This window comes from Streptomyces sp. NRRL S-350 (genome assembly GCF_000719705.1).
In the GTDB taxonomy this organism is placed as follows: domain Bacteria; phylum Actinomycetota; class Actinomycetes; order Streptomycetales; family Streptomycetaceae; genus Kitasatospora.
Genome location: NZ_JOHO01000026.1, coordinates 57,672 through 99,114, shown reverse-complemented (window position 1 = coordinate 99,114; position 41,443 = coordinate 57,672). Strand labels below are relative to the sequence as shown.

General features: G+C 72.9%; 39 protein-coding genes and 2 pseudogenes (1 of these 41 running past the window's edge). 18 read left to right on the top strand and 23 right to left on the bottom strand.

Translation table 11 applies throughout. The features are described 5' to 3' along the window. Positions 1 to 104 precede the first annotated feature (104 nt). A complete protein-coding gene (locus IF30_RS0123270; RefSeq protein ID WP_030241715.1) occupies positions 105 to 527 on the top strand; it encodes a CoA-binding protein in 423 nt (140 codons plus the stop codon). Here IF30_RS0123270 and IF30_RS0123265 read toward each other — a convergent pair. Genes IF30_RS0123265 through IF30_RS0123255 form a run of 3 tightly spaced genes read right to left on the bottom strand, consistent with a single transcriptional unit; the run spans position 524 to position 3,441 of the window. Continuing rightward, a complete protein-coding gene (locus tag IF30_RS0123265; RefSeq protein WP_030241712.1) occupies positions 524 to 1,738 on the bottom strand; it encodes a dipeptidase in 1,215 nt (404 codons plus the stop codon). The genes IF30_RS0123270 and IF30_RS0123265 overlap by 4 nt on opposite strands. A gap of 36 nt (positions 1,739 to 1,774) precedes the next feature. Next, complete coding sequence (gene purE, locus IF30_RS0123260) at positions 1,775 to 2,305, bottom strand: 5-(carboxyamino)imidazole ribonucleotide mutase (RefSeq protein ID WP_030241708.1); 531 nt, start codon at positions 2,303 to 2,305, stop codon at positions 1,775 to 1,777. Beyond that, entirely contained in the window at positions 2,302 to 3,441 is a 1,140-nt protein-coding gene (locus IF30_RS0123255; protein ID WP_030241705.1) for a 5-(carboxyamino)imidazole ribonucleotide synthase, read from the bottom strand. The genes purE and IF30_RS0123255 overlap by 4 nt, the downstream gene beginning before the upstream one ends. A 260-nt stretch (positions 3,442 to 3,701) precedes the next feature. Here IF30_RS0123255 and IF30_RS0123250 point away from each other — a divergent pair, with 260 nt between their 5' ends. Both IF30_RS0123250 and IF30_RS0123245 read left to right on the top strand, forming a co-directional pair. Then, on the top strand, positions 3,702 to 4,298 hold the full coding sequence (locus IF30_RS0123250) for a GtrA family protein (protein ID WP_051710906.1): 597 nt from the start codon (positions 3,702 to 3,704) through the stop codon (positions 4,296 to 4,298). Between the two features lie 208 nt (positions 4,299 to 4,506). Further along, positions 4,507 to 4,800 (top strand): annotated as a pseudogene (locus IF30_RS0123245) (ester cyclase); the annotation flags it as partial. Positions 4,801 to 4,928: 128 nt separating this feature from the next. Here the strand turns inward: IF30_RS0123245 and IF30_RS0123240 are convergent. Both IF30_RS0123240 and IF30_RS0123235 read right to left on the bottom strand, forming a co-directional pair. Continuing rightward, positions 4,929 to 6,176 (bottom strand): ATP-binding protein, encoded by a 1,248-nt coding sequence (locus tag IF30_RS0123240; RefSeq protein WP_030241697.1) that lies wholly within the window; start codon positions 6,174 to 6,176, stop codon positions 4,929 to 4,931. A gap of 62 nt (positions 6,177 to 6,238) precedes the next feature. Next, on the bottom strand, positions 6,239 to 6,913 hold the full coding sequence (locus IF30_RS0123235) for a response regulator transcription factor (protein WP_030058577.1): 675 nt from the start codon (positions 6,911 to 6,913) through the stop codon (positions 6,239 to 6,241). Positions 6,914 to 7,242: 329 nt separating this feature from the next. Here IF30_RS0123235 and IF30_RS0123230 point away from each other — a divergent pair, with 329 nt between their 5' ends. Continuing rightward, positions 7,243 to 8,751, top strand: a complete 1,509-nt coding sequence (locus tag IF30_RS0123230) for a peptide MFS transporter (protein WP_030241693.1) — start codon at positions 7,243 to 7,245, stop codon at positions 8,749 to 8,751. 256 nt (positions 8,752 to 9,007) lie between these two features. Then, entirely contained in the window at positions 9,008 to 11,026 is a 2,019-nt protein-coding gene (locus IF30_RS0123225; protein WP_030241690.1) for a prolyl oligopeptidase family serine peptidase, read from the top strand. A gap of 218 nt (positions 11,027 to 11,244) precedes the next feature. Here the strand turns inward: IF30_RS0123225 and IF30_RS0123220 are convergent, their stop codons facing one another. From IF30_RS0123220 to IF30_RS0123200, 4 genes are all read right to left on the bottom strand, one after another. Further along, entirely contained in the window at positions 11,245 to 12,027 is a 783-nt protein-coding gene (locus IF30_RS0123220) for an oxidoreductase (protein ID WP_030241689.1), read from the bottom strand. 79 nt (positions 12,028 to 12,106) lie between these two features. Next, positions 12,107 to 12,685: a TetR/AcrR family transcriptional regulator gene (locus IF30_RS0123215; RefSeq protein ID WP_030241686.1), complete on the bottom strand. Its 579-nt coding sequence runs from the start codon at positions 12,683 to 12,685 to the stop codon at positions 12,107 to 12,109. 288 nt (positions 12,686 to 12,973) lie between these two features. Further along, a complete protein-coding gene (locus IF30_RS0123205) occupies positions 12,974 to 13,225 on the bottom strand; it encodes a hypothetical protein (RefSeq protein WP_030241683.1) in 252 nt (83 codons plus the stop codon). After that, positions 13,222 to 13,584 carry an ATP-binding protein gene (locus IF30_RS0123200; protein ID WP_051710904.1) on the bottom strand — a complete coding sequence of 121 codons (363 nt, stop codon included), beginning with the start codon at positions 13,582 to 13,584 and terminating at the stop codon, positions 13,222 to 13,224. The genes IF30_RS0123205 and IF30_RS0123200 overlap by 4 nt, the downstream gene beginning before the upstream one ends. A gap of 283 nt (positions 13,585 to 13,867) precedes the next feature. Between IF30_RS0123200 and IF30_RS0123195 the strand changes: the two genes are divergently transcribed. Both IF30_RS0123195 and IF30_RS0123190 read left to right on the top strand, forming a co-directional pair. Next, positions 13,868 to 14,731 carry a helix-turn-helix domain-containing protein gene (locus IF30_RS0123195; protein WP_030241677.1) on the top strand — a complete coding sequence of 288 codons (864 nt, stop codon included), beginning with the start codon at positions 13,868 to 13,870 and terminating at the stop codon, positions 14,729 to 14,731. Further along, positions 14,724 to 14,921, top strand: coding sequence for a DUF397 domain-containing protein (locus IF30_RS0123190; RefSeq protein WP_030241676.1), 198 nt, complete (start codon positions 14,724 to 14,726; stop codon positions 14,919 to 14,921). Before IF30_RS0123195 ends, IF30_RS0123190 begins: the two co-directional genes overlap by 8 nt. 56 nt (positions 14,922 to 14,977) lie before the next feature. Here IF30_RS0123190 and hutI read toward each other — a convergent pair whose 3' ends face one another. From hutI to hutU, 4 genes are all read right to left on the bottom strand, one after another. Continuing rightward, a complete protein-coding gene (gene hutI, locus IF30_RS0123185; protein ID WP_030241674.1) occupies positions 14,978 to 16,153 on the bottom strand; it encodes an imidazolonepropionase in 1,176 nt (391 codons plus the stop codon). 34 nt (positions 16,154 to 16,187) lie between these two features. Then, positions 16,188 to 17,504, bottom strand: a complete 1,317-nt coding sequence (locus IF30_RS0123180; RefSeq protein WP_051710917.1) for a formimidoylglutamate deiminase — start codon at positions 17,502 to 17,504, stop codon at positions 16,188 to 16,190. A gap of 83 nt (positions 17,505 to 17,587) precedes the next feature. After that, entirely contained in the window at positions 17,588 to 18,769 is a 1,182-nt protein-coding gene (locus IF30_RS0123175) for an allantoate amidohydrolase (protein ID WP_030241669.1), read from the bottom strand. Positions 18,770 to 18,789: 20 nt separating this feature from the next. Beyond that, positions 18,790 to 20,478: a urocanate hydratase gene (hutU, locus tag IF30_RS0123170; RefSeq protein ID WP_030241666.1), complete on the bottom strand. Its 1,689-nt coding sequence runs from the start codon at positions 20,476 to 20,478 to the stop codon at positions 18,790 to 18,792. A gap of 221 nt (positions 20,479 to 20,699) precedes the next feature. Here hutU and IF30_RS0123165 point away from each other — a divergent pair, with 221 nt between their 5' ends. Beyond that, positions 20,700 to 20,975, top strand: a complete 276-nt coding sequence (locus tag IF30_RS0123165) for a Uma2 family endonuclease (protein ID WP_051710898.1) — start codon at positions 20,700 to 20,702, stop codon at positions 20,973 to 20,975. Positions 20,976 to 20,980: 5 nt separating this feature from the next. Here the strand turns inward: IF30_RS0123165 and IF30_RS41830 are convergent, their stop codons facing one another. Together IF30_RS41830 and IF30_RS0123155 are read right to left on the bottom strand one after the other, a co-directional pair. After that, entirely contained in the window at positions 20,981 to 21,316 is a 336-nt protein-coding gene (locus IF30_RS41830) for a hypothetical protein (protein WP_037900912.1), read from the bottom strand. A gap of 58 nt (positions 21,317 to 21,374) precedes the next feature. Then, positions 21,375 to 22,244 (bottom strand): MurR/RpiR family transcriptional regulator, encoded by an 870-nt coding sequence (locus IF30_RS0123155; protein WP_030241662.1) that lies wholly within the window; start codon positions 22,242 to 22,244, stop codon positions 21,375 to 21,377. A gap of 275 nt (positions 22,245 to 22,519) precedes the next feature. Between IF30_RS0123155 and IF30_RS0123150 the strand changes: the two genes are divergently transcribed. Next, positions 22,520 to 22,960 (top strand): hypothetical protein, encoded by a 441-nt coding sequence (locus IF30_RS0123150; RefSeq protein ID WP_030241659.1) that lies wholly within the window; start codon positions 22,520 to 22,522, stop codon positions 22,958 to 22,960. 154 nt (positions 22,961 to 23,114) lie between these two features. On the opposite strand, the gene hutH is transcribed toward IF30_RS0123150, so the two are convergent. Both hutH and IF30_RS0123140 read right to left on the bottom strand, forming a co-directional pair. Further along, positions 23,115 to 24,692 (bottom strand): histidine ammonia-lyase, encoded by a 1,578-nt coding sequence (gene hutH, locus IF30_RS0123145; protein WP_030241657.1) that lies wholly within the window; start codon positions 24,690 to 24,692, stop codon positions 23,115 to 23,117. Positions 24,693 to 24,822: 130 nt separating this feature from the next. After that, positions 24,823 to 25,989 (bottom strand): macrolide family glycosyltransferase, encoded by a 1,167-nt coding sequence (locus tag IF30_RS0123140; protein ID WP_030241650.1) that lies wholly within the window; start codon positions 25,987 to 25,989, stop codon positions 24,823 to 24,825. Positions 25,990 to 26,115: 126 nt separating this feature from the next. On the opposite strand from IF30_RS0123140, the gene IF30_RS0123135 reads away from it, so the two are divergent. Next, positions 26,116 to 26,736 carry a TetR/AcrR family transcriptional regulator gene (locus tag IF30_RS0123135; protein WP_030241649.1) on the top strand — a complete coding sequence of 207 codons (621 nt, stop codon included), beginning with the start codon at positions 26,116 to 26,118 and terminating at the stop codon, positions 26,734 to 26,736. Here the strand turns inward: IF30_RS0123135 and IF30_RS0123130 are convergent. From IF30_RS0123130 to IF30_RS0123115, 4 genes and pseudogenes are all read right to left on the bottom strand, one after another. After that, positions 26,708 to 27,079, bottom strand: a complete 372-nt coding sequence (locus IF30_RS0123130; protein WP_158835377.1) for a hypothetical protein — start codon at positions 27,077 to 27,079, stop codon at positions 26,708 to 26,710. The genes IF30_RS0123135 and IF30_RS0123130 overlap by 29 nt on opposite strands. Positions 27,080 to 27,846: 767 nt before the next feature. After that, a pseudogene (locus IF30_RS49525) lies at positions 27,847 to 29,004 on the bottom strand (diguanylate cyclase domain-containing protein); the annotation flags it as partial. A gap of 334 nt (positions 29,005 to 29,338) precedes the next feature. Beyond that, positions 29,339 to 30,439: an adenylate/guanylate cyclase domain-containing protein gene (locus IF30_RS0123120; protein ID WP_078891613.1), complete on the bottom strand. Its 1,101-nt coding sequence runs from the start codon at positions 30,437 to 30,439 to the stop codon at positions 29,339 to 29,341. 197 nt (positions 30,440 to 30,636) lie between these two features. Beyond that, positions 30,637 to 31,530, bottom strand: a complete 894-nt coding sequence (locus IF30_RS0123115) for a biotin--[acetyl-CoA-carboxylase] ligase (protein WP_051710894.1) — start codon at positions 31,528 to 31,530, stop codon at positions 30,637 to 30,639. A gap of 241 nt (positions 31,531 to 31,771) precedes the next feature. Here IF30_RS0123115 and IF30_RS0123110 point away from each other — a divergent pair, with 241 nt between their 5' ends. The 6 genes from IF30_RS0123110 to IF30_RS0123085 all read left to right on the top strand — a co-directional run bounded on the left by IF30_RS0123110 (position 31,772) and on the right by IF30_RS0123085 (position 37,339). Further along, entirely contained in the window at positions 31,772 to 33,361 is a 1,590-nt protein-coding gene (locus IF30_RS0123110; protein WP_030241639.1) for an acyl-CoA carboxylase subunit beta, read from the top strand. Positions 33,362 to 33,390: 29 nt separating this feature from the next. Then, entirely contained in the window at positions 33,391 to 33,612 is a 222-nt protein-coding gene (locus IF30_RS0123105) for an acyl-CoA carboxylase epsilon subunit (protein ID WP_030241637.1), read from the top strand. Between the two features lie 126 nt (positions 33,613 to 33,738). Further along, positions 33,739 to 33,879, top strand: a complete 141-nt coding sequence (gene mmpB / locus IF30_RS48740) for a morphogenic membrane protein MmpB (RefSeq protein ID WP_199807911.1) — start codon at positions 33,739 to 33,741, stop codon at positions 33,877 to 33,879. 47 nt (positions 33,880 to 33,926) lie between these two features. Further along, complete coding sequence (locus IF30_RS0123095; protein ID WP_030241635.1) at positions 33,927 to 34,529, top strand: nucleoside triphosphate pyrophosphatase; 603 nt, start codon at positions 33,927 to 33,929, stop codon at positions 34,527 to 34,529. 65 nt (positions 34,530 to 34,594) lie between these two features. Then, complete coding sequence (locus IF30_RS0123090; RefSeq protein ID WP_030241632.1) at positions 34,595 to 35,329, top strand: hypothetical protein; 735 nt, start codon at positions 34,595 to 34,597, stop codon at positions 35,327 to 35,329. A gap of 234 nt (positions 35,330 to 35,563) precedes the next feature. Further along, on the top strand, positions 35,564 to 37,339 hold the full coding sequence (locus tag IF30_RS0123085) for an acetyl/propionyl/methylcrotonyl-CoA carboxylase subunit alpha (protein WP_030241630.1): 1,776 nt from the start codon (positions 35,564 to 35,566) through the stop codon (positions 37,337 to 37,339). A 96-nt stretch (positions 37,340 to 37,435) separates the two neighbouring features. Here IF30_RS0123085 and IF30_RS0123080 read toward each other — a convergent pair whose 3' ends face one another. Further along, positions 37,436 to 38,389, bottom strand: a complete 954-nt coding sequence (locus IF30_RS0123080) for a DeoR/GlpR family DNA-binding transcription regulator (protein ID WP_030241627.1) — start codon at positions 38,387 to 38,389, stop codon at positions 37,436 to 37,438. Between the two features lie 236 nt (positions 38,390 to 38,625). Then, positions 38,626 to 40,080 (bottom strand): NAD(P)H-quinone dehydrogenase, encoded by a 1,455-nt coding sequence (locus tag IF30_RS0123075; RefSeq protein ID WP_030241626.1) that lies wholly within the window; start codon positions 40,078 to 40,080, stop codon positions 38,626 to 38,628. A 107-nt stretch (positions 40,081 to 40,187) separates the two neighbouring features. Here IF30_RS0123075 and IF30_RS0123070 point away from each other — a divergent pair, with 107 nt between their 5' ends. Together IF30_RS0123070 and IF30_RS0123065 are read left to right on the top strand one after the other, a co-directional pair. Continuing rightward, on the top strand, positions 40,188 to 40,625 hold the full coding sequence (locus IF30_RS0123070) for a gamma-glutamylcyclotransferase (RefSeq protein ID WP_030241624.1): 438 nt from the start codon (positions 40,188 to 40,190) through the stop codon (positions 40,623 to 40,625). Positions 40,626 to 40,892: 267 nt separating this feature from the next. After that, on the top strand, positions 40,893 to 41,443 hold the 5' portion of the coding sequence (locus tag IF30_RS0123065; RefSeq protein ID WP_030241621.1) for a purine-nucleoside phosphorylase. The gene runs 271 nt beyond the window's last position; only the first 551 of its 822 coding nucleotides appear in the window; the start codon lies at positions 40,893 to 40,895; the stop codon falls past the right edge of the window.

The window sequence follows — 41,443 nt, the reverse complement described above, 5'->3', positions numbered from 1 at the left end:
AAGCAGAAGACGGCATACGAGATTTCTGCCTGTCTCGTGGGCTCGGAGATGTGTATAAGAGACAGCGCCGGAATCCGTCGCGCCCCGGCGTCGTTGGTACCGGCATGACGAGCTACGGCGACGACGCGACGGTCCGCGAGATCCTCACCGCCACCGGGGACACCTGGGCGGTGGTCGGCCTCTCCACCAACACCGCGAGGGCCGCGCACGGCGTGGCCCGGGTCCTGCAGCGCTACGGCAAGCGGGTCGTGCCGGTGCACCCCAAGGCCGAGACCGTCCTCGGCGAGCGGGGCTACGCCTCGCTCGCCGAAATCCCGTTCCCGGTCGACGTGGTGGACGTGTTCGTGAACAGTGCGCTGGCCGGGGAGGTGGCGGACCAGGCGGTGGCGGTCGGGGCGAAGGCGGTCTGGTTCCAGCTCGGCGTGGTGGACGAGGCCGCGTTCGAGCGCACTCGGGAGGCCGGGCTGGCCATGGTGATGGACAGGTGCCCGGCCATCGAGATCCCGCTGCTGACGGAGCCCGGCTAGGCGTTCGCGCCGTCCAGCGCGGCGATGGTGGCGATGGACGGGCGGCGGCTCGCGCGCAGCGTGGCGGCCACCGATTCGGCGTCGCGCAGGACGCGGACGGCGTTGTGCCAGGTGAGCTTGGCCAGGTCGGTCTCGGACCAGTGGCGCCGCAGGAGTTCGGCGATCAGGTTGGGGTAGCCGGCCACCGAGTCCAGGCCGTCGGGCAGGAAGGCGGTGCCGTCGAAGTCGCCGCCGATGCCGATGTGGTCGATGCCGGCGACTTCGCGCATGTGGTCGAGGTGGTCGGCGACGGTGGCCGGGGTGGTGACGGGGCGCGGGTTCGCGGCCGCGAAGGCGTGCTGGCAGGCCATGGCCGCCGGGGTGGTGTCGAGCGGGTGGAAGCCGTGGGCGGTCATGTTCTCGTCCGCGGCGAGGGTCCAGTCGATGGCGGCGGGCAGGATGAACTTGGGCACGAAGGTGGCCATCGCCACGCCGCCGTTGGCGGGCAGTTGGGCGAGGACGTCGTCCGGGATGTTGCGCGGGTGGTCGCAGACGGCGCGGGCGGAGGAGTGCGAGAAGACCACCGGCGCCTCGGTGACCCGCAGGGCGTCCCGCATGGTGTCGGCGGAGACGTGCGAGAGGTCGACCAGCATGCCGAGCCGGTTCATCTCCCGGACGACTTCCTCGCCGAAGCGGGTGAGGCCGCCGGCCGCCGGCTCGTCGGTCGCGGAGTCGGCCCACGGCACGTTGTCGTTGTGGGTGAGCGTCAGGTAGCGCACGCCGAGTTCGTAGAGGGCGCGCAGGGTGGCGAGTGAGCAGTCGATGGAGTGGCCGCCTTCGGCGCCCATCAGGGAGGCGATCCGGCCCTCCGCGCGGGTGGCCTCCATGTCCGCGGCGGTGCGGGCCAGGCGGAGCCGGTCGGGGTAGCGCTCGACCAGGGCGTGGACGAAGTCGATCTGCTCCAGGGTGGCGCTGACGGCGTGGTCGCCGGCCAGGGAGGAGGGGACGAAGACGGACCAGAACTGCGCGCCGACCCCGCCTTCCGCGAGCCGGTCGAGGTCGGTGTGCAGGCGCTCGCTCTGGTCGGCGGCGAGGTCGAGCGCACCGAGGTCGTACCCGGCCTGCTCGCGCATCGCCCAGGGGAGGTCGTTGTGCCCGTCCACCACGGGGGTGGTGCGCAGCAGGGCGCGGGCGCGGTCCAGCGGGGTGGGGGAGTCCAGGTCAGAGGTCATGCGAGCTGTTCTACCCCACCCCGGCGGGCGGACGGGCTACTTGCCGAAGCCGAAGGAGGAGGAACCGGCCACCTTGGCCCGGAGCTTCTTGCCCTTCTCGGTGGCCTGGTTGTTCAGGTCGGCCTGGAAGTCGGTCATCTTCTCGGTGAGTTCGGGGTCGAACGCGGCGAGGATCCGCACGGCGAGCAGGCCGGCGTTGCGCGCGCCGGCCACCGAGACGGTCGCGACCGGTACGCCGGCCGGCATCTGGACGATCGACAGCAGGCTGTCCATGCCGTCGAGGTAGCGCAGCGGCACCGGCACGCCGATGACCGGCAGCGGGGTGACCGAGGCGAGCATGCCGGGCAGGTGGGCGGCGCCGCCGGCGCCCGCGATGATCGCCTTCAGCCCGCGCCGGTGGGCGTTCTCGCCGTACGCGACCATCTCGCGCGGCATCCGGTGGGCGGAGACGACGTCCACCTCGTAGGGGATCTCGAACTCGTCGAGGGCCTGGGCGGCGGCCTCCATGACGGGCCAGTCGGAGTCCGACCCCATCACGATGCCGACAACGGGAGCAGCGGGGCTCATTCGGTGATCGTTCCTCGCAGGTAGGCGGCCGCGTGGCGGGCGCGCTCGCGGACGTCTTCGAGGTCGTCCCCGAAGACGTTGACGTGGCCGACCTTGCGGACGGGCTTCACGTCCTTCCCGTACATGTGGATCCGCAGTCCGGGGTCGCGGGCCATGCAGTGCAGGAAGGCGTGGTACATGTCCGGGTAGTCGCCGCCGAGGACGTTGACCATGACGGTCCACTTGGCGCGCGGCCGGGGGTCGCCGAGCGGGAGGTCGAGGACGGCCCGCAGGTGGTTCTCGAACTGGGAGGTGACTGCGCCGTCCTGGGTCCAGTGGCCGGAGTTGTGCGGGCGCATGGCGAGTTCGTTGACCAGGATGCGGCCGTCGCGGGTCTGGAACAGTTCGACGGCGAGGTGGCCGGTGATGCCGAGGTCGCCGGCGATCCGCAGGGCGAGTTGCTGGGCTTCGTCGGAGAGGGCCGGGTCGAGGTCGGGGGCGGGGGCGGTGACCTCGGCGCAGACGCCGTTCTCCTGGACGCTCTCGACCACCGGGTAGGCGACGGCCTGGCCGCTGGGCGAGCGGACCACGTTGGCGGCGAGTTCGCGGACGAAGTCGACCTTCTCCTCGGCCAGCACGGGGACGCCGGCGAGGAACGGGGCCTGGGCCTCTTCCTCGGTGTCGACGACCCAGACGCCCTTGCCGTCGTAGCCGCCCCGGACGGTCTTGAGGACGACGGGGTAGCCGGCGCCCTCGTGCGCGAAGGCGGTGACGTCGGCCGGGTCGGCGACGATCCGGTGCCGGGGGCAGGGCACGCCGATGGAGTCGAGCTTGGCCCGCATCACGCCCTTGTCCTGGGCGTTGACGAGCGCGTCGGGGCCGGGGCGGACGGCGATGCCGTCGGCCTCCAGGGCGCGCAGGTGCTCGGTGGGGACGTGCTCGTGGTCGAAGGTGACCACGTCGCAGCCCGCGGCGAAGCGGCGCAGGGTGTCGAGGTCGCGGTAGTCGCCGAGGACGACGTCGGAGACCACCTGCGCGGCGGAGTCCTGGGGCGTGTCGGCGAGGAGTTTGAACCTGACCCCGAGCGGGATCCCCGCTTGGTGTGCCATGCGGGCCAGCTGCCCGCCACCGATCATGCCCACCACTGGAAAATTCACATTGCCCGGGGAAGTCACCCGGCCAGGATATCCGGGCCGGTGGGGCGTGGTGGAGCCGCCTGTGGGCCCCTGTCGGCGGACGCGCGTAGATGCCGGTCGGGAGTTCAGGGGGCTGAGCCGTTCGGCGGAAGCGGGTAGCCTGGACGGCCGGGTCCTGGTCTGCGCGGTCTGATCATGTGCGTGCACGCAGGGCTCTAGGGGCGGCCGAGAAGCCGCGTCCAGCCCCTCATCGTCCCCCAGGTGCATGGAGGCAGTCCGGAATGGCGACGACCGCAGCTTCGAAGACCCCGCTCGTGCAGAGACTGCGCGGGCTCAAGGGCGAAGTCGTGAAGTTCGGCATCGTCGGCCTGAGCGGCGTGGTGGTCAACTTCGCCGTCTTCTGGGTCTGCATCAACGGCCTTGGCCTCGCCTCGGTGCGGTCGAACATCGCGGCGACGGTGATCGCGATCGCCACCAACTACCTCGGCTACCGCTACTGGCTGTACCGGGACCGCGACGCCGCCTCCCGCAAGCGGGAGATCACGCTGTTCCTGGTCTACAGCGGCATCGGCATGCTGATCGAGACCGGCGTGCTGGGCTTCTCGGTGTACGTGCTGAAGCTGGACTCGCACTACGAGCAGCTGGGCGCCAAGGTGATCGGCCTCGCCGTGGCCACCGTGTTCCGCTTCGTCTCGTACCGCACCTGGGTGTTCAAGGCCGCGCCGGAGCCGACCGCGCCGACCGAGCCGACGGCGCCGACCGCGCGGCACCCGCACCTGCAGCCGCAGCCGGTGGGCACCCTGAGCGCGCGGGAGCTGGCCGCCGAGGCCGAGCTGCTGCTGGCCGCCGAGCCGATCCGCTTCGCCAAGGCCGAGTAGGCCACGGAGCCGCGCAGCCCGAGCACCCCAGCGCCCCAGCGCCCTGCGCCCCGGCAGGGAGTGCTCCGACAGCCCCGGCGGGCCGGACCGGCCGCCGGGGCTTGCCGCGTCCGCCGCCACCGGAGGACAGTGGTGACGGGGGCGAAGGCGGCGGAGGGCGAGCACGGCCCGCGGACGATCACCGCCGAGGGGGTCCAGGAGGCTCGCCATGACGTTCGTCCAGATCATCGACTGCAGGACCGACCGGCTCGACGACCTCAACCGGCTGATGGACGCCTGGGTCGAGGCGACCCGGGGCAGGCGCACGGCCTCCCACGCGCTGGTCGGCACCGACCGTTCCGACCCCCGGCACGTGGTGGAAGTCGTGGAGTTCCCCTCCTACGAGGAGGCGATGCGCAACTCCGACCTCCCCGAGACCGACCGGATCTTCCGCGAGATGGTGGCGCTCTGCGATGCGCCGCCGACCTTCACCGACCTCGACGTGGTCCGCGACATGCAGCTCGCCTAGCTCGCCTGGCTCGCCTGACTCGGCTGGCTGCCGATCCTCACCTCGGGTGCCGGGCCCCCGCCTCGGGTGCCGGGCCCTCACCCTCGGGTGCTGGCCGCCGCCGCTCCGGCGCGTGGCCCCGCTCAGTCCTCGTGGCTGCGCCCGAGGAAGAGCGCGAACACCGCCGGCTTCAGCGAGAGCAGTTCGAGCCGCCCGCCGTCCGCCTCCGCGAGGTCGCGGGCGACGGCGAGGCCGATGCCGGTGGAGTTGCGGCCGCTGACGGCGCGCTCGAAGACCCGGTTGCCGAGGTCCGCCGGTACTCCGGCGCCCTGGTCCTGCACCTCGACCACCACCGAGGTGCCGGACGGCCGGATCCGCAGGGTGATCGTTCCGGCGCCGTGCATGAGGGAGTTCTCGATCAGGGTGGCCAGCACCTGGGCGACCGTCCCGGGGGTGCCGACGGCGGTGATCCCGTGCAGGCCCTCCAGGGACAGCACCCGGCCCTGTTCGCGCAGGGTCGGTCCCCACTCCTCCACCTGCTGCTTGATCACCTCGTCGAGGTCGAAGGCGACGGCGGTGGGGCTGCGCGGGTCGCGCTGGGTGGTGAGCAGCCGCTGGACGACGTCGGTGAGCCGCTCGACCTGCTGCAGGGCGATGGTGGCCTCTTCCTTGACCGTCTCCGGGTCCTCGGCGAGGGCGGTGATCTCCTCCAGCCGCATGGAGAGCGCGGTGAGGGGGGTGCGCAGCTGGTGCGAGGCGTCGGCGGCGAGTCGGCGCTCGGCGGTGAGCATCCGGGCGATCCGTTCGGCGCTGGTGTCCAGCACTTCGGCGACCCGGTCGAGTTCGGGCACCCCGTAGCGGCGGTCGCGCGGGCGGGGGTCGCCGGATCCGAGCCGTTCGGCGGTCTCGGCGAGGTCGGTGAGCGGCCGGGCGAGTCGTTTGGCCTGCCAGACCGCGAGGGCCACGGCGGCCTGGACGGCGAGCAGGGCGACGACGCCGAGCAGCAGCAGGTTGTTGGCGATCTCGTGGTCGACGTCCCGGCGGGACTGTTCGACGGTGACGGTCTCGCCGCTGTTGCCGCGTTCGACGGCCTTCAGCAGGTGGTCGCCGGCCGGGCGTTCGCCGGCCGAGACGACCTGCTGGCCGGGGACCTGCACCTCGACGTAGCTGCCCTCGGTGACCTGGCTCTCGAACGCCCGCGCCTCGGTGACCGACTCGCCGGCCGCGATCCGGCTCTCGACCAGGGCGAGCACCCGGACGGCGGCCGCGTCGACCCGGTCCTGGGCCGAGTTGACGATGGTGCGCTTCTCGACCAGGGCGAGCGGCACGCAGAACACCACGACCACCACCAGGACGACGCCCAGCAGCGAGTTGATCATCCGGCGTTTCACGCTGCCGCTCCCCGAGGTGTTCCGCTTCACCGGCCGTGGTCCGGTCCGGTCTCCGTGCGGGGTTAATTCTTCTCGAACCGGAACCCCACCCCGCGCACGGTGGCGATGTAGCGCGGGTTGGCCGCGTCGTCGCCGAGCTTCTTGCGGAGCCAGGAGATGTGCATGTCCAGGGTCTTGGTGGAGGTCCACCACGTGGTGTCCCAGACCTGCCGCATGATCTCCTCGCGGGTGACCACCCGGCCGGCGTCGCGGACGAGGACGCGCAGCAGTTCGAACTCCTTGGCGGAGAGGGTGAGCTCCTCGTCGCCGAGCCAGGCGCGGTGGGACTCGATGTCGATCTTCACCCCGTGTGCGCCGGTGGTGAGCTGGTCGACGTTGCCGCGCCGGAGCAGGGCCCGGACCCGGGCGAGCAGTTCGGCCAGGCGGAAGGGCTTGGTGACGTAGTCGTCGGCGCCGGCGTCGAGGCCGACCACCGTGTCCACCTCGTCGGCGCGGGCGGTGAGTACCAGGACGGGGCAGCTCTTGCCGTCGGCGCGCAGGCGGCGGCAGACCTCCAGGCCGTCCATCTCGGGCAGCCCGAGGTCGAGGACGACGAGGTCGACCTCCTCGGTGAGGCCGGCGGCCAGTGCGGTCGGACCGTCCTCGCGGACGAGCACCTCATAGCCCTCGCGTCGCAGGGCCCGGGCGAGGGGTTCGGAGATCGCCGGATCGTCCTCGGCAAGCAGCACACAGGTCATGTGGTGATGGTAGTCCGCCGGGGTTAGCCCGTACGCCCTGTGAGGTAGTTCACAGAGCGTGATCGTTATGCGGGCATCCGACTGGGCTCAACACGCCGTGGCAGGCCGCCCGTTCGGCGAAGAATGCTCCCGTGGATCTTGAATCCGAAGGAAGACTGCCCGATCTACCATGGATCAATCGGGAAGGTCTGTTGATCACTTTGCCATTCCCATACCTAATTCGTGGCTTTTGTCATCTGATACATCCAAATACCGCCACGTAGAGTGGTTTCGTCCACGTCCGCCGCCACCCCCCTAGGCGGACGCTGTCAGGCAAGGAACCCCTATTCATGGCGTCTACGACCCTGGACGCCGGCGTCACGTCGGCCTCTCCCAGCGGCAAGACCTTCCTCGGTCACCCCCGAGGACTCGCCACTCTCTTCATGAGCGAGATGTGGGAGCGCTTCAGCTACTACGGCATGCGTGCCCTGCTGGTGCTCTACATGACCGCCTCCGTCACGGACGGCGGCCTCGGCATGAAGATGGCGGTCGCCTCCGCCGTGTACAGCGTCTACACGGCCATGGTGTACCTGCTTGCCCTCCCGGGCGGCTGGATCGCCGACCGCTTCCTCGGCGCCCGCAAGACCGTCGCACTCGGTGGCGCGATCATCATGATCGGCCACTTCCTGCTGGCCGTCCCGGTCAGCGCCTCGTTCTTCGTCGGCCTGGTCTTCATCGCGGTCGGCTCGGGTCTGCTCAAGGCCAACATCTCCACGATGGTCGGCCACCTCTACGACGGCCCGAACGACCCCCGCCGCGACGGCGGGTTCACGATCTTCTACATGGGCATCAACCTCGGCGCCTTCGTCGCCCCGCTGGTCGTCGGCACCGTCGGCCAGCAGGTCGACTGGCACCTCGGCTTCGCCCTCGCCGGTGTCGGCATGGCTCTCGGCCTGTTCCAGTTCCTGCTGGGCACCCGCCACCTGAGCCCGAAGAGCAGCGTCGTCACCTCGCCGATCAGCCCGGCCGAGAAGCGGGCGATCTTCACCAAGGCCGGCATCTGGCTGGCCATCGCCGCCGCGTTCTACGCGGTCGTCGGCCTCACCGGCCACTTCACCATCAACTGGGCGATCTGGCCGCTGTCCATCGCCGGCCTGGCCATACCGGTCTTCGTCTTCGCCAAGGTGAAGCGCGACAAGGACCTCGACGCCGCCGAGCAGTCCCGGATGAGCGGCTACATCTGGTTCTTCGTCGCCGCCGCCGTGTTCTGGATGATCTACGACCAGTCCGGCTCGACGCTGAACGTGTTCGCCAACGACCACACGGCCTCGACCCTGCTCGGGTTCGACTTCCCGTCCAGCTGGTTCCAGTCGCTCAACCCGCTGTACATCATGGCGCTGGCCCCCGTCTTCGCCTGGATCTGGGTCGCGCTGGCCCGCCGGTCGAAGAACCCCAGCACCACCATGAAGTTCGCCTTCGGTCTGCTGATGATCGGCGCGTCCTTCTTCGTCATGATGCTGGCGATGGCCGCCGCCTCCGGCGGTGCCAAGGTCACCCCGCTGTGGCTGGCCGTGGTCTACCTGGTCCAGACCGTCGGCGAGCTCACCCTCTCCCCCGTCGGCCTGTCCGTCACCACCAAGCTGGCACCCACCAAGTACGCCAGCCAGATGATGGGCGTCTGGTTCCTCGCCGTCACCGCGGGTGACTGCGTCGCCGCGATCTTCCAGCTGGTGCTGGGCGACGACGTGGTCGGAGGCACCGCGTACTTCGCGGTCCAGGGCGCCATGGCGATCCTCGCCGGCATCGCCCTGGCGATGTACCGCAAGAAGGTCGTCAAGCTCATGGGCGACGTGCACTGACGCGCCGACCCCCCGACGCGCTCACGCGCTGACGACCGGCTCACGACTCCGGGGCCGCCGTGGATTCCTGAGATCCACGGCGGCCCCGGTCGTTTTCGTCCCGGCCGTGCCCCCCGGCCGTGCCCCCCGGCCGTATCGGTCCCGGTCTTGTTCGGCCCGGCCGTGTCCGTCCTGGTCCGGTCCGTCCCGGCCGTGTCCGTCCCGGTCGTTTCGTCCCCTCGACGGGACCACCCCGCGGCTGCCTATCGTGCCCGGCATGACCACTGACTCGCTGCCCCGCCAGCTGGCCCGCACCCGGCGGTTCACCCTGGGCATCCCGGTCCAGCCGGAGCCCTCCGCCGACGGCACCACCGTGCTGTTCCTGCGCGGCCGCACCGGCACCGACCCGATCACCCGCCTCTGGGCGCTGGACACCGCGACCGGCGCGGAGCGACTGGTCGCCGACCCCGCCGCGCTGGGCTCCACCACCGGCATCGCCTCGTACGCCACCGACGCCACCGGCCGCTACGCGGCCTTCGCGCTGGACGGCGGGCTGTGGCTGGCCGACACCGCCGAGGGGGCCGTGCGCGCGGTCGCCTCCGCCGGTGAGCCCCGGGAGGTGCGGCTGGACCCGACCGGCCACCGGATCGCCTATGTCAGCGGCGGCGCCCTGCGGGTGGTCGGCGCGGACGGTACGGACGACCGGGCGCTCGCCGAGCCCGAGGCCGAGGACGTCACGTACGGGCTCGCCGAGTACGTCGCCGCCGAGGAGATGTACCGCACCCGCGGCCACTGGTGGTCCCCCGACGGCACCGCCCTGCTCGCCGCCCGGGTCGACGAGCGCCCGGTCACCCGGATCTTCCTGGCCGACCCCGCCGATCCCCGCCGGCCGCCGCGCACGATCCGCTACCCGCTGGCCGGCACCGCCAACGCCGACGTCTCGCTGTGGCTGCTCGGCCTCGACGGCAGCCGTACCGAGGTCCGCTGGGACCGCACCGCGTTCGAGTACGTCACCGCCGCCGGCTGGGACGGACACGGCCCGTACGCCGCCGTGCAGAGCCGCGACCAGCGCACCGTCCGCACCCTGGCGATCGGACCCGACGGCACCACCCGGGTGCTCGCCGAACGCGACGACCCGCACTGGATCGAACTCCTCCCCGGACTGCCGGTCCGAACGGCGGGCGGCGCGCTGATCGACACCGCTGACGACGGCGACACCCGGCACCTGACCGTCGACGGCGAACCCGTCACCCCGGCCGGACTGCAGCTGCGGGCCGTCCTCGGCACGGAGGGCGAGCAGGTGCTGTTCACCGCCTCCGACGAGCCCACCGAGACCCACCTCTGGACGTACGAACCCGCGGTCGGCGTACGGAGGTCGAGCGACGGACCGGGCCTGCACACCGGCGTCGGGCGGGGCGGCACGCTGGTCGTCACCACCCGGGCCACCGCCCATCTCACGACCGTTCTGCGGGACGGCGCTCCGGCCCGCCCGCTCATCTCGTACGCCGAGCCGCCCGTCGTCACCGCCCGCCCCGAGCTGCTCCGCCTCGGCCCGCGCGAGCTGCGTGCCGGCCTCTTCCTGCCCACCGGCCACCGCCCCGGGGACGGCCCGCTGCCCGTCCTGCTCGACCCGTACGGCGGGCCCGCCACGCAGAAGGTCACCGCGGGCGGCGTCTGGTGGGATCTCGTCTCCCGGTGGTTCGCCGAGCAGGGCTTCGCGGTGCTGGTGGTGGACGGCCGGGGCACCCCGGGGCGCGGTCCGCTGTGGGACAAGACGATCTACGGTGACAAGGGCGGACCCGCGCTGGAGGACCAGATCGACGGCCTGCGGGAGGTCGCCCGGCTGCGGCCCGGGCTGCTCGACCTCGACCGGGTGGCCATCCGCGGCTGGTCCTACGGCGGCTTCCTCGCCGCCCTCGCGGTGCTGCGCCGCCCGGACGTCTTCCACGCCGCCTCGGCCGGGGCCGCGCCCACCGACAGCCGGCTCTACGACACCCACTGGCAGGAACGATTCCTCGGCCACCCGGACGAGCATCCCGAGCACTACGACTCCTGCGACCTGACCACCGAGGCACCGAAGCTCAGCCGCCCGCTGCTGCTGATCCAGGGCCTCGCGGACGACAACGTCTTCCCCGCCCACACCCTGCGGCTCTCCCACGCCCTGCTCGCCGCCGGCCGCCCGCACGAGGTGCTGCCGCTGCGCGGCGCCGGGCACCGGCCCGCCGACGAGGCGGCGGTGGAGAACCTGCTGTGGCACGAACTCGACTTCCTGCGGCGGTCGTTGGGCGTGGAGTGAGTCGCACCCGCGCCACCGGACGCCGCTGCCCGGTCGCCGACCATCCGGCCGGCGCGTAGACAGCACCAGAAAGCGCAGGAAGTCGGCCGGGCCGACTTCCTGCGCGTTCAGGTGGAGTGCGAGGAAAGCTTCACCCCGATGAAGGCGTCCGGTGCGAACCCGATCGAGGCGCATTGCCCGGAACCGCCGGGTCTTGGCCGCACAGCGCGCCGGTCGTCTCACACCGTCTTGATGCCGCCGCCCTCGACGACGTAGTCAGCGCCGGTGACGCTTGCCGCGCGGTCCGAGACGAGAAACGCGACGACGGCCGCGACCTCATCGGGCTCGACCATGCGGCCGGTGGTCAGGCCCATCGCCGCGGGCACCCCGGCCACGAAGTCGCGGTGACCGACACCGTTCGCCTCTGCGAGGCGGGCACCGAAGCCGTCGGCGTCCTCCCACATGCCGGTACGCGTCGGACCGGGAGAGACGGTGTTCACGCGTACGCCCTGCGGGCCGAACTCCTCGGACAGCGCCTTGCCGAACGCGTTGAGACCCGCCTTCGCGACGCCGTACTCGATCGGGCCCGTGCCCGGCAGGCGTGCGCTCATCGACGAGATGTTCACCACCGAACCGCGGCGCTCCAGGAGGCTCGGCAGCAGCCGACGGGTGACCCGGACCGTGCCGAACAGGTTGACCTCGAAGCTCTGCGCCCACAGGGTGTCGTCGGTCGCGAGGAACCCGCCGAAGGTGAACGAGTCGCCGCCGCCCAGGTTGTTGACCAGGATGTCCACCCCGCCCAGCTCCGCGAGCGCCTGCGCCCCCAACTCCTCGGCGCCTTCCGGCGTGCTCAGGTCGACCGCGACCGGGTGGGCCCCGGCCTCCTTCAGCTCGGCCGTGATCGTGCGGGCCGCACCCACCACGCGGACCCCTTCGGCGATGAGCTGCCGGGTGATCGCGAGGCCCACGCCCCGGCTGGCTCCGGTGACGACGGCGGTCTTCCCAGCGAGGTCGAGCTCCATGTCGGACTCCTTGAATGTATTTGAATTACAGGTACAAAACTGGCCCGCAAAAAAGCCGGCGCCGACCGGCGGCGTCGGACTACAGCGACCCGATCGCCGCGTCCACGACCCGCCTCAACTGCGTTGCGTCCTCGGCGGTCTTCGCCAGCACCCGCATACCGATCACCGTTGCGAGCAACCAGGCGGCCAGCGCCGCCGCGTCGTGGCCGCCGGCGATCTCACCGGTCCGCTGGCCTTCCTCGACGGTCGCCCGCAACGCACTCTCCGTACGCGCGAACATCTTGCGCACCGCGTCCGTCGCTCCGGCGTCCGAGGTGGCCAACTCGGCGGCGGTGTTGACCGCCATGCAGCCACGCCGATCCGGGTCACCCAGGTCGAGCTCGACCAGCGCCTCCAGCGCACCCCGCAGTCGGTCCTTCGCCGAACCGGGGTGATCGAGAAGCTCCTCCAGCCACGCGGCCTGTGAGTCGCGGTAGCGCATGAGCGCCCGCTCGAACAGGGCACGCTTACTGCCGAAGGCGTTGTACAGACTGCCCTTGCCGATGCCGATCTCGTCCACGAGGTCCTGCGGCGTCGTCGCGGCGTATCCCTTGCGCCAGAACACGCCCATGGCGCGTTCCACCGCCACGTCCGGATCGAACTCCTTGGGTCTGCCCATGACGCCACCGTAGCATCATTCTTGACCTTGAGGTCAAATAAAGTTGCTTCCCAGCGCCGACCGGTAAGGGCTTCTTCCGGACGCAGCACCATGGGGCCGCAGCCGGTCCAGCCCGCTCGCGGCAGAGCCCACGGGCTCCCGCGAGGCCCACGCCCTGGACGGGCGGGGGCCTTCGCGTGTCTCAGTGCCGCTCGGCGCGGGGCGCCTCGAACGTCGCGATGACGCCGGGAGCCACGGTGGCGACCGCGAGGGCGAACAGGGCGACGAGGATCGCGCCGACGAAGAGCCTCACCGGCGCCACGGCTCGTCCCGCTCCAGGTCGCGGAGCAGGTGGAGGAGGTTGAGCAGAGTGCTGACCGGCGCGTTGCCGAAGTCGACCAGGATGCGGCCGTCGAGGGTGGTCTCGCCCGCCGAGGCGGAGCCCCAGAGGAGCCCGTGGGGCATGCCGCGCCGGTGCAACTCGCCGAGCAGGGCGGTGATGTGGGCCCCGGTGTAGTCGCGCAGCCGGGGGTCGTCCGGCGCGATCGGGTCGCGGGTCACGCGAGGGAGTCCAGCTCGTACCAGGTGATCTTGCCGCGCTTCTGGGGGTCGACGCCCCAGCGGTGGGTGAGCCCCTCCACGAGCTGGAGGCCCCGCCCTGCCTCGGCGAGGTCGGCGGGCGTTCGCGGCTGGGGGAGGGCGTCACTCTCGTCGGAGACGGTGACCCGGAGGGTGCGGTCGAGGATGGAGAACCAGACGACGGGCGCGGGGGTGCCGCCGTGCCGCCAGGCGTTGACGATCAGCTCGCAGAGGGCGAGTTCGGCGTTGAAGATGGTCTCGGCGTCCCAGCCGTTGCGGGTCATGGCGTCCCGCAGGGCCTGCTTGGAGAGGGTGAGCGAGGGGGTGTTGCGGATGCACACGGGAACCTCCGTGAGGCGGTGGTGTGGGAAGAGGTGACGGCGGTCGTCACCGTGAGCCAGGCCGGGGCGGCGGCTGCTCTTCGGCGCGCGGGCAGCAGGCGCCTACTGCCGTGGATGCAGGCATTACTGACGATCCGTCGGATCGATCTGGCGACAACGATAGCGCATCGCCACTTAAAGTTAAGATGGATCCGCGAACGTTCCCCCGATGGAGTGCCGGGCCTGGTGGCGGGCCGTGTCCAAGGCACGGCAGACTGAGGCCTGTACCTGCAGAGAGGACGCCATGGCCAACCGGATCCCGACCCTTCGTCAGCGGCGCCTCGGCAGCGAGCTGCGGAGGATGCGAGAGCAAGCCGGCTTCGGTGGCAGCCACCTCGCTCGCCTGCTCGGGGTGACGCCCGCACTGGTGACCCAGATGGAGAACGGGAAGTCGGCAGTCAGCGAGCAGCGCCTACGCGAGATCGCGGCGGCTTGCATGTGCGCCAACACTCCCCTGATCGACGCCCTGGCGGACAGCGTCGCGGATGACGACAAAGGGAGTTGGTGGGAGGAATTCCGCGGGAGCCTCTCAGATGACTTCCTTGAGGTTGCCGAAATCGAGAGTCGAGCCCGAGGAATATCGCTCTACACGATGGCCTTCATTCCCGGGCTGCTCCAGACCGATGCCTACGCCTCGGCCGTGTTCGGCCGGTCCTATCCGCCTCTACCGCGCCAGGCGGTCGAACTGAGGACCGCCTTCCGCATGCGGCGGCAGCACATCCTTCGATCCGGCGACTTGCCGTACTCGGCATACATCCATGAGGCCGCGCTGCGCATGCAGTTCAGCGGAGCCAAGGTTCAGAGTGAACAACTCGGCGCCCTCATCGCGGCCTCCGAGCAGCCCAACATCTCGGTTCAAGTCGTCCTGTTCGAGGTCGACATGATCCCGCTCCCGAACGAGAACTTCACGTACGTCAAAGGTCCGGTGCAGGAACTCGACACGGTCCAGGCGGACTCGGGCGTCGGCAACTTTCTCTTTGATGCACCAGCCCACACGGCTCGATTCCGGTCGCTGCTTGCCCAGATCGGCTCGGCTGCCCTCTCGGTGGACGAGTCCCGAGATTTCATTCGATCCATCAAGAAGGACATGGAAAGCAAGTATGTCTAACTCTGCTTGGCAGAAGTCCAGTTACTCCGGCTCCAACGCTGACTGCGTCGAGGTGCGGACTGTCGACGGGTCCATCGAGCTCCGTGAGTCCGACGAGGGAGACGTCATCGTCCGCACCACTCGCCCCAAGTTCGCCGCCTTCCTCCGCGGAGCCAAGGCCGGCGAGTTCGACCACCTCACCGCCAACTAGCCAGAGCCCCCGCGCCCGCCACCCCGGGGGCGCGGGGGCCGTCTCCGGCCGGGGTCCTAGACCTCCCGGACTCCCGCCCGCCAGACCGCTGCCGTCAGCGGCACGCCCGGCCGGTACGCCAGGTGTACGTGCGAGGGCGCGTCGAGCAGCAGCAGGTCCGCCCGCGAGCCGACCGCCACCGTCCCCACGTCACTGCGCCGCAGCGCCCGCGCGCCGCCCGCGGTCGCCGCCCAGACCGCTTCGTCCGGCGTCATCCCCATCTCCCGCACCGCGACCGCGATGCAGAACGCCATCGAACTCGTGAAGCTGGAGCCGGGGTTGCAGTCCGTCGAGAGCGCCACCACCGCCCCCGCGTCCAGCAGTCGGCGCCCGCTCGGGTACTCGGCCCGGGTGGAGAACTCCGCCCCCGGCAGCAGGGTCGCGACCGTCCCCGACCCGGCCAGCGCCGCCACGTCCTCGTCCGTCAGGTGGGTGCAGTGGTCCGCCGAGGCGGCCCCCAGCTCGACGGCGAGCTGCACGCCCGGTCCGTAGCCGAGCTGGTTGGCGTGCACCCGGGGCGTGAGGCCGCGCTGGATGCCGGCGGTCAGGACGGCCCGCGCCTGGTCGCTGTCGAAGGCGCCCTTCTCGCAGAACACGTCCACCCAGCGGGCGTGCGGCGCGCAGGCGTCCAGCATCTCGCCGGTGACCAGGTCGACGTACCCGGCCGGGTCCTCGGCGTACTCGGGGGCGACCACGTGCGCGCCCAGGTAGGTGGTCTCCGGGGTGTGCCGGGAGGCGATCCGCAGTGCCCGGGCCTCGTCCTCGACCGTCAGCCCGTAGCCGGACTTGCACTCGATGGTGGTGGTGCCCTGGCCCAGCGCCTCCCGGACGAACCCCGCCAGGTTGGCGTCCAGTTCGGCGTCGGTCGCGGCCCGGGTGGCCGCCACCGTGGTCCGGATCCCGCCCGCCGTGTACGCCTGTCCGGACATCCGGGCGTTGAACTCGGCGGTGCGGTCGCCCGCGAACACCAGGTGGGCGTGCGAGTCGACGAAGCCGGGCAGCAGGGCCCGCCCCTCGGCGTCGAAGCGCTCGTCCGCGGCGGGTGCCTGCGCCGCCGGGCCGACCCAGGCGACGGTGTCGCCGTCGATCACCACGGCCGCGTCGGCCAGCAGGCCGAGCGGCCCGGTGCCGTGTCCGGGGTCGTTGGTGACCAGGCTGCCGATGCCGGTGATCAAGGTGGTGCTGCTGCTCAAGGCAACGCCTTCCGAAGGGAGTCGAACGGAGGAATCAGCAGTCCAGCGCGCCGATGGCGGAGTGCAGCGCCCGCGGCACGTCGGCGACCAGCTGGTGCACGCCGTCCCGGACGACGTGCCGGCCGCCGACCACCAGGTGGCGCACGTCCGCCGCGGAGGCCGCGAAGACCGCGGTCTCGGCGCCGAGCCGGGGCGGCGGGCCCGCGGTGCGGACGGAGTCCAGGGCGATCACGGTGAAGTCGGCGAGCGCCCCGGTCTCGATCCGTCCGGCCTCCGGCCAGCCGAGCGAGGCGTGTCCGTCCTCGGTGCCGGCCCGCAGCAGGGCGTTCGCCGTCCAGTGCCCGCGGGTGCGGGTGCGCAGCCGCTCGTCCAGCTCCAGCGCGCGGGCCTCCTCGAACGGGTCGATGACCGCGTGGCTGTCGCTGCCCAGGGTGACCGGGCAGCCCGCCGAGGCGAGCCGGCGGGCCGGGCCGATGCCGTCCGCGAGGTCCCGCTCGGTGGTGGGGCACATGCAGATGGTGGTGGAGGAGTCGGTGAGGAGCTTGACGTCCTCGTCGGTGAGGTGGGTGGCGTGCACGGCCGAGGTGCGCGGGCCGAGCGCGCCGTGGTCGGCGAGCAGCCGGGTCGGGGTGACGCCGTGCGCGGCGAGGCAGGCGTCGTTCTCGGCGGTCTGCTCGGACAGGTGGACGTGCAGTGGCGCCTCGCGGGTCGCCGCCCACTGGGCGACGGTGCCCAGCTGCTCGGCCGGGACGGCCCGGACAGAGTGGATGGCGGCGCCGATCCGGGCGTGCTCGCGCGGCTTGAGCGCGTCCGCCCGTACCGCCCAGGCCTCGGCGTCGCCGTCGCTGAACCGCAGCTGCGGGTGGGTCGGCTCGGCACCGAAGCCGGAGGACAGGTAGCAGGTGTCGAGCAGGGTGATCCGGATGCCGGCCCGGGCGGCGGCCTCGATCAGCGCCTCGCCCATCGCGTTCGGGTCGGTGTAGCGGGCGCCGCCGGGCGCGTGGTGCAGGTAGTGGAACTCGCCGACGGCGGTGATCCCGGCGAGCGCCATCTCGGCGTAGACGGCGGTGGCGAGGTGCAGGTAGCTGTCCGGGTCGAGCGCGCCGGCGAACCGGTACATGGTGTCGCGCCAGGTCCAGAAGGTGCCGGAGCCGACCTGGACGTGCCCGCGCAGCGCCCGGTGGAAGGCGTGCGAGTGGGCGTTCGCCTGGCCGGGCAGCAGCAGCCCGTCGAGGCGGACGGCGCCGGGCGGGCAGGGGCCGCTGTCCGGCGTGACCGCGGTGATCAGTCCGCCGGGGCCGGTGGCGATCAGCACGTCCCGCTCGACCACCGGCCCGTTGGGGTGCGGCAGCCAGGCGTACTGCGCCCAGTAGCTCGCCGCGCTCGCGGTCGCCGGGGTCGCCGGGGTGGCGGAAGTCGCGGTGGTCGCTGCGGTCACTGGCACGCCAGGTCCTCCAGTACGTCGGCGAGGGCGGCGACCCCGGCCAGGCAGTCGGCCTCCTCGGCGTGTTCGGCCGGGGAGTGCGAGACGCCGCTGGGGTTGCGCACGAACAGCATGGCGGTCGGGATCGCGGAGGCCAGGATCCCGGCGTCGTGTCCGGCGCCGGTGGGCAGCACCGGGGCGTCCAGCCGCTTGGCGAGCCGGTCGCGCAGCGGGCCGTCGAACTCCACCACCGGGGTGTACGACTCGCGGGTCAGCTCGACCCGGACGCCGTCGCGCTCGCCGCGTTCGGCGGCGGCCCGCTCGATCTCGGCGACCAGCGCGATGAGTGTGCGCTCGTCGGCGGCCCGGGAGTCCAGCCAGCCGCGCACCAGCGAGGCGATCGCGTTGGTGCCGTTGGGCTCGACGGCGACCTTGCCGAAGGTGGCCAGCGCGCCTGCCAGTCCGGCCTTCTTGCGGGCGGCGAGCACGGTGTTGGCGTAGGTCAGCATCGGGTCGCGGCGGTCGTCGATGCGGGTGGTGCCGGCGTGGTTGGCCTCGCCGTGGAAGTCGAACCGCCAGCGGCCGTGCGGCCAGATCGCGCCGGCCACTCCGACGGGCTGGTCCTCGGCGAGGTAGCGGCCCTGTTCGACGTGGAGTTCGACGAAGGCGCCGATCCGGGCCAGCCGGTCGTCGTCCGCGCCGATCGCGCCCGGGTCGTAGCCGGCCTTCTCCATCGCGTCGGGCAGCCGGAGGCCGTCGGCGTCGCGCAGCTCGTAGGCAGCCTCGCGGGAGAGCACGCCGGCGGTCAGCCGGGAGCCGATGCAGGCCACGCCGAACCGGGCGCCCTCCTCGTCGCCGAAGTTGACGATCGCCAGCGGCCGGGTGAGCTCGGTGCCCCGGGCGCGGAGTTCGTCCAGGGCGGCGAAGGAGGAGACCACGCCGAGCGGGCCGTCGAAGGCGCCGCCGTCCGGGACGGAGTCCAGGTGGGAGCCGGTGACGACGGCCCCGCCGGCCTGCGGGTCGCCCAGCCAGGCCCACTGGTTGCCGTTGCGGTCCAGCTCGTACGCCAGGCCGCGGCTGCGGGCCTGCTGCTCGAACCAGGCGCGGCACTCGGCGTCGGCGGAGTTCCAGGCGAAGCGGCGGTAGCCGCCGGAGGAGGCGGAGCGGCCCACGGGGAGCAGCTCCGCCCACATCTCCTCGAAGGACGGAGCCGTCACAGCTCACCCGTCGGGCCGTGCTCGGTCATGGGGACGCGGACGCCGCGCTCGGCGGCGACCTCGGTGGCCCGGTCGTACCCCGCGTCGACGTGCCGGATGACGCCCATGCCCGGGTCGTTGGTGAGCACCCGGCGGATCTTCTCCCCGGCCAGCGCGGTGCCGTCGGCGACGGTGACCTGGCCGGCGTGGATCGAGCGGCCGATGCCGACGCCGCCGCCGTGGTGGATGGAGACCCAGGAGGCGCCGGAGGCGACGTTGACCATGGCGTTGAGCAGCGGCCAGTCGGCGATCGCGTCGGAGCCGTCCAGCATCGCCTCGGTCTCCCGGTAGGGGGAGGCGACCGAGCCGCAGTCCAGGTGGTCGCGGCCGATGACGATCGGCGCGGACAGCTCGCCCGAGGCGACCATGTCGTTGAAGCGCTCGCCGGCCTTGTCGCGCTCGCCGTAGCCGAGCCAGCAGATACGCGCGGGCAGGCCCTGGAAGTGCACCTTCTCCTGGGCGAGCTTGATCCAGCGGGCCAGCGACTCGTTCTCCGGGAAGAGGTCGAGGACGGCCTTGTCGGTCTTGTGGATGTCCTGCGGGTCGCCGGACAGGGCCGCCCAGCGGAACGGGCCCTTGCCCTCGCAGAACAGCGGGCGGATGTAGGCGGGGACGAACCCGGGGAAGGCGAAGGCGCGGTCGTAGCCGGCCAGCTGGGCCTCGCCGCGGATCGAGTTGCCGTAGTCGAAGACCTCGGCGCCGCGGTCCAGGAAGCCGACCATCGCCTCGACGTGCCGGGCCATCGACTCGCGGGCCCGCTCGGTGAACTCGGCGGGCTTGGCGGCGGCGTAGTCCGCCATGTCCTCGAAGGCGACGCCGACCGGCAGGTAGCTGAGCGGGTCGTGGGCGCTGGTCTGGTCGGTGACGATGTCGATCGGCGCGTCCATCGCGAGCAGCTGCGGGACCAGTTCGGCGGCGTTGCCGAGCACGCCGATGGAGAGCGGCTGCTTCCTGTCGCGGGCGGCGGTGGCGAGCTCCAGCGCGTGGCCGAGGTCCTTGGCCTCGACGTCCAGGTAGCGGTGCTCGATCCGGCGGGCGATCCGGGACGGGTCGCAGTCGATGCAGATCGCCACGCCGCCGTTCATGGTGACGGCCAGCGGCTGGGCGCCGCCCATGCCGCCGAGGCCGGCGGTGAGGGTGATGGTGCCCTCCAGCGAGCCGTTGTAGCGCTTGGCGGCGACGGCGGCGAAGGTCTCGTAGGTGCCCTGGAGGATGCCCTGGGTGCCGATGTAGATCCAGGAGCCGGCGGTCATCTGGCCGTACATGGTGAGCCCGAGGCTCTCCAGCCGGCGGAACTCCTCCCAGTTGGCCCAGTCGCCGACGAGGTTGGAGTTGGCGATCAGTACGCGGGGCGCCCACTCGTGGGTCTGCATGACGCCGACCGGACGGCCGGACTGGACCAGCATGGTCTCGTCCTGCTTCAGCCCCTGCAGCGTCCGCACCATGGCGTCGAAGGAGCGCCAGTCCCGCGCGGCCTTGCCGGTGCCGCCGTACACGACCAGCTTCGACGGGTGCTCGGCCACCTCGGGGTCGAGGTTGTTCATCAGCATCCGCAGGGCGGCCTCCTGCTGCCACCCCTGGGTCGTCAGCCCCGTCCCGCGTGCTGCCCTGACCTCACGCGGCCCGCTCGCCTGCTGCTGCACCATGTCCCGGCCTTCCTGCGGATGGATTCATTCACGCTACGCCTGGCTGAATATATCTAAACAAGCACCGTTCGACCAGACCCCGGCGCAATCCGATCAGCCACGGCCCCGGCCGACTTGGCCCGCCGGCCTGAACCCGGCGAACACCAGCCACTCGGCCCAGCACCAGGAAGCGGAGGACACGATGACGGCCATCGGCGTACGGCCCGGCCGACCCACACCACGTGGAGTCGGCCGTAGAGGTCATCTCCACCTCCGAGCGCGTCAGCCACATCGCGGCCAAGACCAGCTGGTACGCGATCGCGGGCGTGCCGGTCCTCCTCGCGGTCGACCCCCGCGAGGGCGTCTGGACGCTCCACACCCACGCCCGCGACGGCGAGTACCAGGGCGTGCCGCCCGGCAAGTACGGCGAGCCCGTCCCGCTGCCCGCACCGCTGCCCGCACCGCTGTCCGTCGAGCCGGACACCGCCGACCTGCCGCTCCACACGCCCAAGCGCTGAGCGCCTCAGGCCGCCGCCCCGCCGTCCCAGTCGATGCCGATCTCGGCGAGCCAGCGGCGGTCGTCGGCGTCGGGGGCAGGCGGGGACGGCGGGCGGGGGACGTTCTGGACCGGGCCGAGGCCGTACTTCTCGGCGGCCGCCGCGGCCGAGCCGGCGTCGGCGCCGGTGTCGGGTTCGATGACGCCGACGTGGACGGCGGACTCGTCGCCCGGATCGAGGACGGACAGTTCGGGTTCGGGCAGGCGCCGCAGGGTGACGCGGCGTCCGCAGGCGGGGCAGGACCATTCGTCGGCACCCGAGGACAGGCGGGCGACGAACTTCATCTCGTGGATCACGCGCATGGGCGGCACCCCCTGCTGTAGGGGATGCCCGGGTTTGTGGCGGCTACTCCCGCCGCGCCTACTCCAGGAACAGGCCGCGCGCCGTGGCGGACTGCTCGATCGCCTCCAACCGGGCCTCCGCGCCCGGGAGTTCGTCGCACATGGTCTGCAGCAGCACCCGGCCGAGCATCATCGGCGCGCACGCGGTGTCGAAGACCAGGCCGGTGCCGACGGCGGCCGGCAGCATCAGGTCGGACAGTTTGGCGACCGGCGCGAAGGCGCTGTCGGCCACCGTCAGCACGGTCAGCCCGCACTCCCGGGCCACCGTCAGAGCGTCCATCAGTTCCCGCGGGTAGCGCGGCAGGGCGAAGCAGAGCAGCGCGGTCGCGCCCGCCGCGGCGGCCTGTTCCAGCCGGTCGGCGAGCATGCTGCCGCCCTCGTCCAGCAGCCGGATGTCGGGATGCACCTTGGCCGCGAAGTACGCGAAGCCGCGGGCCTGGGCCGAGGCGGCCCGCAGGCCGAGCACCGGCAGCGGGCGGGAGGCGGCGAGCAGCCGGGCGGCCCGCAGGATCGGCTCCGGGTCGGCGAGGAGTTCGGCGAGGTGGCGCAGGTGCTCGATCTCGGCGAGCACGGCCTGCTGGTGCTCGTTGCGCACCGCGTCGTCCGGGCTCTCCGGCGCGGCCGGCTCTCCCCCGCCGAGCTCGCGCAGCTGCTTGCGCAGCGCCGGGTAGCCGTCGTAGCCGAGCGCGACCGCGAAGCGGGTGACGGACGGCTGGCTGACGCCCGCGAGTTCGGCGACCTCGACGCTGGACAGGAAGGGCGCCTCGGTGGCGTGCCGCACCAGCGAGTGCGCGATCCGGCGCTGGGTGGGCGTCAGCCGGTGCCCCTCGAACAGTTGGAGCAGTCGGGCGGAGGGGCCGACGCTGCCGGTCTCGTCGATGGCGGTCATCAGCGGTACCTCCGGATGCGAGCGGGTCGGACGACGACTGTGCAGCAGCGCGTCGCGCCTGGCAAAGACGTCTCGTACGGCGGGACACCTCGTGAGACGTCCCGGGAAGCGGACGGAGCGGCGGAGCGGGCGGAGCGGACGGAGCGGGCGGAGCCGCCGTGCTGCGGAGTCACTGCGGTCGGCGGCTCGGGGTAACCCTGATTTCTCCCTGAGCCCGCCCGGATTCCCCCGCGAACGGATGGACCGGGCACCGCGGTGGCACCAGGCTGTCCCCCATGGACACTCGCCAGGACGAACTGCGGCGCGACCTCGACGCCACCCTGCAGGCTCGCAAGGAGCTCGGCAAGGAGTACGAGGACGAACTCCTCGACTCCTTCATGAAGCGCCTCGACGCCCGTCTGGACGCCAGGGTCGAGCGCTCCGTCTCCGCGCGGATGGACGGCTACGAGCGGACGGACGGCTACGAGCGCCACCCGCACCACCACCGCGACCGGCACCCGCGCCGCTCCGGTTGGGGCAAGCGCTCCGGCAACGGGCTCGCGGTGGTCTCCATGGCCTTCGGCATCCCGCTGACGGCAATCGCCGGCAACCCGGAGACCGGCGGCTTCGCCGGCCTGCTGGTCTGCTGGGCGGGCCTCGTCGGGATCAACTTCGCCGCCGCGTTCGGCGAGCGCCGCAACCGGGAGGACCGCCGGCCGCGGAGCGACTGGGACTGAGTCCCGGCCGCCCCGCGGCCGGCCGGTGCCGCGCGGGCACCGAGCACAACACCGGACGGGCACCGAGCGGCACCGGGCGGGCGCCGAGCAAGCACCGAGCAGGCGCCGGGCAGGCGCCGGGCAGGCGCCGGACGGGCGCCGGACGGTGCGCGGCTCAGGCCAGCGGGCCGGTGACCCGCTCGACGGCCCGCACCAGCTCCCCGGAGGCGACCAGCGCCGCGGCCGCCTCCAGGTCCGGCGAGAGGAACCGGTCGCGGCCGGCGCCGCCGACCCCGGCCTCCCGGGCGGCGGCCAGCGCGGCCGCGGTGGCCGGGGCGATCCGGCCGGCGCCGTCGGCCTGCTGACGGATCTCCAGCGCCCGCGCGGCGGCGGTGAGTTCGACGGCCAGGATCCGGCCGAGGTTCTCGACGGCCTGGCGCAGCTTGCGCGCGGCCGACCAGCCCATCGACACGTGGTCCTCCTGCATCGCGGAGGACGGGATCGAGTCGACCGAGGCCGGGACGGCGAGCCGCTTGTTCTCGCTGACCAGCGCCGCCTGGGTGTACTGGGCGATCATCAGGCCGGAGTCCACGCCCGGGTCGTCGGCCAGGAAGGCCGGCAGGCCGTGCGAGCGGGCCTTGTCCAGCAGGCGGTCCGTGCGGCGCTCGGAGATCGAGCCGAGGTCGGCGGCGGCGATGGCGAGGAAGTCCAGCACGTACGCGACCGGGGCGCCGTGGAAGTTGCCGTTGGACTCGACCCGGCCGTCCGGGAGCACCACCGGGTTGTCCACCGAGGCGGCCAGCTCGCGGGAGGCGACCAGCTGGGCGTGGGCCAGGGTGTCCCGGCCGGCGCCGGCCACCTGCGGGGCGCAGCGGATCGAGTAGGCGTCCTGGACGCGCGGCGCGTCGTCCTGGTGGTGGCCGGTGAGGCCGGAGTCCTTGAGGACGGCCAGCATGTTGGCGGCGCTCAGCGCCTGGCCCGGGTGCGGGCGGATCGGGGCGTGCAGTTCGGGGGCGAGCACCTTGTCGGTGCCGAGCAGCGCCTCCAGGGTCATCGCGGCGGTGATGTCGGCGGTGGTGAACAGCCGCTGCAGGTCGGCGACGGCCATCACCAGCATGCCGAGCATGCCGTCGGTGCCGTTGATGAGGGCCAGGCCCTCCTTCTCCAGCAGCTCGACCGGCTCGATCCCGGCGGCGGCGAGCAGTTCACCGGCGGGCTTCTCCACGCCGTCGGGGCCGGTGGCGGTGCCCTCGCCCATCAGCACCAGCGCGCAGTGCGACAGCGGGGCGAGGTCGCCGGAGCAGCCGAGGGAGCCGAACTCGCGGACGACCGGGGTGATGCCCGCGTTGAGCAGGGCGGCCATGGTCTGCGCGACCAGGGGGCGCACCCCGGTACGGCCGGAGGCCAGGGTCTTCATCCGCAGGAACACCAGGGCGCGGACCACCTCGCGCTCGACCGCCGGGCCCATGCCGGCGGCGTGCGAGCGCACCAGCGACCGCTGCAGCTGGGCGCGCAGCTCGGGGCTGATGTGGCGCACGGCGAGCGCGCCGAAGCCGGTCGACACGCCGTAGACGGGGCGCGGCTCGGCCGCGAGGGCGTCGATCCGCGCCCGGGCGGTCGCCATCTCGGCCAGCGCGTCGGGACCGATCTCGACCCGGGCGTTGCCCCGGGCGACGGCGAGGACGTCCTCGGCGCTGACGTCGGCCTTGCCGACCAGGACCAGCGGAGCGTCGGGGGCCACAGCACTGTGCATATCCATATACACCATCACATCAGGTGAATGAAGATATGACAACAGGTGTTCGTCATCCGGATTCTCCGTCGTCCGGATCCGTGCCGCACGCCACACCCCCGCCACCCCCTGCCGCGCCCCCGGCTGCCCCCTACCTCCGGAGCTCCGCCTCGACCAGGTCGGCCGCCCGGACGGTGCCGCCCTCGGCCCGTCCGGCGGCGGACAGCTCCCGCAGCCGCTCCGCCACCGCCGGATCGCCGACCAGCTCCAGCAGCACCGAACGCAGCTCCTCGGGAGTGGCCCCGTCGGTGTCCAGACGGCGGGCGACACCGAGGCCCACCAGCGCGTCCGCGTTGGCGAACTGGTCCACGGCCTGCGGCACCGCGATCATCGGCACCGCGTGGAACAGCCCCTCGCTGGAGCCGCCCATGCCCGCGTGGGTGACGAAGGCGTCCGCCTGGGCGAGCACCGACAGCTGCGGCACCCACCGGTGGACCTCGACGGTGTCCGGCACCTCGCCGAGCTCGGCGAGGTCGGTGTGCGCGCCGATCTGCAGCACGGTGTGCCAGCCCGGCAGCTCGCCGAAGGCCCGGATGCAGGCCCGGTAGAACGCGGGCCGGTGGGTGAAGGCCGATCCCAACGAGACCAGCAGCACCTTCTCGGCGCCCTCCGGCCGCTGCCATCGCCCCTGGCGGGCCCGGTCGCCGAAGCAGGGCCCGACGAAGCTGACGCGCCGCCCGTCGACCCGGTCGGCGTTGGGCTGCAGGGCGCGCGGGATGAGCGCGATCGCCCGCTCGGGGCGGCCCTTGAAGGCATCCACGTCGCGCTGCACCGCACCGGCCGCGGCCAGCCAGTCGGCGAACCGCCGGTAGTGCTCGGCGCCGCCGGGCGCCGCGCGGATCGCCTCGAAGACCTCCGGCAGGTCCCGTTCGATGCCCTCCCAGCCGACGAAGGCCGGCGACAGCTGCACGACCGGCACGCCCAGCCGCTCGCCGAACGCCCGGCCCGCGTAGCCCGCGATGTCGTAGAGCACCAGGTCGGGGCGGTCGTCGGCGAAGGCCTCCAGCAGGACGGGCCACATCGCGAGCGCGTCGTCCAGGAAGAGCTCCTGGATCGCCACCGGGTCCTCCACCCAGCCGTTCGGGTCGTCGGCGAGCGGCAGCTTCGTCGGGTACGGGACGAAGGCGGCGCCGGTGGACTCGACGGCCTCCCGGAAGGAGGCGTCGTTGACGTAGCTGACCCGGTGGCCCCGGGCGACCAGCTCGGTGATCACGGCGAGGCTGGGGTTGACGTGCCCGTGGGCCGGTACGGAGACCATCAGGATGTGTGCGGGGCGGATCACGGGCACCTCCGGGAACAGTGAATGAGACGAGACGTCCCGTCTCGCGACGCCTCGCGAGAAGACGATACGTTGCGTCTCGCCATCGCGCATAGAATTTTCCCCATGACCCCCAGAACCGCCCCGGACCCGGCCCGCCGCAACGAACGCTCACACGCCGCCGTCCTCACCGCCGCCGCCGAACTCGTCACCGAGATCGGCTACGGCAAACTCACCATCGAGGCGATCGCCGCCCGGGCCGGCGTCGGCAAGCAGACCATCTACCGGTGGTGGCCCTCGAAGGGAGCGGTCGTCTTCGACGCCTTCCTCGCCGCCGGCCGGCACGACGGCGGCCTCGCCCTCCCCGACACCGGCGACCTCGCCGCCGACCTGCGGACCGTCCTGCGCGCCAGCTCCGACGAACTCGCCGACCCGGCCTCCGACCGCACCTACCGCGCCCTCAGCGCCGAGATCCTCAACGACCCGGCCCTGCAGGCCGAATACCGCACCCGCCTGCTGGACCCCCTGCTGGAGATCACCCGCGACCGCCTGCGCAGCGCCCGCCGGGCCGGCCAGCTCGCCCCCGACGCCGACCTCGACCTGGCCGTAGAACTCCTCTACGGCCCGCTGCACTACCGCTGGCTCCACCGGCTCGGCCCGCTCGGCCACGACCACGCCGACCGGCTGGTCGACGCGGCGCTGCGCGCCCTCAACCCGCCTACCCCTGACGGCGGTTCCGGCGCCTGACCCACAGCACGGCCAGGACGGCGGCCAGCAGCACGACCAGCAGGGCCACGGCGAACCACAGGAATACGCCGCCGAACACCCGGCGGGCGAGGCCGCGCTTGGCCTTCTTCCTCAGCTTCGACTTCGACTTCGACCTCAGTCCGGCGACCTGGGTGATGCGGTGCGTCCGGACGCCCCCCACCTGCGGCGTCCGCTCCGGCACCGTCCGCCCCGCCCCCACCGGCGCCGACGGCACAGCAGCCGCCGACGCGGCAGCCGCCGACACCGGAGCGGCCGCCGCCACCCCGCCGCCGCCGAGCACCAGCACCCCGACGACCGCCGCACCCACCAACCGTCTGCCCATGACCGGACCCCCGCTCCCGCTCGACCGGCCACCCACCCTCCCACCACCCCGCCCGGCCGCGGCACCCCCGGGCGCCGACCGCGACCCACCCGCGACACGCCGGTCACCGAACCGGCACACAGCCGGGCCGCGCGCGGAGGCCGAGGAGGCACGCAGGCGCGCGGAGACACGCGCAGGCCCGCGCAGCCCAGGAGGCCCCGTCACACCGCCGGCGGCGAGGCCGCGCCCGCCAGGGCGACGGCGACCAGGGCGCGCATGGCGAAGGCCGCCTGGCCGAGGGGCAGGGTGGCGTCGTCGGCGAACAGTTCGACGAGCCAGCCGCCGGCCGGGTTCTGGCCGCCGGCGGCGACCATGCCGCGGTAGCCGGAGACGACGAGCATGGCCTCCTCCGCCGGGTCGTTGCCGGCGGCACCGGCCCGCAGGGCGAAGGCGCCGCCGCGGACGGCACGGCGGGTCATCGGGTAGTGCCGCAGGTCGAAGACCGCGTCGGGGGCCTCGATCTGGGCGCGCTGGGTCTCGGCGCGGCTGCTGCTGGGGCCGCTGGTCATCCGGTAGACGGCGTGCTGGGCGGTGCGCATGAGGTGGGTGCCGGGCGGGACGTACGAGATCCACCAGCCGACGGCGTCCAGCAGCCGGGCGGAGGCCTCGGCGACGACGACCAGTTTGCCGAGGGTGTCGGCCGGGTGGACGGCCCGGGTGGCGGAGGCCTGGTCGAGGGCGGTCAGGACGGCCGTGAGCAGCTGGCCCGGGTCGGCGCTGTGGGCGGCGCCGCGGAACCGGCGGCGGTCGCCGGCACCGGCCCGCCCGTTGGGCCCGCGCCGGCCGTCCGCCCGGTGGTGCGGGTCGGCGGCGTCGGCGAGCAGCACGGTGGGGTCGGGCGAGAAGCCGGGGCCGTGGCTGCGTCCGGCGACGACGGGGTGGGCGGCGCGGGCCGCCTTGGCCCGGTACTGGGCGGCGTCGGCGAGCCGGAAGAGCCGGTCGGGGGTGGTGACGGGTCCGATCGAGTCCCCGGTGGAGGCGACGCCGCAGGCCACGCCCTCGCCTTCGGACAGCGCGAGCGCCCGGGCGCACAGCTCCTCGGCGACGGCGACCACCTCGTCGGCCTTCTGTCCTTCCACCAGCAGGCAGAACTCGTCGCCGCCGAGCCGGGCGGCGAGGCTGCCGGGGAGTTTGGCGGCGGCCAGCGAGAGCTGGTGGGCGAACCGTTCCAGCAGCCGGTCGCCCATCTCGTGGCCGAGCTGGTCGTTGACCCGCTTCAACCCGTTGACGTCGCAGACGACGAGCGAGACGACGGTGTTGTCCCGGTTGTGGGCCTGCAGCGCGCTCTCCAGCCTGGCGTCGACGGCGCGCCGGTTGGCGAGGCCGGTGAGCGGGTCGGAGAAGGCGAGCTTGCGCAGGTCGGCGAGGCGCTCGGTCTGGGCGAGCCCGGCGGAGACCTGGGCGGCGAGCAGGGTGGCGTAGTCGGCGTCGGCGTCGGTGAACTCGGGCATCCCGACCGACCGGGCGAGGTACAGCTCGCCCCAGGCCTGCCCGTGCAGCACGATCGGCGCGACCACGCAGCAGGCCCGCCCGCGCCGGCGCAGCCCGGCGGCGCGCTCCTGGCAGTACGCGCCGGCGGTGGGGTGGGTGTGGCCGGTGTGCGGCTCGCTGTCCTCGGCGCTCTGCAGCCAGGCGCGCGGCAGCCGTCCGGTGCTCCAGCGCTCGTCGAGGTACGTGACGATCTCGGGGAAGTCGGCGACGGGGTACGACTCGTCCTCGGGCAGTTCCTCCTCGCCGGGGGCGAGGTCGCCGTGGTTGACGAGGACCCGCAGCCGGCCGGACTCGCGGTCCCAGACGGAGACGGCGGCCATGGTGGCGCCCAGTGCTTCGGTGGCGCGGGCGGCGGCGGCCCGGACGGCTTCCAGGGGGGTGAGCGCGCCGGCCATGTCCTGGGCCAGCTCGACCACGGACTGCAGTCTCAGGTCGGGCAGCGGGTCGTGGTGCCGCGAGCCCTCGCCGCGGTCGAAGCCGCGGTCCGCCATGATCGCCTCACTGCCCACCGGCTCGCCTCGCTCCCTGTGCTCGGTCCTGCCGGACCCCCGTCGGCCGGACGCACCCGGTCGGCCGCTTGCACCAAGACTATGGCGATTTCGTCCGGTTATGCCCCGTTTGCTCGGACAGAGCTGCGCCAGACAGTACGGGTTTCAACCGTTCGGCACCCGGAGGCCGCCACCGGAGCGCGTCCGCTCCCGGCTACCCCGCCCGCAGCGGTCCACTCCGCTACTCCGCCTTCAGCCTCCGGGTGAGCAGCCACGGCTCGACCAGCCCGAGCCCCCGCACCGGCCGGCGCCACATCGGCTGCAGGTGGAACCGGGCCCCGGCCTCCGGCCCCGGCACGGGCAGCCCGGAGGCGGGCATCCCGGCGGCGGCCGACAGCGCCTCGGCCAGGCCCGGCCCCTCCGAGTCGGCCGGGGCGACGCTGCCGTTCTGCTCCAGCGCGGCGGCGAACTCGCCGTCGATCAGCACCGCGTCCTTGGGCGCGATGGACGTGAGCCGGCTGGCCAGGTTGACGGTGGTGCCGAAGACGTCGCCCATCCGCGAGGTGACCGTGCCGAAGGCCATGCCGACCCGCACCGGCGGGATGGTGTCGTCCCCGGCCAGCGCCTCGATCAGGCCGAGCGCGATCTCGGCGGCGGTCGCCGGATCCTCGGAGACGTAGAGGATCTCGTCGCCGAGGGTCTTGATCACCCGGCCGCCCTGGCCGACGATCAGGTCGGAGCAGGTGTTCTCGAAGGTCTCGACCAGCTCGCCGAGCTCCTCCTCCTCCAGTCGCCGGGACAGCCGGGTGAAGCCGACCAGGTCCGCGAAGCCGACGGCGAGCCGCCCGCTGGTGATCTCGTTGTCCTCGGCGGCCTGCACCACCCGGCCGGTGACGGCGGCCAGCTGGCGCCGCCAGACGTACACCAGGAACTGCTCCAGCTCCGGCAGCAGCAGCTCGACCAGCGGGTACGCGACGTCGGCGCGGGTCAGCCCCGGCTCGACGGACTGGGTGAGGTTCTCCAGGAAGGTGTCCATCTGCCAGCCGGCCAGCCGGGCCGTGGTCTGACCGGTGGAGCGGGCCACCTGGATCGCCATCGACTCGCTGAGCAGCCCGGACTCGACCAGGCCGGCCAGCCGTCGCAGCGCGATCACGTCACCGTCGGTGAGGGCCCGGGACTGGCCGATGTCGGGGAAGCCCATGGCCCGCCAGAAGCGGGTGGCCAGCTCCATCGGGACGTCGGCGGCACGCGCGGCCTGGTACGGCGTGTAGCGGCGGGGCGCGTCCAGGATCAGGCGTTCCAGTTCGAGCGCGACCGTGGGGTCGTTGGTGCCCGGCGTCATGCCGCTGCTGCCGTCTTCTGCCACCGGTCCGTCCCCGTGCGGTCGCCGCACTCGCCTCGTGTCCTACCTGTCCGGGCACGCCGTCCGCCACCCGTGCGGGCAGTGGCGCGCCTCACACCGCTGCCAGGTGGAATGTTCGCACGGAATCGCCGGATCCGGGGCATCAGCCCGGGTCAAGGAGAGGTGAAGAGTGCCGTTCAGCGGGGTTCGGGGCGCACGTGGACGACGTCGCCCGCGCCGACCGCCCGGCGTGCGCCGTCGGGTGTACGGACCACCAGCCGCCCGTCGCCGTCCACCGCCACCGCCTCGCCGGTCAGCTCGCGGTCGCCGGGCAGGTGGACCCTCACCTGGCGGCCGAGGGTGGTGCAGCGGTCCACGTAGGCGCGCAGCAGGTCGCTCGCGTGCGGGTCGCCGGCGGCGGCCGTCCACTCGCGGTACAGCTCGGCGAGCTCGCGCAGCAGGGCCCGCAGCAGGGTGCCCCGGTCGGTGGTGGCGGCGCCGGCCAGTGCGAGCGAGGCCGCGGTGGGGACGGGCAGCTCCGCGGCGCGCAGCGACACGTTGAGGCCGAGGCCGACGACCACCGCGCCGCCCGCCAGTTCGGTGAGGATGCCGCCGACCTTGCGCTCCGCGCCGTCGATCTCCACCTGCAGGTCGTTGGGCCACTTCAGGCCGACCTCGACCTCGGCGACCCGGCCGAGGGTGGCGGCCGCGGCCACCCCGACCAGGATCGGCAGCCAGCCGTAGCGCTCGACCGGGACCTCCTCGGGGCGCAGCAGGAGGGACAGGAACAGCCCCGAGCGGGCCGGGGCGGTCCACTGCCGGTCCAGTCGGCCGCGCGCGGCGCTCTGCGCCTCGGCGACCAGCACCGCGCCCTGCCCGGCACCCGCCCTGGCGCGGGCGGCGAGGTCGCTGTTGGTGGAGCCGGTCTCGGTGACGACGTCCAGGGAGGTCCAGAGCCCGCCCGGCAGGAGCAGGTCGTGGCGCAGGGCCTCCTCGTCCAGCGGCGGACGGTCCAGGTCGGTCCAGGGCGACGGTCCGCCGTGGCCGAAGCCGCGCAGTCCGCTGCGGCGGGGGGTGTCGGGTGCACTCATGGGGAAACCCTAGAGGGGGGCCGCGACACCGGGGCGCAGGCCGCCCCATCGTCCCGCAGAACCCGCGTCAGCAAAACTGTGTCGATGGCCATAACGCCAGGACATGACGGATCGCCCTGCGCGCTGGCTACGCTACCCAACGGTAGTTCGTAGCGCCGCCCTGCCCTCATGCGCGGGCCCCCACCATCCGGCCCGCGTGCACTCGAACAGGTCGCGGCCCAGGATCAGGGAGAGCCACCGGATGACCGAGGCGCCGTACGACCCCCACACCACCGCGGGCAAGCTCGCCGACCTGCGGCGCAGGCTGGACGAGGCGGTGCACTCCGGCTCCGCCAAGGCGGTCGAGAAGCAGCACGCCAAGGGCAAGCTGACCGCCCGCGAGCGCGTCGTGGAACTGCTGGACGAGGACTCCTTCGTGGAGTTCGACGAGTTCGCCCGGCACCGCTCGACCAACTTCGGCCAGGAACGGAACCGCCCGTACGGCGACGGCGTGGTGACCGGCTACGGCACCGTCGACGGCCGTCAGGTGGCCGTGTTCGCCCAGGACTTCACCGTCTTCGGCGGCTCCCTCGGCGAGGTCTTCGGCGAGAAGATCGTCAAGGTGATGGACTTCGCGCTGAAGACCGGCTGCCCCGTCATCGGCATCAACGACTCCGGCGGCGCCCGGATCCAGGAGGGCGTCGTCTCGCTCGGCCTGTACGGCGAGATCTTCCGCCGCAACGTGCACGCGTCGGGCGTCATCCCGCAGATCTCGCTGATCATGGGCCCCTGCGCGGGCGGCGCGGTGTACTCCCCCGCGATCACCGACTTCGTGGTGATGGCCGACCAGACCTCGCACATGTTCATCACCGGCCCGGACGTCATCAAGACCGTCACCGGCGAGGACGTCGGCATGGAGGAACTGGGCGGCGCGCGCACCCACAACACCAAGTCCGGCAACGCGCACTACCTGGCCGCGGACGAGAAGGAGGCGGTCGAGTACGTCAAGAGCCTGCTCTCGTACCTGCCGTCCAACAACCTGAGCGACCCGCCGTCCTACCCGGAGCAGGCCGACCTCGCGGTCACCGACGAGGACCTCGAACTCGACACGATCGTGCCGGACTCGGCGAACCAGCCGTACGACATGCACAAGGTGATCGAGCACATCGTCGACGACGGCGAGTTCCTGGAGACGCAGCCGCTGTACGCGGGCAACATCATCACCGGCTTCGGCCGGGTCGAGGGCCAGTCGGTCGGCATCGTCGGCAACCAGCCGATGGACCTGGCGGGCTGCCTCGACATCAACGCCAGCGAGAAGGCCGCCCGCTTCATCCGGACCTGCGACTCCTTCAACATCCCGGTGCTGACCTTCGTGGACGTGCCCGGCTTCCTGCCCGGCACCGAGCAGGAGTGGGACGGCATCATCCGCCGCGGCGCCAAGCTGATCTACGCCTACGCCGAGGCCACCGTCCCGCTGATCACCGTGATCACCCGCAAGGCCTTCGGCGGCGCGTACGACGTCATGGGCTCCAAGCACCTGGGCGCGGACCTCAACCTGGCCTGGCCGACGGCGCAGATCGCCGTGATGGGCGCGCAGGGCGCGGTCAACATCCTGCACCGCCGGGAGATCGCCGAGGCCGAGGCGGCCGGCCACGCCGACGCGAAGCGCGCCGAACTGGTCGCCTCGTACGAGGACACCCTGCTGAACCCGTACCTGGCGGCCGAGCGGGGCTACGTCGACGCGGTCATCGCGCCGAGCGAGACCCGCCGGCACATCGTCCGGGGCCTGCGGGCGCTGCGCGGCAAGCGCGAGGTGCTCCCGCCGAAGAAGCACGGCAACATCCCCCTGTAGGCCCCCATCCCTGTCGGGAGAGAACAGCCATGTCCCCGATCCACGTGCTGCACGGGCAGCCGACCCCCGAGGAGTTGGCCACCGTCCTGGCGGTGGTCCAAGCCCGGGCCGCCGCCGCGCAGGCCGCCGCCGAGGCGGCGCGCCGGGCCGGCGCCGGCCCGGCCTCCCCCTGGAACGACCGCTCCCGCCTGCTCCGCCCCGCCGTCCACCCGGGCGTCAACGCCTGGCGGACGTCGGGCTGGGCGCGCTGACGCAGCCGGCGCGGGAAGTCGGCCCGTCCGACTTCCCGCGCCGTTGCCGTGGCCGCGCCCGGACCGCCCGAAACCTGAGTACGGATACTCAGGCGGCCGGGCCCCCGCGCGGCGCACCCTGGACGAGTGCTCTGGTCAGACCCCCGCGACGAGCCCTCGCCCGAGGCCCGTCGGATGCAGGAGCGGATGCAGCGGGCCGGAAGGGTGCTCGCCACCCTGGTGCTGGTGGGCGCCGTCCTGATCATGGTCTCCCTGTCGTTCACCTGACCCGTTCACCCGAACGGCGGACAACGGCACCCCCTACCCTGGTGGCCATGACCGACCAGCGCACCCTCGTCCTCGCCTCCGCCTCCCCCGCCCGCCTCGGCCTGCTGCGCCAGGCCGGGCTCGACCCCCGCGTCGTGGTCAGCGGCGTCGACGAGGACGCGATCACCGCCGCCACCCCCGCCGAACTCGCCCTCGTCCTGGCCGAGGCCAAGGCGAAGGCCGTCGCCGCCGGACTCGCCGGCGGCGAGCTGGTCATCGGCTGCGACTCCGTCCTGGAACTGGACGGGCAGGCCCTCGGCAAGCCCGCCGACGCCGCCGAGGCACTGGCCCGCTGGCAGTCGATGCGCGGCCGCGCCGGCGTGCTGCGCACCGGCCACTGCGTGATCGACACGGCGACCGGCCGGCAGGCCTCGGCCACCGCCTCCACCACCGTCCGCTTCGGCACCCCGGACGACGACGAGATCGCCGCCTACGTGGCCTCCGGCGAACCGCTGCACGTGGCCGGGGCGTTCACCCTGGACGGCCGCTCGGCGCCGTTCGTCGACGGCATCGACGGGGATCCGGGCAACGTCATCGGCCTCTCCCTGCCGCTGCTGCGCCGCCTGCTCGCCGAACTCGACCTGCGGATCACCGACCTGTGGGCCAAGTGACCTGCCGCGTCCACCCGTTGGGCCTCTAAGCTGGCCGCCGTCCGAACCGGGGAGGGAACGCGGCAATGACCGACAGCGTGCTCAACGTGGTGCTGGGCCTGGTGGCCAGCGCCATCAGCGCCGGACTCGGCTGGCTCGCCCAGGCCGTGCGGCGGCGCCGCAAGGCCGAGCGGGTCCGGGAGTTCTTCGGGCTGCCGGCCGGCGGGGAGTGCCTGGTCGTGGTGCCCCGCAGCATCGGCGCGGGCTCGGACGCCGGCACCGTCACCCGCCGGGACGCCTACGCGCTGATGTCGCTGGCCGGGCTGGTCGAGAACTGCGGGGCCAGGGCCGAGATCGTCGCGCACGACTCGGCGAACCGGGGCCTCGGTGCCAAGACCGAGTTCTGCATCGGCGGCCCGGTCAGCAACGAGCGGACGGCCGCCCACCTCGCCTGGGGCCTGCCGGGCGCACTGATCGCCTCCGGCGCCGAGCCGGGCAGCAACGTCATCACGGTGGGCGAGCGCGACTTCACGGCCGACCACGACCAGGTGCACACCCTGCTGGCCAGGATCGCCACCCCGGACGGCGGCCGTCCCGTCTTCCTCGTCTCCGGCCAGACCGGCACCGCCAACCAGGCGGGCGTGCGCCACCTGGTCGCGCACCACCGCGAACTCGCCCGCGAGTACGGCCGCAACGGCACCTTCGCGGTGGTCCTGCGGGTGGTCAAGCCCAAGGCCTACGGGCCGGACATGGTCGAGGTGGCGGCCGACGTCACGGCGGGGGCGGTGCGGCGGCCCACCGCCCGCTCAGGCGCCGCTTGAGCCGTCCGCGCGAGAGTGTGGCCCATGCCACCGTCCCGCCACGCCGCCCTCGGTCACCCGCCGTGGCCCCCGCCGTCCCGGCCCCGCCCGCCACGACCTGCGCAGTCTTCGACGGGGCCGGACGGGGGCCCGGAATTCCATCACCGAGCGTGTGGGATAGTTCACAACCCGGGGCTACTCGCCGGTACTGCCCGGGAATCCATAAACTCATCGAGGTTCAAGAAGGGAGCCACAGTGCGCAAGGTGCTCATCGCCAACCGCGGGGAAATCGCAGTCCGCGTCGCCCGGGCCTGCTCGGACGCCGGTATCGCCAGCGTCGCCGTCTACGCCGAGCCGGACCGGGATGCGCTGCACGTCCGCGCGGCCGACGAGGCTTACGCGCTGGGCGGTGACACCCCCGCTACCAGCTACCTGGACATCGCCAAGGTCCTCAAGGCGGCCGCCGACTCCGGTGCCGACGCCGTCCACCCCGGCTACGGGTTCCTGTCGGAGAACGCCGACTTCGCCCAGGCCGTCCTCGACGCGGGTCTGATCTGGATCGGCCCGCCGCCGCAGGCCATCCGCGACCTCGGCGACAAGGTGACCGCCCGGCACGTGGCGCAGCGCGCCGGTGCCCCGCTGGTCGCCGGCACGCCGGACCCGGTCTCGGGCGCCGACGAGGTCGTCGCCTTCGCCCGGGAGCACGGCCTGCCGGTCGCCATCAAGGCGGCCTTCGGCGGCGGCGGCCGCGGCCTCAAGGTCGCCCGCAACCTGGAGGAGATCCCGGAGCTGTACGACTCCGCGGTGCGCGAGGCGGTCGCCGCCTTCGGTCGCGGGGAGTGCTTCGTGGAGCGGTACCTCGACAACCCGCGGCACGTGGAGACCCAGTGCCTGGCCGACAAGCACGGCAACGTGGTGGTCGTCTCCACCCGTGACTGCTCGCTGCAGCGCCGGCACCAGAAGCTGGTCGAGGAGGCGCCCGCGCCGTTCCTGACCCCCGAGCAGAACGCCGAGCTGTACCGGGCGTCCAAGGCCATCCTGAAGGAGGCCGGCTACGAGGGCGCCGGGACCTGCGAGTTCCTGGTGGCGATGGACGGCACGATCTCCTTCCTGGAGGTCAACACCCGCCTGCAGGTCGAGCACCCGGTCACCGAGGAGGTCACCGGCCTCGACCTGGTCCGCGAGATGTTCCGGATCGCCGACGGCGAGGAGCTCGGCTACGGCGACCCCGAGGTGCGCGGCCACTCCTTCGAGTTCCGCATCAACGGCGAGGACCCGGGCCGGGGCTTCCTGCCCGCGCCCGGCACCGTGACGCTGTTCGCCCCGCCGTCCGGCCCGGGCGTGCGCCTGGACTCCGGCGTGGAGAGCGGCTCGGTCATCGGCCCCGCCTGGGACTCGCTGCTGGCCAAGCTGGTCGTCACCGGCCGCGACCGCAAGCAGGCCCTGGAGCGGGCCCGCCGCGCGCTCTCCGAGTTCAAGGTGGAGGGCATGGCCACCGCCATCCCGTTCCACCAGGCGGTCGTCACCGACCCGGCGTTCGCGCCCGAGGTGCACGGCAGCGACGAGCCGTTCACCGTGTTCACCCGGTGGATCGAGACCGAGTTCAACAACACCATCCCGCCGTTCGCGGGCGCGGCCGGCGACGGCGAGGAGGCCGAGGGCCGGGAGACCGTCGTGGTCGAGGTCGGCGGCAAGCGGATCGAGGTGTCGCTGCCGTCCTCGCTGGGCGTCGCGGCGGCCCCGGCGGCCGGCGCGGCGGGTGCCGCCAAGGCCAAGCGCCGGGTGGGCGCCAAGAAGGCCGGCTCCGCCGTCAGCGGTGACACCCTGGCCTCGCCGATGCAGGGCACCATCGTCAAGGTCGCCGTGGAGGAGGGCCAGGTCGTCGCCGAGGGCGAGCTGATCGTGGTCCTGGAGGCGATGAAGATGGAGCAGCCGCTGAACGCCCACAAGGCGGGCACCGTCGTCGGCCTCAAGGCCGCGGTGGGCGGCAGCGTCAGCAGCGGCGCCGCGCTCTGCGAGATCAAGGACTGACCCGCCCCGTCGGGCCCCGACCGGTCCGTACGCCCTTCGGGGTGTGCGGACCGGTCGCTTTCGTACCGGCCGGGTGCGGGCCGTGGCGGCGGCTGCTCAGCGCCCCCGCTGCAGGCCCAGCTCGGCCAGCCGGACGGGCATCCCGGGGCCGCCCGGGCCGCCGTGCGCCCCGGGGCGGCGCTGGCCGGGCAGCGGGGCGCCGCCGGGGGGCGGTGCGGTGCGGCGGCCCATCGGGCCGGGCTGGGTCTGGTGCACCGGGCCGCTGCCGGTGCCGTGCACCGGGGCGTCGCCGCTGGGGGCCGCGCCGAGCGGCGCCAGGTCGATCTGCACCCCGCAGTCGGCGAGCGCGTCCAGCTCCCGGGCGGTGGCGTCGTCCGCGGTGGCCTGCTCGTCGGTGACCAGCCGGGTGATGGTCTCGGTGGCGACGGTCGGGAACATGCTGTCCGTGCCGAGCTTGGTGTGGTCGGCGAGGACGATGACCTCGGCGGCCGACTGCACCAGTGCCCGGTCCACGCTCGCGGACAGCATGTTCGCGGTCGACAGGCCGCGTTCGGCGGTCAGTCCGCTGCCGGAGATGAAGGCCTTGGTGACCCGCAACCCCTGCAGCGACTGCTCGGCGCCGCTGCCCACCAGCGCGTAGTTGGACCCGCGCAGGGTGCCGCCGGTCATCACCACCTCGACCCGGTTGGCGTGCGCCAGCGCCTGGGCGACCAGCAGCGAGTTGGTGACGACGGTCAGGCCGGGCACCCGGGCCAGCCGGCGGGCCAGCTCCTGGGTGGTGGTCCCGGCGCCGACCACGACCGCGTCGCCCTCCTCCACGAGGGCGGCGGCGAGGTCCGCGATGGCGCTCTTCTCCGCCGCGGCCAAGTGGGTCTTCTGCGGGTAACCGGGTTCGCGGCTGAAGCCGCCGGGGAGCACCGCGCCGCCGTGCCGGCGGTCGAGGAGCCCTTCTGCCTCCAGGGCGCGCACGTCACGACGCACGGTCACTTCGGAGGTCTGGACGACGCGGGCCAACTCCCGGAGCGAGACCGCTCCGTTGGCGCGCACCATTTCGAGGATCAACTGGCGACGTTCTGCTGCAAACACAGAACCGACCGTAACCTGCGTGACCGTCTGCTTTCAGGCGTTTCCAGCTAGTAGCGGGAATTGCTCACGCACGAGCGGCGCGTGACCGTACAATACGCGCCGTCAATAGCCCGGAACTGCGCCCGCCGTCCGGGTGAGGGCCCGTGCGCGCGAGGGGCGGCCGCCGACCGGCAGCCGCCCCTCAACTGCGCGCCGGGCGCTCAGGATTCGCCGTCGGCCCGCTTGCGGATGTGCAGCTGCCGGGCCGCCTCGGCGGTCGAACCCGAGACGGACGGGTAGACGGTGAAGGCGCTGGCCACCTGTTCGACCGTCAGATTGGCGTCCACCGCGAGCGAGATGGGGTGGATCAGTTCGCTGGCGCGCGGGGCGACGACCACGCCGCCGACCACGATGCCGGTGCCCGGGCGGCAGAACAGCTTCACGAAGCCGTCCCGGATGCCCTGCATCTTCGCCCGCGGGTTGCCGCGCAGCGGGAGCTTGACCACGACGGCGTCCATCTTGCCGCACTCCACGTCGGCCGCGGTGTAGCCGACGGTGGCGATCTCCGGGTCGGTGAAGACGTTGGAGGCCACGGTCTTGAGGTTCAGCGGCTGCACCGCGTCGCCGAGGGCGTGGTACATCGCGATCCGGCCCTGCATGGCCGCCACCGAGGCGAGCATGAAGACGCCGGTGCAGTCGCCCGCCGCGTAGACGCCCGGGGCGGTGGTGCGGGAGACCCGGTCGACCTGGATCTGGCCCCAGTCGTTGAGCTTGACCCCGGCCTCCTCCAGGCCCATCTCGGCGGTGTTGGGGATCGAGCCGACCGCCATCAGGCAGTGCGAGCCCTCGATCACCTTGCCGTCCGCCAGGGTCACCTCGACCCGGTCGCCGATCCGCTTGACGCTCTCGGCGCGCGAGCGGCCCATCACGTTCATGCCGCGGCGGCGGAAGACGTCCTCCAGCACCTCGGCCGCGTCCGGGTCCTCGCCCGGCAGCACCCGGTCGCGCGAGGAGACCAGGGTGACCTTGGAGCCGATCGCCTGGTACGCGCCGGCGAACTCGGCGCCGGTCACGCCGGAGCCGACCACGATCAGCTCGCGGGGCAGCTCCTCCAGGTCGTACACCTGGGTCCAGGTCAGGATCCGCTCGCCGTCCGGCTGGGCGTCCGGCAGTTCGCGCGGGTGGGCGCCGGTGGCGATCAGCACCGCGTCGGCGCGCAGCGACTGGACGGTGCCGTCGGGGGCGTCCACCAGGACCTCGCGGGAGCCGTCCGCGGCCTGCCCGCCGCTGCCGAGCCGGCCGCGGCCGCGCAGCACGGTGACGCCGGCCCGGGTGACGGACTGGGTGATGTCGTGGGACTGCGCGATCGCGAGCCGCTTCACCCGTCGGTTGACCTTGCCCAGGTCCACGCCGATGACGCGGGCGGCCTGCTCGTTCGGCGGGGTGTCGTCCGCGACCAGGATGCCCAGTTCCTCGTAGGAGCTGTCGAAGGTCGTCATCACCTCCGCGGTCGCGATCAGGGTCTTCGACGGAACGCAGTCCGTGAGCACCGCCGATCCGCCAAGACCGTCGCGGTCGACGACGGTCACCTCCGCGCCGAGCTGTGCGGCGACCAGGGCCGCCTCGTAGCCGCCGGGTCCGCCACCGATGATCACGATCCGAGTCACGCTCCCCATTGTCCCGCACGCCGGGAGCGCCGCCACGCCGGGGTCCGCGCTCGTGTGCGAAATCCGGGGGCGGGCTCCGAACTCCCGCCACCCGCCGCCCGGCTACGCTGGCCCCCATGCCCCTTTACGCCGCGTATGCCACCAACCTCGATGCCCGGCAGATGACCCGCCGCGCCCCGCACTCCCCGCTGCGCGGTACGGGGTGGCTGGACGGCTGGCGGCTCACCTTCGGTGGCGAGCAGCTCGGCTGGGAGGGCTCGCTGGCCACCGTCGTCGAGGACGAGAAGGACCAGGTCTTCGTCTCGCTGTACGACGTCTCGCCGATGGACGAGGACGGCCTGGACCGCTGGGAGGGCGTCCAGCTCGGCATCTACCGCAAGATCAAGCTGCGCGCGCAGACCCTGGACGGCTCCATCTCGGTCTGGACGTACGTGCTGAACGACTACGAGGGCGGCCTGCCCGCGGCCCGCTACCTCGGCCTGATCGCCGACGCGGCCGAGAGCGCCGGCGCCCCGCACGACTACGTCATGGACCTGCGCCGCCGTCCCTGCTGACACCCGACCGACCGACCGCCCGGCTGCCCGCCCGGCTGCCCGCCCGGCCGGCCGCCGGACCGGACGCCCGACCGGCGGCGGGCCCGCACGCGGTGCGGGTACCCGGGACGGGCGGGAGGCGCGAGGCTCCGAATGTGTGGAAAACGACGAGCCGGGTCACCCGAAAAGCGCCACCGAGCTGTGCTTTCGGGTCAACCGGGTAACGATTCCGGCATGCCGCGCCCGATTTTCTACGCGCGTAGCCGATTCCCGTCTATCCTCGGACCCGTGAACGCTTCTCCTCAGTCGGTCGTCTCCGCCGACCCCTACGCCGCCGCCCAGGCCGCCGCCGAGCGCCTGCGCGAGCTGACCGGTGCCGAGCGGCACGACGTCGCCCTGGTGATGGGCTCCGGCTGGGTGCCGGCCGCCGACGCCCTGGGCGAGACCGTGGCCGAGTTCCCGGTCACCGACCTGCCCGGCTTCCCCGCCCCCGCCGTCGCCGGCCACGCCGGCACGATCCGCTCGGTGAAGATCGGCGACAAGCGCGCCCTGATCTTCCTCGGCCGCAACCACTACTACGAGGGCCACGGCGTGGCGACCGTCGTCCACGGCGTGCGCACCGCCGCCGCGGCCGGCTGCGGCATCATCGTGCTGACCAACGGCTGCGGCGGCCTGCGCCAGGGCTGGACCCCGGGCCAGCCGGTCCTGATCAGCGACCACATCAACCTGACCGCGGACTCCCCGATCGTCGGCGCCAACTTCGTCGACCTCACCGACCTCTACTCCAAGCGCCTGCGCGCGCTCTGCCGCGAGGTGGATCCGTCCCTGGACGAGGCCGT

Bases quoted from the DNA above. Each gene is read 5' to 3' on its own strand.
- IF30_RS0123270 (WP_030241715.1), top strand. From the start codon at position 105: ATGACGAGCTACGGCGACGACGCGACGGTCCGCGAGATCCTCACCGCC.
- IF30_RS0123265 (WP_030241712.1), bottom strand. From the start codon at position 1,738: ATGACCTCTGACCTGGACTCCCCCACCCCGCTGGACCGCGCCCGCGCC.
- purE (WP_030241708.1), bottom strand. From the start codon at position 2,305: ATGAGCCCCGCTGCTCCCGTTGTCGGCATCGTGATGGGGTCGGACTCC.
- IF30_RS0123250 (WP_051710906.1), top strand. From the start codon at position 3,702: ATGGCGACGACCGCAGCTTCGAAGACCCCGCTCGTGCAGAGACTGCGC.
- IF30_RS0123235 (WP_030058577.1), bottom strand. From the start codon at position 6,913: ATGACCTGTGTGCTGCTTGCCGAGGACGATCCGGCGATCTCCGAACCC.
- IF30_RS0123230 (WP_030241693.1), top strand. From the start codon at position 7,243: ATGGCGTCTACGACCCTGGACGCCGGCGTCACGTCGGCCTCTCCCAGC.
- IF30_RS0123225 (WP_030241690.1), top strand. From the start codon at position 9,008: ATGACCACTGACTCGCTGCCCCGCCAGCTGGCCCGCACCCGGCGGTTC.
- IF30_RS0123220 (WP_030241689.1), bottom strand. From the start codon at position 12,027: ATGGAGCTCGACCTCGCTGGGAAGACCGCCGTCGTCACCGGAGCCAGC.
- IF30_RS0123215 (WP_030241686.1), bottom strand. From the start codon at position 12,685: ATGGGCAGACCCAAGGAGTTCGATCCGGACGTGGCGGTGGAACGCGCC.
- IF30_RS0123195 (WP_030241677.1), top strand. From the start codon at position 13,868: ATGGCCAACCGGATCCCGACCCTTCGTCAGCGGCGCCTCGGCAGCGAG.
- IF30_RS0123190 (WP_030241676.1), top strand. From the start codon at position 14,724: ATGTCTAACTCTGCTTGGCAGAAGTCCAGTTACTCCGGCTCCAACGCT.
- IF30_RS0123175 (WP_030241669.1), bottom strand. From the start codon at position 18,769: ATGTGGGCGGAGCTGCTCCCCGTGGGCCGCTCCGCCTCCTCCGGCGGC.
- hutU (WP_030241666.1), bottom strand. From the start codon at position 20,478: ATGGTGCAGCAGCAGGCGAGCGGGCCGCGTGAGGTCAGGGCAGCACGC.
- IF30_RS41830 (WP_037900912.1), bottom strand. From the start codon at position 21,316: ATGCGCGTGATCCACGAGATGAAGTTCGTCGCCCGCCTGTCCTCGGGT.
- IF30_RS0123155 (WP_030241662.1), bottom strand. From the start codon at position 22,244: ATGACCGCCATCGACGAGACCGGCAGCGTCGGCCCCTCCGCCCGACTG.
- IF30_RS0123150 (WP_030241659.1), top strand. From the start codon at position 22,520: ATGGACACTCGCCAGGACGAACTGCGGCGCGACCTCGACGCCACCCTG.
- hutH (WP_030241657.1), bottom strand. From the start codon at position 24,692: ATGCACAGTGCTGTGGCCCCCGACGCTCCGCTGGTCCTGGTCGGCAAG.
- IF30_RS0123140 (WP_030241650.1), bottom strand. From the start codon at position 25,989: ATGGTCTCCGTACCGGCCCACGGGCACGTCAACCCCAGCCTCGCCGTG.
- IF30_RS0123135 (WP_030241649.1), top strand. From the start codon at position 26,116: ATGACCCCCAGAACCGCCCCGGACCCGGCCCGCCGCAACGAACGCTCA.
- IF30_RS0123130 (WP_158835377.1), bottom strand. From the start codon at position 27,079: ATGGGCAGACGGTTGGTGGGTGCGGCGGTCGTCGGGGTGCTGGTGCTC.
- IF30_RS0123120 (WP_078891613.1), bottom strand. From the start codon at position 30,439: ATGACGCCGGGCACCAACGACCCCACGGTCGCGCTCGAACTGGAACGC.
- IF30_RS0123115 (WP_051710894.1), bottom strand. From the start codon at position 31,530: ATGAGTGCACCCGACACCCCCCGCCGCAGCGGACTGCGCGGCTTCGGC.
- IF30_RS0123110 (WP_030241639.1), top strand. From the start codon at position 31,772: ATGACCGAGGCGCCGTACGACCCCCACACCACCGCGGGCAAGCTCGCC.
- IF30_RS0123105 (WP_030241637.1), top strand. From the start codon at position 33,391: ATGTCCCCGATCCACGTGCTGCACGGGCAGCCGACCCCCGAGGAGTTG.
- IF30_RS0123095 (WP_030241635.1), top strand. From the start codon at position 33,927: ATGACCGACCAGCGCACCCTCGTCCTCGCCTCCGCCTCCCCCGCCCGC.
- IF30_RS0123090 (WP_030241632.1), top strand. From the start codon at position 34,595: ATGACCGACAGCGTGCTCAACGTGGTGCTGGGCCTGGTGGCCAGCGCC.
- IF30_RS0123080 (WP_030241627.1), bottom strand. From the start codon at position 38,389: ATGGTGCGCGCCAACGGAGCGGTCTCGCTCCGGGAGTTGGCCCGCGTC.
- IF30_RS0123075 (WP_030241626.1), bottom strand. From the start codon at position 40,080: ATGGGGAGCGTGACTCGGATCGTGATCATCGGTGGCGGACCCGGCGGC.
- IF30_RS0123070 (WP_030241624.1), top strand. From the start codon at position 40,188: ATGCCCCTTTACGCCGCGTATGCCACCAACCTCGATGCCCGGCAGATG.